At 49.8% G+C, this 57,671-nt stretch carries 49 protein-coding genes and 1 pseudogene (1 of these 50 running past the window's edge); 49 read left to right on the top strand and 1 reads right to left on the bottom strand.

Going from position 1 to position 57,671, the window contains the following annotated elements:
• From proS to AC0VZ8_RS21260, 25 genes are all read left to right on the top strand, one after another.
• Positions 1 to 1,396 carry the 3' portion of a proline--tRNA ligase gene (gene proS / locus AC0VZ8_RS21380; protein ID WP_071220115.1) on the top strand. Its footprint begins 62 nt before the window's first position, so only the last 1,396 of its 1,458 coding nucleotides appear in the window; the start codon falls outside the window, past its left edge; the stop codon is at positions 1,394 to 1,396.
• A 255-nt stretch (positions 1,397 to 1,651) separates the two neighbouring features.
• Positions 1,652 to 5,968 (top strand): PolC-type DNA polymerase III, encoded by a 4,317-nt coding sequence (locus AC0VZ8_RS21375; protein WP_475484330.1) that lies wholly within the window; start codon positions 1,652 to 1,654, stop codon positions 5,966 to 5,968.
• A 179-nt stretch (positions 5,969 to 6,147) separates the two neighbouring features.
• The gene (gene rimP / locus AC0VZ8_RS21370) at positions 6,148 to 6,609 is read left to right on the top strand and encodes a ribosome maturation factor RimP (protein ID WP_475484329.1); all 462 of its coding nucleotides are present in this window, start codon (positions 6,148 to 6,150) and stop codon (positions 6,607 to 6,609) included.
• A gap of 32 nt (positions 6,610 to 6,641) precedes the next feature.
• Positions 6,642 to 7,739, top strand: coding sequence for a transcription termination factor NusA (nusA, locus tag AC0VZ8_RS21365; protein ID WP_475484328.1), 1,098 nt, complete (start codon positions 6,642 to 6,644; stop codon positions 7,737 to 7,739).
• A gap of 25 nt (positions 7,740 to 7,764) precedes the next feature.
• A complete protein-coding gene (gene rnpM / locus AC0VZ8_RS21360) occupies positions 7,765 to 8,076 on the top strand; it encodes an RNase P modulator RnpM (RefSeq protein WP_475484327.1) in 312 nt (103 codons plus the stop codon).
• The gene (locus tag AC0VZ8_RS21355) at positions 8,069 to 8,392 is read left to right on the top strand and encodes a YlxQ family RNA-binding protein (RefSeq protein ID WP_181469797.1); all 324 of its coding nucleotides are present in this window, start codon (positions 8,069 to 8,071) and stop codon (positions 8,390 to 8,392) included. Before rnpM ends, AC0VZ8_RS21355 begins: the two co-directional genes overlap by 8 nt.
• A complete protein-coding gene (infB, locus tag AC0VZ8_RS21350; RefSeq protein ID WP_475484326.1) occupies positions 8,385 to 11,045 on the top strand; it encodes a translation initiation factor IF-2 in 2,661 nt (886 codons plus the stop codon). Before AC0VZ8_RS21355 ends, infB begins: the two co-directional genes overlap by 8 nt.
• Before the next feature lie 19 nt (positions 11,046 to 11,064).
• Entirely contained in the window at positions 11,065 to 11,418 is a 354-nt protein-coding gene (rbfA, locus tag AC0VZ8_RS21345) for a 30S ribosome-binding factor RbfA (protein ID WP_071220121.1), read from the top strand.
• 30 nt (positions 11,419 to 11,448) lie between these two features.
• Complete coding sequence (locus AC0VZ8_RS21340; RefSeq protein ID WP_260065167.1) at positions 11,449 to 12,426, top strand: DHH family phosphoesterase; 978 nt, start codon at positions 11,449 to 11,451, stop codon at positions 12,424 to 12,426.
• Positions 12,423 to 13,334: a tRNA pseudouridine(55) synthase TruB gene (truB, locus tag AC0VZ8_RS21335; protein ID WP_220684616.1), complete on the top strand. Its 912-nt coding sequence runs from the start codon at positions 12,423 to 12,425 to the stop codon at positions 13,332 to 13,334. Before AC0VZ8_RS21340 ends, truB begins: the two co-directional genes overlap by 4 nt.
• Positions 13,335 to 13,369: 35 nt before the next feature.
• On the top strand, positions 13,370 to 14,323 hold the full coding sequence (locus tag AC0VZ8_RS21330) for a bifunctional riboflavin kinase/FAD synthetase (protein WP_071220124.1): 954 nt from the start codon (positions 13,370 to 13,372) through the stop codon (positions 14,321 to 14,323).
• A 165-nt stretch (positions 14,324 to 14,488) separates the two neighbouring features.
• Positions 14,489 to 14,758, top strand: a complete 270-nt coding sequence (gene rpsO / locus AC0VZ8_RS21325; protein ID WP_006211281.1) for a 30S ribosomal protein S15 — start codon at positions 14,489 to 14,491, stop codon at positions 14,756 to 14,758.
• 410 nt (positions 14,759 to 15,168) lie between these two features.
• On the top strand, positions 15,169 to 17,274 hold the full coding sequence (gene pnp / locus AC0VZ8_RS21320; protein WP_071220125.1) for a polyribonucleotide nucleotidyltransferase: 2,106 nt from the start codon (positions 15,169 to 15,171) through the stop codon (positions 17,272 to 17,274).
• Positions 17,275 to 17,429: 155 nt separating this feature from the next.
• Positions 17,430 to 18,425, top strand: a complete 996-nt coding sequence (locus tag AC0VZ8_RS21315; RefSeq protein WP_475484325.1) for a polysaccharide deacetylase family protein — start codon at positions 17,430 to 17,432, stop codon at positions 18,423 to 18,425.
• Between the two features lie 91 nt (positions 18,426 to 18,516).
• On the top strand, positions 18,517 to 19,785 hold the full coding sequence (locus AC0VZ8_RS21310; protein ID WP_071220127.1) for a M16 family metallopeptidase: 1,269 nt from the start codon (positions 18,517 to 18,519) through the stop codon (positions 19,783 to 19,785).
• On the top strand, positions 19,760 to 20,206 hold the full coding sequence (dut, locus tag AC0VZ8_RS21305; RefSeq protein WP_475484324.1) for a dUTP diphosphatase: 447 nt from the start codon (positions 19,760 to 19,762) through the stop codon (positions 20,204 to 20,206). Before AC0VZ8_RS21310 ends, dut begins: the two co-directional genes overlap by 26 nt.
• Positions 20,207 to 20,446: 240 nt before the next feature.
• Complete coding sequence (dpsA, locus tag AC0VZ8_RS21300) at positions 20,447 to 21,343, top strand: dipicolinate synthase subunit DpsA (protein ID WP_071220128.1); 897 nt, start codon at positions 20,447 to 20,449, stop codon at positions 21,341 to 21,343.
• Positions 21,344 to 21,934, top strand: coding sequence for a dipicolinate synthase subunit B (locus AC0VZ8_RS21295; protein WP_071220129.1), 591 nt, complete (start codon positions 21,344 to 21,346; stop codon positions 21,932 to 21,934). It abuts the gene before it with no gap.
• A gap of 84 nt (positions 21,935 to 22,018) precedes the next feature.
• Positions 22,019 to 23,065 (top strand): aspartate-semialdehyde dehydrogenase, encoded by a 1,047-nt coding sequence (locus AC0VZ8_RS21290; RefSeq protein WP_260065172.1) that lies wholly within the window; start codon positions 22,019 to 22,021, stop codon positions 23,063 to 23,065.
• Between the two features lie 70 nt (positions 23,066 to 23,135).
• Entirely contained in the window at positions 23,136 to 24,350 is a 1,215-nt protein-coding gene (gene dapG, locus AC0VZ8_RS21285; protein WP_475484323.1) for an aspartate kinase, read from the top strand.
• Between the two features lie 106 nt (positions 24,351 to 24,456).
• Entirely contained in the window at positions 24,457 to 25,338 is an 882-nt protein-coding gene (dapA, locus tag AC0VZ8_RS21280; protein WP_216531895.1) for a 4-hydroxy-tetrahydrodipicolinate synthase, read from the top strand.
• 222 nt (positions 25,339 to 25,560) lie between these two features.
• Complete coding sequence (locus tag AC0VZ8_RS21275) at positions 25,561 to 27,240, top strand: ribonuclease J (protein ID WP_071220133.1); 1,680 nt, start codon at positions 25,561 to 25,563, stop codon at positions 27,238 to 27,240.
• A gap of 285 nt (positions 27,241 to 27,525) precedes the next feature.
• Complete coding sequence (locus AC0VZ8_RS21270) at positions 27,526 to 28,284, top strand: ClpP family protease (protein ID WP_397376667.1); 759 nt, start codon at positions 27,526 to 27,528, stop codon at positions 28,282 to 28,284.
• On the top strand, positions 28,281 to 28,523 hold the full coding sequence (locus AC0VZ8_RS21265) for a YlzJ-like family protein (protein ID WP_071220135.1): 243 nt from the start codon (positions 28,281 to 28,283) through the stop codon (positions 28,521 to 28,523). The genes AC0VZ8_RS21270 and AC0VZ8_RS21265 overlap by 4 nt, the downstream gene beginning before the upstream one ends.
• A gap of 61 nt (positions 28,524 to 28,584) precedes the next feature.
• Positions 28,585 to 31,239, top strand: a complete 2,655-nt coding sequence (locus AC0VZ8_RS21260; protein ID WP_475484322.1) for an FtsK/SpoIIIE family DNA translocase — start codon at positions 28,585 to 28,587, stop codon at positions 31,237 to 31,239.
• Between the two features lie 77 nt (positions 31,240 to 31,316).
• Here the strand turns inward: AC0VZ8_RS21260 and AC0VZ8_RS21255 are convergent, their stop codons facing one another.
• A complete protein-coding gene (locus AC0VZ8_RS21255) occupies positions 31,317 to 32,177 on the bottom strand; it encodes a helix-turn-helix transcriptional regulator (RefSeq protein ID WP_071220137.1) in 861 nt (286 codons plus the stop codon).
• Positions 32,178 to 32,372: 195 nt separating this feature from the next.
• On the opposite strand from AC0VZ8_RS21255, the gene uxaC reads away from it, so the two are divergent.
• The 24 genes and pseudogenes from uxaC to AC0VZ8_RS21135 all read left to right on the top strand — a co-directional run bounded on the left by uxaC (position 32,373) and on the right by AC0VZ8_RS21135 (position 57,654).
• On the top strand, positions 32,373 to 33,797 hold the full coding sequence (gene uxaC, locus AC0VZ8_RS21250; protein WP_475484321.1) for a glucuronate isomerase: 1,425 nt from the start codon (positions 32,373 to 32,375) through the stop codon (positions 33,795 to 33,797).
• A 3-nt stretch (positions 33,798 to 33,800) separates the two neighbouring features.
• Positions 33,801 to 35,312, top strand: coding sequence for a tagaturonate reductase (locus tag AC0VZ8_RS21245; protein WP_475484320.1), 1,512 nt, complete (start codon positions 33,801 to 33,803; stop codon positions 35,310 to 35,312).
• The gene (locus AC0VZ8_RS21240; protein ID WP_475484319.1) at positions 35,309 to 36,823 is read left to right on the top strand and encodes a UxaA family hydrolase; all 1,515 of its coding nucleotides are present in this window, start codon (positions 35,309 to 35,311) and stop codon (positions 36,821 to 36,823) included. The genes AC0VZ8_RS21245 and AC0VZ8_RS21240 overlap by 4 nt, the downstream gene beginning before the upstream one ends.
• 42 nt (positions 36,824 to 36,865) lie before the next feature.
• The gene (locus AC0VZ8_RS21235) at positions 36,866 to 37,972 is read left to right on the top strand and encodes a glycoside hydrolase family 88/105 protein (protein WP_475484318.1); all 1,107 of its coding nucleotides are present in this window, start codon (positions 36,866 to 36,868) and stop codon (positions 37,970 to 37,972) included.
• A gap of 208 nt (positions 37,973 to 38,180) precedes the next feature.
• Positions 38,181 to 38,993, top strand: coding sequence for a spore cortex-lytic enzyme (sleB, locus tag AC0VZ8_RS21230; RefSeq protein WP_071220141.1), 813 nt, complete (start codon positions 38,181 to 38,183; stop codon positions 38,991 to 38,993).
• A 125-nt stretch (positions 38,994 to 39,118) separates the two neighbouring features.
• Positions 39,119 to 40,399, top strand: coding sequence for an EF-P 5-aminopentanol modification-associated protein YfmF (yfmF, locus tag AC0VZ8_RS21225; protein WP_475484317.1), 1,281 nt, complete (start codon positions 39,119 to 39,121; stop codon positions 40,397 to 40,399).
• A gap of 3 nt (positions 40,400 to 40,402) precedes the next feature.
• The gene (gene yfmH, locus AC0VZ8_RS21220) at positions 40,403 to 41,683 is read left to right on the top strand and encodes an EF-P 5-aminopentanol modification-associated protein YfmH (protein ID WP_475484316.1); all 1,281 of its coding nucleotides are present in this window, start codon (positions 40,403 to 40,405) and stop codon (positions 41,681 to 41,683) included.
• Positions 41,683 to 42,453: an elongation factor P 5-aminopentanone reductase gene (gene ymfI, locus AC0VZ8_RS21215; protein ID WP_071220144.1), complete on the top strand. Its 771-nt coding sequence runs from the start codon at positions 41,683 to 41,685 to the stop codon at positions 42,451 to 42,453. The genes yfmH and ymfI overlap by 1 nt, the downstream gene beginning before the upstream one ends.
• Before the next feature lie 108 nt (positions 42,454 to 42,561).
• Positions 42,562 to 42,816 carry a DUF3243 domain-containing protein gene (locus AC0VZ8_RS21210; RefSeq protein ID WP_009589302.1) on the top strand — a complete coding sequence of 85 codons (255 nt, stop codon included), beginning with the start codon at positions 42,562 to 42,564 and terminating at the stop codon, positions 42,814 to 42,816.
• 204 nt (positions 42,817 to 43,020) lie between these two features.
• Entirely contained in the window at positions 43,021 to 43,788 is a 768-nt protein-coding gene (locus AC0VZ8_RS21205) for a DUF3388 domain-containing protein (protein WP_475484315.1), read from the top strand.
• Between the two features lie 48 nt (positions 43,789 to 43,836).
• Positions 43,837 to 44,874: a RodZ domain-containing protein gene (locus AC0VZ8_RS21200; protein WP_475484314.1), complete on the top strand. Its 1,038-nt coding sequence runs from the start codon at positions 43,837 to 43,839 to the stop codon at positions 44,872 to 44,874.
• 77 nt (positions 44,875 to 44,951) lie between these two features.
• A complete protein-coding gene (locus AC0VZ8_RS21195; RefSeq protein ID WP_146746999.1) occupies positions 44,952 to 45,125 on the top strand; it encodes a DUF4175 domain-containing protein in 174 nt (57 codons plus the stop codon).
• A gap of 149 nt (positions 45,126 to 45,274) precedes the next feature.
• Positions 45,275 to 45,766: a YajQ family cyclic di-GMP-binding protein gene (locus tag AC0VZ8_RS21190; RefSeq protein ID WP_475484313.1), complete on the top strand. Its 492-nt coding sequence runs from the start codon at positions 45,275 to 45,277 to the stop codon at positions 45,764 to 45,766.
• Positions 45,767 to 46,025: 259 nt separating this feature from the next.
• On the top strand, positions 46,026 to 46,613 hold the full coding sequence (pgsA, locus tag AC0VZ8_RS21185; protein ID WP_113058685.1) for a CDP-diacylglycerol--glycerol-3-phosphate 3-phosphatidyltransferase: 588 nt from the start codon (positions 46,026 to 46,028) through the stop codon (positions 46,611 to 46,613).
• Between the two features lie 103 nt (positions 46,614 to 46,716).
• A pseudogene (locus AC0VZ8_RS21180) lies at positions 46,717 to 47,980 on the top strand (competence/damage-inducible protein A).
• A 287-nt stretch (positions 47,981 to 48,267) separates the two neighbouring features.
• A complete protein-coding gene (recA, locus tag AC0VZ8_RS21175; RefSeq protein ID WP_194544872.1) occupies positions 48,268 to 49,329 on the top strand; it encodes a recombinase RecA in 1,062 nt (353 codons plus the stop codon).
• Between the two features lie 142 nt (positions 49,330 to 49,471).
• Complete coding sequence (locus AC0VZ8_RS21170; protein ID WP_071220151.1) at positions 49,472 to 50,209, top strand: regulatory protein RecX; 738 nt, start codon at positions 49,472 to 49,474, stop codon at positions 50,207 to 50,209.
• A gap of 359 nt (positions 50,210 to 50,568) precedes the next feature.
• The gene (rny, locus tag AC0VZ8_RS21165; RefSeq protein WP_071220152.1) at positions 50,569 to 52,110 is read left to right on the top strand and encodes a ribonuclease Y; all 1,542 of its coding nucleotides are present in this window, start codon (positions 50,569 to 50,571) and stop codon (positions 52,108 to 52,110) included.
• Between the two features lie 136 nt (positions 52,111 to 52,246).
• The gene (locus AC0VZ8_RS21160) at positions 52,247 to 53,041 is read left to right on the top strand and encodes a TIGR00282 family metallophosphoesterase (RefSeq protein WP_260065710.1); all 795 of its coding nucleotides are present in this window, start codon (positions 52,247 to 52,249) and stop codon (positions 53,039 to 53,041) included.
• A 129-nt stretch (positions 53,042 to 53,170) separates the two neighbouring features.
• Positions 53,171 to 53,431 carry a stage V sporulation protein S gene (locus AC0VZ8_RS21155; protein ID WP_006211249.1) on the top strand — a complete coding sequence of 87 codons (261 nt, stop codon included), beginning with the start codon at positions 53,171 to 53,173 and terminating at the stop codon, positions 53,429 to 53,431.
• A 91-nt stretch (positions 53,432 to 53,522) separates the two neighbouring features.
• Positions 53,523 to 54,479: a dipeptidase gene (locus AC0VZ8_RS21150; RefSeq protein WP_475484312.1), complete on the top strand. Its 957-nt coding sequence runs from the start codon at positions 53,523 to 53,525 to the stop codon at positions 54,477 to 54,479.
• 178 nt (positions 54,480 to 54,657) lie between these two features.
• Positions 54,658 to 55,230 (top strand): phosphate propanoyltransferase, encoded by a 573-nt coding sequence (gene pduL / locus AC0VZ8_RS21145; protein ID WP_071220154.1) that lies wholly within the window; start codon positions 54,658 to 54,660, stop codon positions 55,228 to 55,230.
• Between the two features lie 311 nt (positions 55,231 to 55,541).
• Positions 55,542 to 57,101: a tRNA (N6-isopentenyl adenosine(37)-C2)-methylthiotransferase MiaB gene (miaB, locus tag AC0VZ8_RS21140; RefSeq protein ID WP_475484311.1), complete on the top strand. Its 1,560-nt coding sequence runs from the start codon at positions 55,542 to 55,544 to the stop codon at positions 57,099 to 57,101.
• 103 nt (positions 57,102 to 57,204) lie between these two features.
• Positions 57,205 to 57,654 carry a YlbF/YmcA family competence regulator gene (locus AC0VZ8_RS21135; RefSeq protein WP_071220156.1) on the top strand — a complete coding sequence of 150 codons (450 nt, stop codon included), beginning with the start codon at positions 57,205 to 57,207 and terminating at the stop codon, positions 57,652 to 57,654.
• The last annotated feature ends 17 nt before the right edge of the window (positions 57,655 to 57,671 follow it).

The raw sequence follows: 57,671 nt of genomic DNA, 5'->3' as shown, positions 1-57,671 counted from the left end.
CTCGCGCTGGTATATCGATGTCATCAAAAAAGCGGACCTGATGGATTATTCTCCAGTCAGAGGCTGTATCGTCTTTAAACCGGACGGTTATGAAATTTGGGAGCATATCCAGGAAGAGTTGGATCGACGCTTTAAGGCAACGGGCCATCGGAATGCGTATTTCCCGCTGTTCATTCCCGAGAGCTTTTTCCAAAAGGAGAAGGAGCATGTCGAAGGATTTAATCCCGAGCTGCCATGGGTCACGGAAGCAGCTGGAGAGAAGCTGGAGGAACGTCTGGCGATCCGTCCGACTTCCGAAACGATGTTCGGGCACATGTATTCCAAATGGATTCAATCCTATCGTGATCTCCCTGTGCTGATTAACCAGTGGGCTAACGTGGTCCGCTGGGAAAAACGCACGCTGCCGTTCCTTCGCACGAGTGAGTTTCTATGGCAAGAAGGCCATACCGCTCACGAAACGGAAGTTGAGGCTAGAGGGGAAACCATGCAAATGCTGGATATCTATCAGCAATTCGTAGAGGACTACCTCGCGATTCCGGTAATCAAAGGGCAGAAGACACCTTCGGAGAAATTCGCTGGCGCCGTGGATACGTTCTCGATTGAAGCGATGATGAAAGACGGACGAGCTGTACAGGCCGGTACTTCGCATTATATGGGGACCAACTTCTCGCAAGCTTTTGACATCCAATATTTGAATCGTGAAAATACGCTGGAATATGCTCATACGACATCCTGGGGCGTGAGCACACGTCTCATTGGTTCGTTGATTATGGTCCATGGGGATGACCGCGGATTGGTGCTTCCTCCTAAAGTCGCGCCAACGCAAGTGATCATGATTCCAATTGGTCCGCCGAAGACGAGAGACGCGGTAGTGGGCCGTACGGACGAACTGTTCCGTGAACTGAAATCCGCAGGCATCCGCGTACGCGTTGACGACAATCCGGATGTGCGTCCAGGCTGGAAATTTAATGAGTATGAAATGCGCGGAGTACCGGTGCGTCTGGAGATCGGACCGCGTGACATGGAGAATGGTGTGTGCGTGCTTGTCTCCCGTATTACAGGCGAGAAGAAAATCGTAGAGCAAGCTAATCTGACCCAGGAAGTACAGAATATGCTGGAGCAGGTGCACCAGGAAATGTTCGAGCGCGCGAAGCAGTTCCGTGAGGATCATTTCTATTCGGTGGAGACACTGGATGAAATGAAGGACAGCATGGAGGAAAAACGCGGGTTTACCTTGGCTGGATGGTGCGGTTCGGAAGCTTGCGAAGATACCGTCAAGCAAGAAACCGGTGCTACGAGCAGAAACATTCCGTTCGAACCGGCCGAGAAGAAAACCAAGTGTCTCGTATGCGGTGAAGATGCGAAACATACCGTGCTGTTCGCGAGAGCGTACTAGTAAATCGATAATATGAATGTCGGGCAAGTTTGGGTGAGGGAGGAGTCCTTCGTCCAGAACCGGGATTCATCATCTGGAGTAAGCTTCCGGATGGCAGTATGGCGGACGCTCTTACTTTTTGGGGCAGGACGAATGGGTGCTGCCGGCGGAAGCTTTATTCTATTTTTCACATCCGCTTAACGCGGTCTGATTTCTATGGGTGTATGTCGATAGAAGTTTTTCTTATAGCTTTATGTAATGCAGGGGGAGGGAACCATGGGCACAACAGAAGATAAAAGGAAGCGATTTGAACTGCTGATCAAGCAGGGAGAAGTTCCGGCCAATCTGGTGGAACCCTATTTTTTGGATGGTGTGATCGAGCAGGTAGAGATAAGCAAGGCCAGCAAAGACTGGAGAATAACCGTCCTGAAGGAGACCTTGGTCCCAGCTGAGGTCTATCGCACATTTTGTCTGAGAATTCAGGAGAAGATGGGGCATATCGCGAAGATCAAATTTGTGTTCCGATATGGAAGCAGCGTCCCCGAAGCAGATATCGTGCAAGAATACTGGGGTTTGTTTCTAGAATGGGCACATCGGGAGATCCCTTCGGTCAATGGATGGATGACAAGGGCTAAATACGAGGTGGAAGATGGGCAAGTCCTTCTCTCCATGTCGGATGGCATGTCGCTGGAGCTTGCCCGCAAGAAACAGATCGATTCCGCCATTACCCGCTTTTTCGGGCAATATTTCGATCTGACGCTGCGCGTGAAAATGCAGGTCGGCGATAATGGTCAGGCGGCTTACGAGGAGTTCGAGCAGAGGAAGCGGGAAGAAGAACGCGAGGTCATCGAGCAGATCATGAGCAGCATGGAAGCTGAGCTGGATGCCGAGGATGAGGAAGAGGGCGCGGTTCGGCTGCAGGTTGGGTATGATATCAAGGAACCGCCGGTTCCGCTTCAGGAAATCCAAGACGAAGAGAAGAAAATTACGATTCAGGGGACCATCTTCGGATTGGATCGTAAGGAGCTTCGTAACGGAAGTACGTTATTCACATTCTATCTGACGGATTTCAGCGATTCCTTGCAAATGAAAATGTTTGGTAAGACCAAGGAGGACTTGAAGGTCCTGAGCCTGCTTGAGAACGGCAAATGGGTGAAGGCACGCGGGCGTGTGGAATATGACCGGTTTATGCAGGTGCCGGAGCTGGTGATGATTCCGTCCGATCTTAATGAAGTGCCGGCGCCGCCATCTCGTAAGGATAATGCAGCCGAGAAACGGGTAGAATTCCACCTGCATACAACGATGAGCACGATGGACGCAGTCACGCCGATCGACCGATACATCAAGACCGCGGCTGCCTGGGGCCATAAAGCGATTGCCGTTAGTGATCATGGCGGGGTGCAATGTTACCCTGAAGCAGCCAAGAACGCAAAGAAACACGGGATCAAAATGTTGTACGGCGTCGAGGCCAACGTTGTGAATGATGCCGTCAATATCGTGGAACAGGCACAGCCAATTGAACTGAGCAGTGCGACTTACGTGGTATTCGATATTGAAACCACAGGTTTGTCCATCACCGCAAACAAGATTATCGAGCTGGCCGCAGTTAAGATGAACGAGGGCAAGGAAATTGGCCGATACGCCACTTTTGTCAACCCGCATGAGCGCATTCCATACCATATCCAGCAATTGACCAATATCAATGATGACATGGTTAAGGATGCTCCTGAACTGGAGCCGGTATTGAAAGAGTTTGTTGAATTTGTCGGGGACGCCGTGCTTGTGGCTCACAACGCTCGATTTGACATGGGGTTCATTCAGGCAGCACTCAAGAATGCCGGGATGGATACGCTGGGCAATCCCTACCTGGATACGCTGGAGCTGGCACGTCTGGTGCATCCGGGACTTAAGAATCATCGTCTTAACACGTTGGCTGACAAGTATAAGGTACTGCTCGAAAGCCATCACCGGGCGATTGACGATACGATTGCACTGGCAGGAATCCTGAACGGGCTCCTTAGCGATGTGGACAAAACCAAAGGCGTCAAGATGCTGGACCGCCTCAATGATTACGTCGGTACGGATCTGTCCAATACCCGTCCTTTCCACTGCGGTATTTATGCTTTGAATATGACGGGCAAGAAAAACCTGTACAAGCTGATCTCCATGTCGCATACCGAATATTTCAAGCGAGTGCCGTGTATTCCTAAATCCAAGCTTCGAGAGATGCGAGACGGGTTACTGGTGCTTTCCGGCTGCGAAAAAGGGGAGTTCTTCGAAACGGTGCTGAACAAAACGGAGGAGGAAGCCGAAGAGATTGCCGACTTCTACGATGTTTTGGAGATTCAGCCGTTGACGATGTATATGCATTTGGTGGACAAAGGCTTGGTAGGCAGTCCCGAAGAGATCAAAACTGCAATTTCCAAAGTCGTGCGCATCGGCGAAAAACTGAACAAGCCGGTCATCGCCACAGGAAACGTGCACTATCTTGAACCGCGGGATAAGCTGTTTCGGGACATTACCATCCATGGGATTACCGGTTTCAGCCCGCTCAAGGATATGCGCAAGCCTGACGCGCATTTTCGGACTACGGAAGAGATGCTCGAAGAGTTCGAGTTTTTGGGACAGAGCAAATGTTATGAAGTTGTTGTGACGAACACTAGCGAGCTGGCCGACCGCTTTGAAGAGTTGGAATTGTTCCCGGACAAGCTGTTTACGCCGATTCTGGATGGCGCGGATGAAGAAATCCGCAACACCTGCTACGACACGGCCAAGTCCATTTATGGCGAGAATTTGCCGGAAGTCGTAGTGGCCCGGTTGGAGAAAGAGCTTGAGCCGATCATTAAATACGGTTTCTCAGCGAACTATTTGATTTCCGAGAAATTGGTTAAGAAATCAAACCGGGACGGCTATTTGGTTGGTTCACGGGGTTCCGTAGGTTCATCCGTCGTTGCCACATTCCTCGGCATATCCGAGGTTAACCCGCTTCCCGCCCATTACATTTGCTTGAACGGCGACTGCAAGCACAGCGAATGGTTCCTGGACGGCAGCGTGCCGAGTGGATTTGACTTGCCGGACAAAGCTTGTCCGGAATGCGGAAACATGATGAAAGGCGAGGGACAGGATATACCATTCGAAACCTTCCTGGGTTTTAAAGGGGATAAGGTTCCCGATATTGACTTGAACTTCTCCGGTGAATATCAGCCGCATGCCCATAATTTCACCAAAGAGATGTTTGGCGAGGAGAACGTATTCCGTGCCGGTACCATCGGCACCGTGGCAGAGAAGACGGCATTTGGCTTTGTCAAAAAATATGAGGAACACAACAACAAGCGCTGGCGGGGCGCGGAATTGAACCGGCTGGCATCAGGCTGTACCGGCGTTAAGCGGAGCACAGGCCAGCATCCCGGCGGTATTGTCGTTGTGCCGGATTACATCGAAGTGGAAGAGATTACGCCGGTGCAATTCCCCGCGGACGATGTCAATGCAGAGTGGAAAACGACGCATTTTGATTATCACGCCTTTGAAGCGAATCTGCTCAAGCTGGATATTCTCGGACACGATGATCCGACGATGATGAGGATGCTCCAGGATTTGACCGGCGTGGATCCAACGACCATACCGATGAACGATCCGAAAGTAATGAGCATGTTTAACTCAACGGAAGCGCTGGGCGTCAGGCCGGAGCAAATACGCTCGCCGGTGGCCACCTTCGGCGTGCCGGAGATGGGTACCAAATTCGTACGTCAGATGCTGGTGGAATCGCAGCCGTCGAGTTTTGCCGACTTGTTGCAAATCTCGGGTCTGTCACACGGAACCGGCGTTTGGCTCGGCAACGCGCAAGAGCTCATCAAGAATGGTACATGCAACATCAAAACCGTTATTGGTTGCCGCGATGATATCATGTTGTTCCTGATTTATAAGGCTGGCATGGACGCGAGCCTCGCGTTTAAAATTACGGAAAGCGTACGTAAAGGCCGGGGATTGTCACAGGAATGGATTGACGAGATGAAGAAATGCAAAGTGCCGCAGTGGTACATTGATTCCTGTCTCAAAATCCAGTACATGTTCCCGAAAGCCCATGCCGCCGCGTATGTTATCTCAGCGGTGCGGACGGCTTACTTCAAGCTTTATTATCCGATCGAATATTATGCAACGTACTTCTCGGTGCGTGCTGAAGATTTCGATATCGAACTATGCTGTCAGGGTTATGAGGCGATTTATCGCCGGATTGAAGAGATTGAGCAGCTCGGCTTCGGAGCAAGCCCGAAAGAAAAGGGTATGCTGCCGATTCTTGAGATGGCGCTGGAAATGACAGCGAGGGGCTTCACGTTCAAGAACATCGATCTGTATGAATCGGATGCGCTCCGATTTAAGGTGGATGGAAACTCGCTCATTCCGCCGTTCTCTGCGCTTGCGGGAATCGGCGATAATGCCGCCCGCAACATTGCTGCCGCGCGTGAATTTGGAGAATTCCTCTCCATCGAGGATTTCCAGCAAAAATCGAAGGCGAGCAAAACCGCCGTGGAGCTGTTAACCCAAATGGGATGCTTCCGCGGTCTGCCGGAGAGCAACCAGTTGTCATTGTTCTGATTCTTGTCATTCATTCATGGCCGTGACGCCTTGACAGTCAAGGAGTCATACTTGTCACTATTACCAGACTATGTTATAATTTTTTTGGTAATCATGGAGATAAAACCGTTGTGTAAAGAGTGGGGCAACCCACTCTTTACTCTTTGGTATATAGGAAATCAACTTGGAGGTTATGTTCTTTGAGCACATCAAAGATTAAAACGACTGTGGAAGAAATGGTGCAGCCGTATTTGGACGAACACGGCTTTGAACTGGTAGATGTGGAATACGTAAAGGAAGGAAGCAACTGGTTCTTGCGCGTGTTTGTTGATAAAGACGGCGGCATTGACATTGACGATTGCGGTTTAATCAGTGAATACCTGAGCCAGAAGCTGGACGAGAACGATCCGATCCCGACAGCTTATTTTCTTGAAGTCTCTTCTCCTGGCGCGGAACGTCCCCTGAAGAAAAAAGAGGATGTTGCGAAGTCAGTCGGCAAGAACGTGTTTGTAACGTTATACGAGCCGATTAACGGGTTGAAAGAGTTTGAAGGCAAGCTGGAATCCTTTGATAACGAGGAGCTAGTCATTCAAACCGTCAAGAAACAGTACGTGATTCCATATGCAAAAGTAGCCAGTGCCAGATTGGCCATCATTTTTTAAACGGAAGTTTTGAAAGGGGGAACCGATTTTCAATGAGTATGGATTTTATTGAAGCGATGAATGAGTTGGAAAGAGAAAAGGGCATCAGTAAGGATGTGCTGTTTGAAGCCATTGAAGCGGCACTGATCTCGAGTTACAAGCGCAATTTCAACACGGCGCAAAATGTACGGGTAGACATGAATCGCAATACGGGTGATATCAAGGTGTTCGCGCGGAAGCTGATTGTGGAAGAGGTGCTGGATCCGCGGACTGAAATTTCGCTGCATGCAGCCCGGGAAATCAATCCGCATTTTCAGATTGAAGATATAGCGGAAATCGAGGTTACGCCACGTGATTTTGGACGGATTGCAGCTCAAACGGCAAAGCAAGTTGTTACCCAGCGCATTAGAGAAGCCGAACGCGGCCTGATCTACAGCGCTTTTATTGACAAGGAAGATGATATCGTAACGGGTACGCTGCAGCGTCAAGATTTACGTAACATCTATATCGACCTTGGCAAGATCGAAGCGGCTCTGCCGCTTACCGAGCTTATGCCTAACGAGAAGTTCAAGCATGGCGACCGGATCAAAGCGTACATTACCAAGGTTGAGAATACCACCAAAGGGCCGCAGATTATGCTGTCCCGTACGCATCCGGGCCTCTTGAAGCGCCTGTTCGAGCTTGAAGTGCCGGAAATCTTTGACGGCGTTGTTGAAATTCGCTCGGTTGCGCGCGAAGCTGGATTCCGCTCCAAAATTGCGGTGTTTTCCCGTAACGATGAAGTCGATCCGGTTGGCTCTTGCGTAGGACCTAAAGGCATGCGCGTACAGACGATTGTCAATGAGCTTCGCGGCGAAAAGATTGACATCGTGCGTTATTCCGATCAGGTTGAAGAATACGTGGCCAATGCGCTGAGCCCATCCAAAGTACTTGAAGTTCAAGTATTTGAAGATGAGAAGATGGCGCGTGTAATTGTTCCGGATTATCAACTCTCGCTTGCGATTGGGATCAAAGGCCAGAATGCTCGTCTCGCGGCGAAGCTGACAGGCTGGAAGATTGATATTAAGAGCGAAAGTCAGGCGGAGCAGGAATTTGGCAGACCGAAGTCCCAATCAGGTGAAATGCACCAGGATTCCGTCTCTGTCGATTAATTCCAAATGACAGGGGGTTGTCGTCTTGAAACAGAGAAAGATACCGCTGCGTAAATGTGTAGCGTGTCAGGAAATGATGCCGAAGAAAGAGCTTATCCGGATTGTTAGGACTCCCGAGGATGCCGTCCTGATCGATCTCACCGGCAAAAAGTCGGGACGGGGAGCGTATTTATGCGGCAAAGTTTCCTGCTTCAAGCTGGCACACAAAAATAAAGCACTGGATCGCGCGTTGAAACAACATGTGAAGCCTCAGATCTATGAACAGTTGGCACAGGATTTCATCAAGGTGGAAGATGAATTCCTGGCTGCAAAAGAGAGTGCTGCCGATGATGAATAGGGCGCTTTCTCAGCTCGGCCTGGCCATGAGGGCAGGTAAGGTGGTTACCGGGGATGAGATCGTGCTCAAAGCCATCCGGTCTTCTGAAGCAAAATTGGTTATTCTGGCGGGTGACGCCTCAGTGAATACAACAAAGAAGATCCGCGATAAATGCGGTTCTTACAATATCCCTCTGGTAATCGGATTTGACCGGGAAAGTCTGGGCACAAGTGTAGGTAAACCCGAGCGGGTTGTGCTGGCAGTTACGGATCAAGGATTCGCAGAAATGATCTCCAAGAAACTGGAGACAATGTCGGAGGTGGAGTATATTGAGTAAACAGGAAAACAAAGACAATAAACTTCGAGTATACGAATATGCTAAATCGTTGAACATGAGCAGTAAAGAAATCATCACGATCCTTAAACGTTTGAACGTTCCGGTCAATAACCATATGAGCGTAATGGAAAACGATACGGTGTCCAAGGTCGAGCAGTTCTTTAAAGATATCAAATCGAATGCAGCAGCCAAGCGGGATAGTGGCGACGCTTCCCGAACCGAGAATCGTAAACCGGCGGTTTCCGGAGCCAATGCGGCTGCAACTGTATCCAATGCAAAAACAGAAGGCACTTCCGCTAGCGTAAGTGCAGAAGGCAACCGTAATGGGCAGGACGGTATGCGTAATTCAGGACAGAGAGCAACAGGACAACAAGGTCAAAGCCAGCCCAAAAAACAACAGGAAAAGCAGGTAGGTATGAATAGTAGAACGAATCAAAACACTCAGAATCCTTCAGGTTCCCAGCGTCCCCAAGGAGGACAGGATACCCGAAGAAATCAGTCTGGCTCCGCACAAGGAAGTCAGCAGAACAATCGTAGCCAAGCATCCAGACCAGGCGGCAGCACGCAGACCGGATCACGTCCTCAGGGCGGCGGTCAAGGCGGCGCACGTCCGCAAGGCAGTAATCAAGGTGGATCGCGTCCGCAGGGCAGCAACAACCAAGGCGGCGCACGTCCACAGAGCAAGCCGGGTGGAACCGGAGGCGGATTCACAAGCTCCAATAACAACAACAGTAACAGCCAGAACCGCGGTTCCAGAAACAACAATAACAATCGTTCAGACTCCAAGCGTTTTGATGACAACAACCGTCAAGGTGGATTCCGTGGCAACAATCGCGGTGGAAAGAACAACCGTGGCCGGAATCAACATAATCAGCAGCCGCCTCGTGAGAAAATCGACAACACGCCGAAGAAAATTATCGTCCGTGGCAACATGACCGTCGGTGAAACGGCGAAGCTGCTTCACAAGGACGCTTCCGAAGTCATCAAGAAGCTGATTTTCCTCGGCGTGATGGCCACCATCAACCAGGAGCTGGATATCGATACGATTCTATTGCTCGCTGGCGAATTCGGTGTAGAAGTCGAAGTGAAAATTCCGGTTGAGGAAGATCGTTTTGAGACCGTTGAAGAAAACGATGCTCCGGAAGAACTGAAAGAGCGTCCACCGGTCGTTACCATCATGGGTCACGTCGACCACGGTAAAACGACGCTGCTTGATGCGATCCGTTCCACGAATGTATCGAGTGGAGAAGCTGGCGGTATTACGCAGCATATCGGTGCTTATCAAGTCGAGATCAATAACAAGAAGATTACGTTCTTGGATACACCAGGCCACGAAGCGTTTACGGCTATGCGTGCCCGTGGTGCGCAAGTAACGGATATGACAATCATCGTGGTTGCGGCTGACGACGGCGTGATGCCGCAGACGGTCGAAGCGATTAACCATGCGAAAGCTGCAGGTTTGCCGATCATCGTTGCCGTAAACAAAATCGATAAACCTGATGCTAACCCGGATAAAGTCAAACAAGAATTGACGGAATACGAGTTAGTCCCTGAAGAGTGGGGCGGAGACACCATCTTCGTTAACGTTTCGGCGAAACAGCGGATGGGTCTGGAGGACTTGCTTGAAATGATTCTTCTGGTAGCAGAAGTGAATGAATATAAAGCAAACCCTGACAAACGCGCACGCGGTACTGTTATTGAGGCGGAGCTGGATAAAGGCAGAGGCCCGGTAGCACGCATTCTCGTTCAGCATGGTACATTGAAAGTGGGCGACGCCTTCGTAGCGGGCAACTGCTTTGGTCGTATTCGTGCGATGGTGAACGATAAAGGACGTCGATTAAAAGAAGCGGGTCCTTCAACGCCGGTTGAAATTACCGGTTTGACTGAAGTTCCAGGCGCCGGCGATCCGTTTATGGTGTTTGAAGATGAGCGTAAAGCGCGTAATATCGCTGATAAGCGTGCGATTACCCATCGTCAATCCGAGTTGAACACAAATACCCGCGTGACGCTGGATGATCTGTTCCAACACATTAAAGACGGTGAGATCAAAGATCTTAACGTGATTATCAAAGGTGACGTACAAGGTTCTGTTGAGGCACTGAAAGGTTCCTTGAACAAAATCGAGGTGGAAGGCGTTCGCGTCAAAATTATCCACAGCGGTGCCGGAGCAATTACGGAATCCGATATTATTTTGGCCGCTGCTTCCAATGCGATTGTTATCGGCTTTAACGTTCGTCCGGACGTTCAAGCGAAGCAAACCGCCGAGCAGGAAAAGGTTGATATTCGTCTGCACCGTGTAATATATAATGTAATCGAGGAAATTGAGCAAGCTATGAAGGGGATGCTCGATCCGGAGTACAAAGAAACCGTGATCGGTCATGCGGAAGTCCGCAACACCTTTAAAGTGAGCAAAGTGGGTACGATTGCAGGATGTATGGTGACATCCGGTAAAATTGCGCGTAACGCAGAAGTTCGCTTGATCCGTGACGGCATTGTCGTTCATGAAGGCAAGATCGATTCCCTCAAGCGCTTTAAAGATGACGCTAAAGAAGTGGCACAGGGTTATGAGTGCGGTATTACCTTGGCAAGCTATAGCGACGTCAAAGAAGGAGACGTAATCGAAGCCTTCATCATGGAGACGGTAGAGCGCTAACGAATGAGGTGATCAGACCATGGCAAAAATCAGAACTGGGCGCGTAGGCGAGCAGATTAAAAAAGAGCTCAGCCAACTGATCCAAACGGAGATGAAAGACCCAAGAATCGGTTTTATTACAGTGACCGGTGTTGATGTTACAAATGACCTGTCTCAAGCGAAGGTATACCTGAGCGTGCTCGGCGACGACGAGCAGAAGGCAGCTTCCTTAAAAGGGTTGGAGAAGGCAAGCGGCTTTCTCCGTTCCGAGCTGGGCAAGCGGATTCGACTCCGGCATGTGCCGGAGCTGATCTTCAAATTCGATGATTCCATTGCGTACGGCAGCCATATTGAGAAGCTGCTGACCGAAATCGTGGATCGCGAAGAGAAATAGAGTAGTTCGTTTTTATAAAGGAGAGGGCGAATGCAGACCTATGAACAAGAGCTCCAGCAGGTGAAGTCATACCTGCTGGAGCACGATGATTATTTGGTTGTGTCGCATGTTCAGCCCGATGGAGATGCAGTCAGTTCCACCCTTGCGGTGGGCTGGCTTCTCTCATGTCTGGGCAAGAAATTCACGATGATTAATGAGGGGACCATTCCAAAACGCATGAAAATGTTGTGGCACGCAGAAGACATTCTCAATCTGTCTGAACAGCATCCTGGAAGAACGTTCTCACACGTCATTTGTGTGGATTGTGCGGATTTTGCTAGAGTAGGCTATACGAAACAAGTATTTGCCGATCATGCAAGCATCGTTAATATTGACCATCATCCAACGAATGATCGTTATGGAGCCGTCAACCTGGTCGCGCCGGACGCGGCAGCAACCGCTGAAATCCTTTATGATTTGCTGAATTTGTTTGAAGTGAACTGGGATGCCGATATTGCAACAGCGATATATACGGGATTGTTAACGGATACCGGCGGTTTTCGTTATTCGAATACATCGCCCAAGGTCATGAGTATTGCTTCGGATCTGTTGTCCTATGGCGTCAACGGTCCCGAGATTGCGGAAACGTTACTGGAGGAAATGACGCTTCCACAGATGAAGGTGCTGGTTCAGGCGTTAAACACGTTAAGTCTGTCGGAGGACGGCAAAATAGCCTGGGTGTACGTAACGCCTGAGTTTATGGAATTATGCGGCGCCGTTAGCGAGGATCTCGAGGGAATTGTCAATTACCCCCGCAACATTCAGGGAGTTGAAGTCGGCATTCTGTTCAAATCGCTGAAGTCCGGAATGGTTAAGGCGAGTTTGCGTTCAGCCGGAAAAGTGGATGTGGCGGCATTAGCCCAAATATTTGGAGGGGGCGGCCATGTGCGGGCAGCCGGTTGCAGCATTGAAGGCTCGCTTCATGACGTCATTCCTAGAGTAATAGAGCAGGTGAGATTAAAGCTATGACACAATTAGAAGGCATCTTGGCCGTTCACAAGCCGGCAGGCTGGACATCCCACGATGTGGTCGCGAAAGTTCGGGGAATGGTTCGTTTGAAGCGAATCGGACATACGGGCACGCTGGACCCCGAAGTAACGGGTGTGCTTCCGTTATGCTTGGGGAGAGCCACACGAGTTGTGGAATACCTGCAGGAACTGCCTAAAGAGTATCATGCGGTCCTCCGCCTCGGATATTCGACGGATACCGAAGATATTACCGGGAATGTAGTGGAGACGGCAGATGATGTCCATGTGACAAGGGAGGAAGCGCTTGAAGCGCTGCAATCTTTTACAGGCCAGATCTCGCAGATCCCGCCCATGTTTTCCGCTGTCAAAATCAATGGTAAACGATTATACGAGCTTGCCAGAGAAGGGAAGACGGTGGAACGCAAGAGCCGGACGGTAACGATTCATGAAATCGAAATGACGGATTTTGATGCTGAAGGGGATTATACGGAAATTTCGTTCCGCGTATTATGCTCCAAAGGTACATACATCCGCACACTTTGCGTGGATATCGGGAAGAAGCTCGGCGTGCCATCTGTCATGGTTAAGCTGGTACGCACAGTATCAGCGGGAATCACGGAGGAGCAGTGCTTAACCCTGGAGCAAATTGAGCAGTTCATGAAGGATGATACGCTGCACACCCGGCTTATTCCCGTGGATCAAGCGATTGATTATCTGCCGAAGCATACGGTTTCTGAAGAAAAAACCGATGCTGCCCTGCAAGGACAGCGCTTGTCCTCAAGAGCGGTGGAGCCGCCGGTTGACAGCTCGGAGCCTATTCGTTTGTATGATATAAAGGAAAACTTTCTGGGAATCTATAAGCGGCAAGAGGAGACAGGGGCTATCGTTCCTGTGAAAGTATTTTCCTAAGTACAACTGGATTTAGTGAGTGGAGGTGAGTAAGCATGAGGGTTGTTTCTTTATCCTATCCTGTATCTTCTGATATTGTACGAGAAGCTGCCGAGCCGAAGGTAGCTGCAATCGGCCAGTTTGACGGTCTTCACCTGGGACATGCCAGTGTTCTTTCGACGGCTGTTAATATTGCGCGGGAGAATGGAGTGCCGGCTGCACTCATTACCTTTTATCCTCATCCGAAAGACGTCATTGGTAAAGGGAGCTATGAGGGATATCTGACGCCTCAGCCTGACAAGCAGCAGCTGCTTGAGGCAATGGGCATCGATATTTTGTATGTTGTCGAGTTCAATAAGGAGTTCTCCCAGGTGAGTCCGGAAACGTTTGTTGAAGAAATGCTGTTTCCCTTGAATCTGCAAACGGCGGTTGTCGGATTTGATTTCCGGTTCGGCCATAAGGGCGCCGGTGACGCGGTCAAGCTTCAGGAACTCGGCGAAGGCAGGATGTCTGTAGTTACGGTTCCGCCGTTCCTGGTCGATGGCGAGAAGGTAGGAAGTTCATCCATACGGATTGCCTTGAAAACAGGACAGCTGTCGGATGCAAATCGCTGGCTCGGACGGAATTATCATATCCGCGGCACGGTTATTCATGGGGAGAAGCGGGGAAGAAAGATCGGTTTTCCTACTGCGAACCTGGAATTGACGGATCCGTTCGTGGCACCTGCATTAGGCGTCTATGCTGTCCGTGCTCGCACGGATAAGCATCACGACTGGATTCCGGGCGTCATGAACATCGGCGTGAAGCCGACGTTCCACGAAGGGATTACAGAACCGATCTTTGAGGTCCATCTGTTCGATTTTGAAGGGGATCTGTATGACCAGATCATGACGGTGGATATCGTTCAATATATCCGCAAGGAGCATAAATTCGAATCGGTTCAGGAGCTTGTGGAATGGATTCAGCGAGATGCCGTCGAGGCCCGCAAAATATTGAAAGTCAGTGAATAAACGGTTTGGGACAAATTGTTCGCAAACGGATTTTCTTTTTCAGGTAAAGTATGCTATACTCTTAGAGGTCGCCTGAAGATTGGGCGATTTTAACCTTGGCTTGGATGTTCGATCTCACCGTCGGTACCTGGGCCAATGGCGATTATAATGAGGGAGGTGAACAGGATGGCATTAACTCAAGAACGTAAACAACAACTGATTGACGAGCACAAAACTCATGAGTCCGATACAGGATCCCCAGAGGTGCAAATCGCTATCCTAACGGAAAACATTACGAACTTGACTGACCACTTGCGTACTCACAAGAAGGATCATCATTCCCGTCGTGGATTGTTGAAAATGGTCGGCCAACGCCGTAAGTTGCTTGCATACTTGAAAAACAAGGATGTTAAACGTTACAGTGCTTTGATCGAGAAGCTTGGATTGCGTCGCTAATCATCCATAAGATGTGCCGAAAACAGCCTGGTTGTCCACTGTCCTTCTTGGAACGACAGCGGCACAGCCGGGCTCTTTTCTAAGTATTGTACAATTTACCGTTTTCGAGCTTCCCCACAAAGTACTGCGTACGCTTCATAGCCTAAACTCCACTTTGTGGGGTTATCTTAATATAGATTCTTTATAGATTGTAGGCGTGGTCTGTTCGCTGAATTTCGCTTAATGGTATAACCAGGGGCAATCTATACGGAGAATGTTCTATACGGTTCGGGTTGTTCCTGTACATAGGTTTGCGATTTCGACCGTTTGGATGGCTCTGGTTAGGAAATGTGGACAGTGTTTTGCAAAAGACATGCTGATGGTAGAAGGAGATTTCAAAAAAAAAATTTATCCCCATGAGGAGGGATTACATGGAAACACGTGTTGAAATGCAGCTTGGCGGAAGACCCCTCGTGTTCGAAACAGGGCGCCTTGCGAAGCAGGCAAATGCGGCTGTGATGGTTCGTTACGGCGAAACGGCAGTCCTGTGTACAGTGACAGCTTCCAGTGAACCGAAGGATTTGGATTTCTTTCCATTGACGGTCAACTATGAGGAGCGTTTGTACGCAGTCGGTAAAATTCCGGGTGGATTCATCAAACGCGAAGGCAGACCAAGCGAGAAAGCAATTCTTGCCAGCCGTCTGACAGACCGTCCGATTCGTCCGTTGTTCCCTGAAGGCTTCCGTAATGATGTGCAGGTTCTGAATCTCGTGATGAGCGTAGATCAGGATTGCGAGCCGGAAATCGCGGCAATGATCGGTACTTCCGCTGCCTTGAGCATCTCGGATGTGCCTTTTAACGGCCCGATCGGCGGCGTAGCGGTTGGTCGCGTTGACGGCAAATTCGTGGTGAACCCGAATATTGCCGAGCAGGAAGCGAGTGATATCTATCTGGTCGTCGCTGGCACCAAAGATGCGATCATGATGGTTGAAGCCGAAGCGAACGAGGTTCCTGAGGAAGTCATGCTGGAAGCGATCATGTTCGGGCATGAGGAAATCAAGAAAATCGTAGCCAAGATCGATGAACTCGTAGCCGCTTGCGGTAAAGAGAAAATGGCGGTTAAACTTCATGCGGTCAATGAAACGGTGAATCGTGAAGTGCGCGATTTCGCCGAAGCTCGTCTTGTTGAAGCCGTTCGCATTGAGGAGAAACATGCTCGCCAGGATGCGATTGACGCTATCAATGATGAAGCGTACACCGTATTTGAAGAGAAGTATATCGAGACGCCTGAGTTGTTGAAGGATGTTAAAGAGGTGCTTCACGATATCGTGAAGGAAGAAGTTCGACGTTTGATCACGCATGACAAGGTTCGTCCGGACGGTCGTGGTCTGTCCGAGATCCGTCCTATCGATTGCGATACCAGCCTGCTGCCTAGAACGCATGGTTCCGGTCTATTTACACGTGGACAAACCCAGGCTCTTAGCGTATGTACATTAGGTGCTCTAGGTGATGTACAGATTCTCGATGGAATCGATCTGGAAGAGACCAAGCGTTTCATGCACCATTACAACTTCCCGCCGTTCAGCGTAGGGGAAGCTCGTCCGCTCCGCGCTCCAGGCCGTCGTGAAATTGGTCACGGCGCACTTGGTGAACGTGCATTGTCGAAGGTCATTCCGAATGAAGTGGAATTCCCGTACACGATTCGCCTCGTGTCTGAAGTTATCGAATCGAATGGTTCGACCTCTCAAGCGAGTATTTGTGCAAGCACGCTTGCTATGATGGATGCAGGGGTACCGATCAAAGCACCTGTAGCCGGCGTGGCGATGGGCTTGATTAAAGACGGAGATCATGTTTCCATCTTGACCGATATTCAAGGGATGGAAGACCATCTCGGCGACATGGACTTCAAGGTTGCGGGGACACCTGACGGGGTTACCGCCATTCAGATGGATATCAAAATTGACGGTATTGACCGCGCGATTTTGCAGGAAGCACTGCAGCAGGCCAAAGAAGGACGGATGCATATCCTTGGAAAAATGGCAGAAGCCATTCAAAAGCCAAGAGAAACGTTATCCCAATATGCGCCTAAGATTATTACGATGCAGATCAATCCGGACAAAATTCGCGATGTAATCGGTGCCGGCGGCAAGATCATCAACAAAATCATCGAAGAAACCGGCGTGAAAATCGATATCGAGCAAGACGGCCGCGTGTTTATTGCATCCTCCAACGATGAGATGAACAAAAAGGCTCTTTCGATTATCGAAGGCATTGTGCGTGAGGTAGCTGTTGGCGAAATCTATACAGGTACTGTTAAACGGATTGAGAAATTCGGTGCATTCGTTGAAATCCTGCCTAACAAAGACGGGCTTGTTCATATCTCCCAGCTCTCGACCGAGCGCGTAGCGAAGGTAGAGGACGTGGTTGCAATCGGTGACGTCATTACCGTGAAGGTTACCGAAATCGACCAGCAGGGACGGATTAACCTGTCTCGCAAAGCGGTTTTGACTGCGGAAACCAACAAGAGCGGATCGTAATCCGCGCTTGGTTTAACAGCATATAGATAGAAGGAAAAGAGGCAGAACCTATTATTCTGGCTCTTTTTTTTAATCATTCGGGCATCACTTTGCGGCACATATTTCCTCCTGAACCTACATAAAATGGGACAAAGCTTCTCAAGGGGAGGGTGGATATGCCCATGAATGGAAAAAAGATGGTCGTGCTGCTGACCGGTGCCGCAATGGTGTCGGCTGTTGCTGTGTTCAGCGGGGCCTGGGGATATGTTTCGGGACTGCAGAATAATAAACCGGAGGCGCAGCTCGCAAGCGGTTCAGAGAGGGCGGTAGACCTGGAATTATTGAGTCAAATCGAAGCCGCTGCGGCGAAGTCACGAATTGAGCCGGTGGATGCCAGGGTGGACTCCGTGTGGAAAGCGATACCCGGTTATAATGGACTCGAAATCGATATAGAGGCTACATACCAAGCTGCATCGTCAAAAAAACGAAAAGCCGGAGAAGCCATCCCGTACGTGTACCGGCAAATACCGGCCAAAGTAACGCTGAATGATCTTGGAGATCAACCAATCTATCGGGGCAACCCCAACAAGCCAATGGTATCTCTGATGATTAACGTGGCCTGGGGGAATGAATTTCTGGTGCCGATGCTGGACACGCTGGATGCGGAGAAGGTGAAGACGACCTTTTTCCTGGATGGGAGCTGGTTGAAGAAGAACCCTGAGCTTGCCGGCGAAATTCTGAAACGAGGTCATGAGGTGGAGAATCATGCCTATACGCATCCGAACATGAGCCGTCTCAGCAGGGATCGGGCGGAGCTGGAAATTGCGAAGACGCAGGACCTGCTCAAAGAAAGTTTGGGTGTAGAGAACAAATGGTTTGCTCCGCCTTCCGGCGATTTTAATCAGCAGACCGTATCCATCGCTAAAGCAAGGGGATTGAAGACGGTCCTATGGACGCTCGATACGGTTGATTGGAAGCATCCTGCACCGGATGCAGTCGTTCAGAAGATCTCCTCGAAGGTGGAGCCGGGTTTCCTGATTTTGATGCATCCCACCGATTCCTCGTCCCAGGCGTTAAAGGGAATGATTGACGGAATACGTGCCAAAGGGCTGGAAATAGGAACCGTTAGCCAGACGCTTTCTCCTGAGCGAATCATGCCGAAAGGAAGTTGAGCCGCATGGTAAAGTTTGATAGAATGAATGGATGGCATGAGGCTGGTAATCAGCTTATGTAAGCCTGGATGGAACAGTTAGGGGGGCCCTCGTGAAAAAAATACAATTGTCTAACGGCCTAAGAGTGGTTATGGAGCAAATCCCGACAAGTCGTTCGGTTTCATTCGGTATTTGGGTGAAGACCGGATCCCGCAATGAATCGGAGGACATCAACGGGATTACGCATTTTATAGAGCACATGATGTTCAAAGGGACGGAGCGTTTTGACGCCCGTGCCATTGCGGAGGAATTTGATGCCATCGGCGGCAACGTCAATGCTTTTACGTCTAAGGAATATACGTGTTATTACGCCAAGGTGCTGGATGAGCATTTTCCGATTGCGGTTGACGTGCTGTCCGACATGTTTTTCAACTCGAAGCTGGATGCGGGCGAGTTAGCCAAGGAGAAGAACGTCATTCTGGAAGAGATCGCGATGTATGAGGATACGCCGGATGATCTGGTGCATGACCTGATGTCGTTATCGGCGTACGGCGATCACCCGCTGGCTTATCCGATTCTGGGTACGAAGGAACGGCTTGAATCAATGGATTCACAAGCGCTTAGAGCTTACATGGATAAACACTATACCATTGAGAATACGGTAATCGCCCTGGCAGGCAACATCAATGATGATGTGATTGAATTATTGGAGCGTCATTTTGGCGGCTTTGCCAATCACGGCAGCTCCGAGCCGCTGGCCGTGCCCGCCTTTTTGGACGGCGTTCAGTTCCGCAAGAAGAAAACAGAGCAGAATCATATCTGCATGTCGTTTCCCGGCTGCTCTATCGGAGACGAGCTTCAGTATGCAATGGTCCTGTTAAATAACGCCATTGGCGGCGGCATGAGTTCACGCTTGTTTCAGGAAATCCGGGAGAAGCGCGGACTGGCATACTCGGTATATTCATATCATAGTTCTCACGCAGATAACGGGATGTTCACCATTTATGCAGGTACAGCGCCCAAGCAGACGAAGGAAGTCCTTCAGCTGACGACGGAAATGCTGCATGATCTGGCACAGAACGGGATGACGGAGGAAGAGCTGCGCAAAGGGAAGGAACAACTAAAGGGCAGTCTCATTCTAAGCTTGGAGAGCACGAGCAGCCGCATGAATCGCTTGGGTAAGAACGAATTGATGCTGGGCCGCCATTTCAGTCTGGATGAAATCATTAAGCGGATTGAACAGGTGGATATGAAGGATGTCGACGCGGTTCTTGACCGTATGTTTGGGACTCCATATGCACTAGCGATGGTTGGAACTTCAGATAAAGCACTGAATGTACTTAGGAGGAATGAATTTGTTGCACTACGTTCAAATCAATAGATTGCCAGGTAATGAAGATGTCAAACTTCCCGTGAAAATGTCCGAGCTGGCGGCAGGCTTTGACCTGCACGCAGCAGTTGCGGAGCCGGTGGTTCTGAATCCAGGCGAGCGCCAATTAATCCCGACTGGTTTTGCGATTGCCATGCCGGCCGAACTTGAAGCTCAAATCCGCCCGCGCAGCGGACTGGCTTACAAGCATGGCATTACCTGCCTGAATTCTCCAGGTACGATTGATGCCGATTATCGCGGAGAAGTGAAGGTGCTGCTGGTGAATTTGGGACAAGAGCCATTTACGATTGAGCGCAATGAACGCATTGCCCAGATGGTGTTCAAGACCGTTCCGGCAGTAGAATTCATGGAAGTTGACGAGTTGTCCGACACCGTACGGGGTGCAGGCGGATTCGGTCATACCGGCAAGTAAACCCATTCATGATCCGTTATCGGTATCCATCATCGTTTTACTAAAGCACACCGCTCCGGCCTAGCCGGGCGGTGTTTTTTGCGTCAGCGTTCACGCAAAATGGATTCGGATCCGGCTTCGCCCATAATAGCGGTATTTATTGCGTTAAGGCGGTAGTTTAATTGAAATACGCTCACCACCCTATAGGCGGCGGCATAAGATGGTTTATACGTTGGTTAGAAGAAAGGAGCGAGGCCTTCCATGCTGACTGGAGTCCGGACCGTCTTTGTTGGAGGAGACGCAAGGCAAATTGAGGTCATACGAAAATGCGCTGAGATGGATGCCTCCGTCATGATCGCCGGGTTTGAGAAATTGCAGGATTCTTTTCAGGGAGTGACTCGCGAGCCGCTCACGCCAGAGCTGTTATCGAATGCCGATGCTCTGATCCTGCCTGTCGTGGGATGTGATGACGAGGGACGTGTCAGCGCGCTGTTCTCAGAAGGGCCATTGCGATTGCAGGAGGAACATATCGCAGCGATGCCCGGACATGGAGTGATCTATACAGGCATGGCGAAACCCTATTTGCGCTCGCTATGTGACAAATATAAGATCAAGCTGGTAGAGATTTTGGAGAGGGACGATGTAGCCATCTATAATTCCATTCCGACAGCGGAAGGTGCGCTGATGATGGCGATCCAAAACACGGATTTTACGATTCATGGATCAACCAGCATGGTGCTTGGCATGGGACGGACAGGGTTCACCATGGCTCGCAGCCTGCAAGGGCTTGGTGCCAAAATCCGGATGGGCGTACGCAAATCGGAGCACTATGCCAGAGCGGAGGAAATGGGCTGGAAGCCCTTCCTGGTAAGGGATCTGGGTTCTTATGTGTCGGATATTGACTTGCTTTTTAACACGATTCCAACTATGATAGTCACAGCACAAATCATCTCGAAAATGCCTCGGGAGGCAGTCATCATCGACCTTGCCTCCGCACCTGGCGGATGCGATTTTCGCTATGCTGAAAAACGGGGTATCAAAGCCATGCTCGCACCCGGACTACCCGGAATCGTGGCTCCAAAAACAGCCGGCATCATTATGGCCAACACGCTGGTGGAGCTGATTTCTGAAGAAATCAAGATTCGGGGGGATGCGTAGATGAATTGGAATGGAATAACAGTGGGTTATGCCCTGACAGGATCGCATTGCACGCTTGAAGAAGTGATGCCGCAGATCCAGCGGTTTAAAGATGGTGGAGCAAATGTGGTGCCGATTGTATCCAGCACCATCATGACAACCGATACCCGATTCGGCACATCGGAGAATTGGCAGAAACAGTTGAAAGATATAACCGGGAATGATATTATTTCTACAATTGTGGAGGCGGAACCGCTAGGTCCATCCAAGCTTCTTGACGTTCTGGTTATCGCCCCATGCACGGGAAACACGACCAGCAAGCTGGCCAATGCGATGACTGACAGCCCTGTACTAATGGCAGCCAAGGCGCAGATGAGAAATTGCAGACCGCTGGTTCTGGCGATTTCTACGAATGATGGCCTTGGGCTGAATGCGGCGAATATCGCTAAGCTGCTTGTTACGAAAAACATTTATTTTGTTCCTTACGGACAGGATAATCCGCAGCAGAAGCCTAATTCGCTTGTCGCCAAAATGGATTTGATTCCGGAAGCGTGTTATGCGGCTCTGGAAGGGAAACAGCTGCAGCCGATGATCGTAGAATATTCGCATTAACCGCGATTTAGCCTTTTGAACAACAAGGGCATCATAGAAAAGTGTGGCAGCCGCGGTTTCATTCATGAAGGGGAGTTTAGACAGATGACCGAGCATCTTTATAATGTGGCCGTTGTTGGAGCAACTGGCGCAGTCGGGCAACAGATTCTCAAGCTGTTGGAGTCGCGTCATTTTCCGATTGCTGAGTTAAAGCTGTTGTCCTCTGCAAGATCTGCCGGTAAAGCATTGAACTTCAAAGGCCAAGCGATCCTTGTGGAAGAAGCAACCCCCGACAGTTTTGCAGGAATCGATATCGCGCTGTTCAGTGCGGGCGGCGATGTGAGCAAGGCACTTGCGCCACATGCGGTACGCCATGGAGCGGTATGCATCGATAACACCAACGCATTCCGCATGGATCCGGATAAAGTGCTGGTCGTGCCTGAGGTTAACCCTGAGAAGATTGACGAACATAACGGTATTATTGCGAATCCGAATTGCTCAACGATTCAGATGGTAGCAGCGCTGAAGCCGCTTCATGACGCATACGGCATATCCCGCATTATCGTTTCAACCTATCAAGCCGTTTCTGGCGCCGGACATCAAGCCATTGATGAAATGCTGCGCCAGAGCAAAGAGATTCTTGACGGCCAAAAGGTGCAGCCTGATATTTTACCTGTTGGATCGCTGCCTGTAAAACATCAAATCGCCTTTAACGCGATTCCGCAGATCGATAAATTTACAGAGAATGGTTATACCTTGGAAGAAATGAAGATGGTCCGCGAGACCAAAAAAATTATGGGCGACGAATCCATCGAAGTGACGGCTACCTGTGTTCGTATTCCAGTCGTTAGCGGGCATTCGGAATCCGTGTACGTTGAATTCAAGAATGACTATGATCTGGAAGAAGTTCATCGACTTCTGTCGAATGCACCCGGTGTTACGCTGGTTGACGATCCAGCTGCACAATCGTATCCGCTTGCTACGGAAGCCGTGGGAAAACCGGATGTATTCGTAGGAAGGCTTCGCCGCGATCTGGGACATAAGCGTGGACTTAACATGTGGATCGTTTCAGATAATCTTCTGAAGGGTGCAGCATGGAATGCCGTGCAAATCGCAGAGATCATCGTCAACAAACGGAACGGCCAGGCTTAGTAGCCGGCCGTTTCAGTCGGTCGGCCCGAAATTTACGTCTCCTGGGCATATACAAACGGAGGAATATTTTATGCGCATCTTAGTTCAAAAATTCGGCGGCACCTCATTATCCACACCGCAAGCAAGAACCCATGTTATTGGGCACATCCAGCGCGAACTGGCTAATCACTACCAATTGGTCGTAGTCGTATCGGCTATGGGACGCCGTGGGGAGCCTTACGCAACAGATACTCTTCTGGAATGGATCAATCATAATGGAAACGCGCTTCCAGACAGAGAGCGGGATTTGCTGCTCTGCTGTGGTGAGATTATCTCAGCTACAACGCTGTGCAGTCTGCTTCAGCATAAAGGGATAACCGCGACGGTGCTGACGGGTGCCCAAGCCGGATTTCTTACAGACGATCACTTCGGAAATGCACGCATTAAGGACGTAAAACCTGAACGGGTTTTGAAAGAGCTGGAGTCTCATCAGGTCGTTATCGTGACCGGTTTCCAAGGACAGACCGATTCGGGTGACTTTACGACGCTGGGGAGGGGCGGAAGCGATACGTCGGCAACCGCGCTTGGAGCCGCTCTTCGCGCCGAAATGGTTGATATCTACACGGACGTTAACGGTATTCTTACGGCGGATCCCCGCATCGTGGAAGATGCGAAGCCGCTCAGCTATGTAAGTTACACGGAGATTTGCAATATGGCTCATCAAGGTGCCAAGGTGATTCACCCTAGAGCAGTTGAGATTGCCATGCAATCCCAAATTCCGGTCAGAGTGCGGTCAACCTTCTCGGATAATGAGGGAACACTGGTTACCCAGCCGGAAGGTTTCAGAGATATACAATCCGGAATCGTGGACCGCTTTGTGACGGGAGTTGCTTATGTAAGCAATATTACGCAAATCTCAGTGGAGTGCGATCGCATGGAAGGTCTTCAACTGAAGGTTTTCAAATCGATGGCGGAACATTCCATCAGCGTGGACTTTATTAATGTTACCCCTACAGGAGTCCTTTATACGGTATTTGACAGCGATTCGGAGAAGGCGATTGAAGTGCTGCAAAGCCTTGATTTGAAACCAAAAAGCTTGTCCGGCTGTGCGAAGGTATCCGTCATTGGCGGCGGCATCAACGGAGTTCCGGGCATCATGGCCAAAATCGTGGAATCCTTGAGCGAGCACGATATTCCGATTCTGCAATCGGCAGATTCGAACACAACGATCTGGGTGCTTGTGAAGAAGGAAGATATGGCTCAAGCGCTGCGCGCTTTGCATCACAAATTCGAACTTCACCGATAAGGACCCGAGATGATCTGTTCGTTAAACGTTTGATAGGAAATACTATATATAAGATTACTTACGAAGAAAGCTTGCCCGCTTGGGACAGCTTTAAGGAGGAATCATTGTGGATTTCGGAAGATTGATTACGGCTATGGTAACCCCATTTGATCAGAACGGCGAGATCAATTGGGACGAGACTGCGAGATTGATTGAGCACCTGATTGTGGAACAGAAGTCGGACTCCCTTGTTATTGCAGGGACAACGGGCGAATCGCCAACGCTTCGCGAAGACGAAAAGCTAGAATTGTTTAAGTTCGCAGTGAAGCAGGCGGATGGACGGAGCAAGATCATCGCAGGTACCGGCAGCAACGATACGGCACATTCTGCAGAATTGACGAAAAAAGCGGAAAGCTGCGGCGTCGACGGTATTTTGCTTGTCGCTCCGTATTATAATAAGCCGAACCAGGAAGGGCTCTACCAGCACTTTAAGGCGATCGCTGAGGCAACTTCCTTGCCTGTCATGCTGTATAACGTACCGGGGCGGACGGGCATCAGCCTAAGCACGGCCACTACCTTGCGTCTGGCTGAAATACCGAACATCGTTGCGACCAAGGAATGTGCTTCGATTGACCAGGTCACGGGCATTGCCGCAGGGGCTCCGGACGGGTTCATCGTATATTCCGGCGACGATTCCGCAGCACTGCCTGCTCTGGCCGTTGGTGCTTACGGGATCGTAAGCGTGGCCAGCCATATCGCCGGTGCCCGTATGAAGGATATGATCCAAGCTTATGTGGAAGGAAACGTTAAGGAAGCTGCCAAGCTGCATCAATCCTTGTTTCCGCTGTTCAAGGGCCTGTTTGAGTGTCCTGACCCGCTACCGAATCCGGCGGCGGTTAAATTCGCTCTGAATGAGCGGGGCTATCAGGTCGGCGGCGTTCGCCTGCCGCTCGTTTCTCCTAGCGAGAATGAGGCTGCATTTATCCGTAAGATGCTGTCATCCTTGTAACCTGCGCACCCACATACTCAGCCACTGCCTTCGATGAAGGCAGTGGCTTTCTTCGTTTTAAACCCTTCTGTTTCTGGGTATCCTATGGCTCACGAAGGTGGTTGACTTGTGTTTTCACTTTTTCATCATGTATAATGAATTCAAGTGACTGGGTGCGGTATTTTTTTGAAATTTAATATAACAATGGTACGACGTCCAAAACTATAGGAGGGTTAGATACATTTGTCTAAGAAAATAAGCAACGATAAACTATCGATTTTTGCCTTGGGCGGCGTCGGTGAGATCGGGAAGAACATGTATGTCATTCAATATGCCAATGACATCGTTGTCGTGGATGCGGGATTGAAGTTCCCAGAAGAAGATATGCTTGGGATTGATATTGTTATTCCTGATATTAGCTATTTAACGGAGAATCGAGACAAAGTGAGAGGGATTTTGCTGACTCACGGTCACGAGGACCATATCGGCGGCCTCCCTTACGTATTGAAACACTTGAATGTTCCTGTATACGGAACGAAATTGACGCTCGGACTCGTGGAAAACAAGCTCAGAGAAGCGAACTTGCTTGGTGAGACGAAACGGATTCTGATCCATGCGGATTCGGAAGTACAACTCGGAAACACATTGAAAGCGACCTTCTTCAAGACTAATCACAGTATTCCGGATTCCGTCGGAATCTGTATCGAAACACCGGAAGGCAATGTAGTGCATACAGGAGACTTTAAGTTCGACCATACTCCGGTAAATGACCAATATGCGGATCTGCAGCGTATGGCTGAGATCGGGAGCAAGGGAGTATTGGCTCTTCTGTCAGACAGCACGAACGCAGAAAGACCAGGCTTCACACCTTCCGAGAAGAACGTGGGCATCGTGCTGGAAGATATTTTCCGCAAGGCCGAGCAGCGGGTGGTTGTTGCAACGTTTGCATCCAATGTGCACCGCATCCAACAGGTTGTCAACGCAGCTGAATCCACGGGCCGTAAAATTACGGTTATCGGAAGAAGCATGGTCAACGTGGTGTCCATTGCCGCTGAGCTTGGATACTTGTACATTCCGGACGGCATGCTGATCGAACCTGAAGAGGTTAACAAAATGGCGGCCGATCGCGTTGTCGTATTGTGTACAGGCAGTCAAGGAGAGCCGATGTCAGCGCTCACACGCATGGCGCGTTCCACTCACCGCAAGGTGGATATTCTGCCGGGGGATACGGTTATCATTGCAGCGACACCGGTTCCAGGTAATGAAAAATATGTCGGCCGTACGATTGATGAGTTGTTCCGTCTTGGAGCAGACGTGATTTATAGTGGATCCAATTCGGGCGTCCACGTATCGGGTCACGGCAGCCAGGAAGAACTTAAGCTGATGCTGAATCTGATGAAACCGCAATTTTTCATCCCTGTCCATGGCGAATACCGGATGCAGCGCCGACACGCTCTGTTAGCAGAGTCCGTTGGTGTTGATCCCGATAACATCTTTATTACCGATATCGGTGAAATTGTGGAAATTCAAGGCGGCTCGGCCCGCAAAGCCGGCAAAGTTACCGCTGGCAATGTTCTGATTGACGGACTTGGCGTTGGTGACGTAGGAAACATCGTACTGCGCGATCGCAAGCTTCTGTCCCAGGACGGAATTCTGGTCGTTGTCGTTACCTTGAGCAAGCAAAACGGTTCCATCGTATCCGGTCCTGATATTATTTCGCGTGGATTCGTATACGTACGGGAATCCGAAGGGCTTCTGGATGAAGCCAATCGTATCGTTTCCAGCACGCTTCAGAAGCTGATGAGTGAAAACGTGAATGAATGGGCGTCACTGAAGACCAGCGTAAAAGACGCTTTGGGACGCTTCTTGTATGAACAAACACGTCGCAGACCGATGATCTTGCCGATCATTATGGAAGTCTGATACAAGATAACAACATTAATCAGGCACACAGTCGCCCCTTTTTCGCAGGTAATAATTGGACGGTTCCCGCGAAAGAGGGGCTATTTATAGGTTAATCCTAAAACTTCTCCGAGTCATTTCGGCAGAAGTTTTTTTGTGGTTTATGCAATGTCGACCTCATGCTGAAGCATCAGATAAGCATAAAATAGTCCCGTCATTTGCCATACTAAGGTTTAGCTATGTGTTGGTTGCAGCAGCTAGACATTAAGATAAAGGCAGGGATGCGCAGTGGACAACGATCAATGGATGACCGGCAGCAGAAAAGGAGAATGGACTGGTGAGACGGAGGCTCCTCAGGTCATCCCCACCGAGGAAGCCAAGAAAGCGGCCGTGACGGAAACCATACAGCAGCTGGGACAGACGGGGCTTCCGACCGGTGGGGAATCGAACGTATTTTGCATGACGATAATTGGACAAATCGAGGGCCATATCGTGCTGCCTCCGCAAAATAAAACGACCAAATACGAGCATATGATTCCACAGCTCGTGGCAGCTGAACAAAACCCGCGGATCGAAGGACTCTTGATCATTCTCAATACCGTTGGCGGTGACGTGGAAGCCGGACTTGCCATTGCCGAGATGATTGCATCGCTCAGCAAACCGACCGTAACGGTAGTCATTGGAGGCGGGCATAGTATCGGCGTCCCGATCGCTGTAGCAGCAGACCACTCGATCATCGCGGAGAGCGCGACGATGACCATTCACCCGATACGCATGAGCGGGTTAGTCATTGGCGTGCCGCAAACCTTTGAATACATGGAGAAAATGCAGGAGCGTGTCGTTCGTTTTGTGACGAGCCATTCGAGGATAACAGAGGAACAGTTTAAGGATCTGATGTTTAAAACCGGTGAATTGAACAGGGATATCGGTACCGCGGTTTCGGGTACAGACGCCGTCAAATATGGCCTCATGAACGAAGTGGGGGGAATCGGGCAGGCATTAAGCCGGTTGAACAGTATGATTGCAGAACGTAAAACGATAAGCCCTGGGGGGATAACGCAATGATATGGTACAGCGTCATCCCTTTGGATCCGGCCGGGCTGCTGCAAGGAGAGCAGGCAGTCGTTACGTCCAGGGAAATTCGGGTTGAAGGAATACTGATGGAAGTTGAACCGATGTCAGAGGACCAGGCGAAAATTGTCCGTTTACTCGACTGCGGGCTTCAAGATTACTTGAATCCACGCTATTCTCCGGGGGCAATGATTCGCTATATTCCGACGGTAGAAAATGAGGCTAAAGGCTGAAAACAGAACATAGGTACGCCACCGAATATTATGCTATAATATGGATTCGGGGGTGACACTTTTGGCAAAACGGAAAAGAAAGAAGAAGGCAGCCTTTGCAGCCGTTTTGAAGTATGAAATTTATGGGATTGTATTGATGACACTTTCGGTCATTGCATTATCCGGAGAAGCACCGGTGGGGCGTTCCCTGTCCAAGATGTCGGGATATCTGCTGGGCAAGTATTATTTTATCATCCCCCTAATCGGCATTTATTACGGGTTAATGGTGATGATTCACCGGAAATGGCCCAAACGCTGGAACAGCAGACGCACCGGTGTCCTTCTCTTGGTGTTATCGCTAACTTTAATGAGCAGTATTGCAGGTTTGGAGTCGAAGCTGGCCCCGATTGGACAATTGAATGCGTCAAATGCGCTGAGCCAGATACATAGTGATTTGCAAGGCGAGCTTCTTCATGCCGGGGCAGATGATGGACATCATCCCGTCATGGGCAGAGACATCAGTGGCGGTTACATTGGAGCGTTGCAGTTTGCCTTTCTGTTAATGCTGTTTGGCAGCATAGGGGCCAAGTTGATTGTAATTGTCATGCTGTTTATCAGCTTCATGCTGATCACCAACCTGTCCTATGTTGATTTAATGCGGATGTTCCGCGTGAGGGTTGTAAAGGCCGGAGAACGGATTCAGAAAAAAGTGAACAGCCACCAGACCAAATCAAGAGCGGCAGCAAAATCAAGCGCGAAGGAACAACGTATGCAGCTGCCGGAGGATCTGGATGAGGACGATGATCTGGATGATATGGAGGGCATGAGGTTACCGCGCCGCAAGGCGCCGCAATTCTTCCAGCTGTTCGGTTCCAAAGGGGGCAAACGGGACGAAGCAGTAGAAGAGGCCCGGGATGCTGCGGATGAAGCGTCTCCGGTATTTACGGTTGGTAACGGACATGGTGCTAAGGAGAAAGAGGAGGTCGTCCTCTTCAACAGTCAGGTCCAACCGGAGGAAGAAGCGGACGTGATTTCTCCTGCAGTGGAATCCGTGCCTTCATCGCCGATTATTCGCGATTTCTTCGAGCAAGTGAAACAAGAAGGCCGCCTGGATGACGAGTACGATGATCACGAAGCGGTGATACCTTCGGCACAAGAGGAATCTCCGGGGAATACCGCCGCGATTCCTGAGCCCCTCGTTGGCAGCCTTGAAGCTTCAAATGGCGAGTTGAGTGGAGTTACACCTGCTGCTGCGGATAACGGAGGGCAGGAGGGAACAGCACCGGCAGCACCGCCGGCTCCCCCACCCAAGCCGTACAAGCTGCCTCCATTCCGGCTGCTATCAAAACCCAATAACGGCGGTAAGGGTGGAGACCAGAACGATTATATGCAGACAGCGCGCAAGCTGGAAGCCACACTGGAAAGCTTCGGGGTTCGAGCCAAGGTGCTGGAGGTTGTTCGGGGGCCATCGGTAACCCGCTATGAAATTCAGCCGGACATCGGGGTTAAAGTCAGTCGGATCGTCAATCTGACCGATGATATTGCACTTGCGCTTGCGGCCAAGGATATTCGGATGGAAGCGCCGATTCCCGGCAAATCAGCCATCGGGATCGAAGTGCCGAACAACGAAGTTTCACTAGTTACGATGAGAGAGGTTATGGAGACGCCGACGTTCCAGGACGCGGAATCGAAGCTTTCGATTGCATTTGGTCGTGATATTTCGGGCCAGACCATTGTCGGTAACTTGGCACGGATGCCCCATCTTCTTGTTGCAGGTGCAACGGGTTCGGGTAAATCCGTATGTATCAACGGCATTATTACCAGCATTCTGTATAAAGCGAAGCCGGATGAGGTTAAATTCCTGATGGTCGATCCGAAGATGGTTGAGCTCAATGTCTACAACGGGATTCCGCATTTGATGGCACCGGTGGTAACCGATCCGAAGCGGGCATCCTTGGCACTTAAGAAAATCGTGGTAGAGATGGAGAAGCGGTATGAGCTGTTCTCCAAATCCGGGACGCGAAATATTGAGGGCTACAACAATCTGATGAAGGATAATTTGCCGGCAGTGTTGCCGTATATCGTCGTTATCGTGGACGAGCTGGCCGATTTGATGATGGTTGCAGCCAACGATGTGGAAGACGCGATCACGCGACTGGCCCAAATGGCCCGTGCTGCGGGGATCCACCTGATCATCGCGACGCAGCGTCCATCAGTCGACGTTATTACCGGGGTCATTAAAGCGAACATTCCGTCGCGCATTGCCTTTGGTGTGTCATCGCAGGTTGATTCCCGGACGATTCTGGACATGGCGGGGGCGGAGAAGCTGCTTGGCCGCGGAGATATGCTGTTTATGCCGATGGGCTCCTCCAAGCCGATCCGCGTCCAGGGTGCTTTCATGAGTGATCATGAAGTCGAGAATATTGTGGATTTTGTCCGTGACCAAGGACAGGCGGAATATGACGAGTCGCTGGTGCCTGAGATAGAGGAATCCGCCGGCGCGGACGAAGAAGAATTGGATGAGTTGTATGAACAGGCGGTGACTATCGTATTGGAAGCTAAGCAAGCGTCCGTATCGCTGCTGCAGCGGAGAATGCGCGTAGGTTATACCCGTGCAGCGCGTCTCATCGATTCGATGGAGGCACGTGGGGTTATCGGACCTTATGAGGGAAGCAAACCGCGGGAAGTGCTGATGTCCATGGAGCAATATCAACAACAGCAGAATCGAATCAGTTAAGGGAGCCGATCCCACAACTTCAAACAAAGGAAGCGAACAACCAGACTGCTGGGTTGATCGCTTCCTTTTTTGTTGGTTCACGTGGTGCTATTCATTTTGCGGTATTTGCTTGCCGTCAGTTTCATAATTTTCTTAAAGGTTCGGTCAAAATGCGTCAGGCTTTCAAAGCCGATGGATTCGGCGATGTCCACGATTTTCAGGTCCGTATCCGTTAGAAGGCGCTGCGCTTCGCGAATACGGGTGAGGTTCAAATAATTAATGATCGTAAAGCCCGTAATTTCTTTGAATATCCGGGACAGGTAGAACGGGCTGATGTAGAAGGTTTCGGCTAATTGCTGCAGCGTGATTTTGTCTGCATAATGGACGTGAATATACTTAACGACGTCCGTGATTTTCTGATGGAGCGGATTCATGGACGTGTGAGCAGGCAGCGAGGCGGAATGGGTTAACCGGGAGGTTTTAATGAGTAACTCCGTAAGCAGCACCTGCAGCATATACTCGTACGAAGCGGCGCTTTCTCGGATTTCATCGGCCATCTTATTCAAAATTTGCATGATGATTGCTTGCTCTGGAACGGTTAAACGCAGCAGTGGTCTATCCTGATTAAACATGTTCAGCAATCCGGATGCCAGCAAGGGATGGCCTTTTCCCAGAAAAGAATCGCTAAAATTAATGACGATACGTTCATGCTCCGGATCGCCTTGTCCCGAGGTTTTATGAACGTCGAATTTATTGATGAGAATGAGGTCTCCCGCCTGGATGGTGTACAGTTTTTCTTTTATAAAATAATGACGCTCGCCTGTAACCAAATAGTAGATTTCATAGGTTCCGTGATAATGGTTATTTCGTTCAAAGGGCTTGGTGCGATGAATGCGATGGTAGTAAAATTCCCCTTCTTCTTCCCCGTAGGTTACGGTGTGGGTATCGCTGGATATCATAATCTGCCCCCGCTTCGTTTCATTTCATTCATGATCAGGTCATTCTAATCCTTCAGTTATATTGTACCAACTTCTATTAAGCAAAACAAAGCAAGATATGTTGAATGAGCCTTCAATTTCGCAATAAAAGTGAAGAAATCCAACTGATGATGCTGTAGCATAGTAGGTAAATCTACAGAAATGGACGGTGTTATCATGAGACCTTTTATGGATGAACATTTTTTGCTCAATAACGAGACTGCACGCACCTTATACCATGATTATGCAAAAGACATGCCAATCATCGACTACCACTGTCATCTGAGTCCGCAGATGATCGTTGACAATCACAGATTTGAGAACTTGACCGAAGCGTGGATTAACGGCGATCACTACAAATGGCGGGCAATGCGAGCCGCTGGAGTAGAAGAGGCATACATCACGGGCGGCCCGGGTGTGAGTGATTATGATCGCTTCTTGGCTTGGACGCGCACCGTTCCGATGACGATTGGCAATCCGTTATTTCATTGGTCTCATCTGGAGCTGCAAAGACTATTCGGCATTCAGGATATCATTAATGAACAGAATGCTCCGCAGATATGGGAAGCAGCAAACAAACGACTGCAGGAAAATGATTTGACCACACGGGGATTGATCGTTTCAAGCCGCGTGAAAGTGGTCTGCACGACCGATGATCCGACGGATAGCTTGGAATATCATATCAAGCTGGCGGAGGAAGGCGATGCCGGTTTTCAGATGCTTCCGTCATTCCGTCCGGACAAGGGACTGGAGATTAACCGGGAGACGTTCCTGCCGTGGGTGAAATTGTTGGCGGGCCGAAGCCGGATGGAGATTACGGAGTATTCGGCATTCCTGAAGGCACTTGAGCAGCGGGCAGAGTTTTTCCATTCGGTTGGCGGCCTTGTATCTGATCATGCACTGGATTACGTGCCTTATCAAGAGGTTACCGAGACTCAAGCGGCTGACATCTTCCTGAAAGCGCTTAATGGGGAGCGGGTTTCCCGTCAGGAAGAGGATCAATTCAAAACGTATACGCTGCTTTTTCTGGGCCAAATCTACGCAAGACTCGGCTGGGTCATGCAATTTCATATTAACGCCCAGCGCAACAATAACACCCGGATGTTCCGACAATTGGGTCCGGATACGGGTTATGATTCCATTCACGACAGTCCAATCGCGGTACCGCTTGTAAAGCTGATGGATCGGCTCGATCAAGAGCGGTCACTTCCACGAACGATTCTTTATTCGCTTAACCCAAGCGATAACGATATTCTCGCAGCACTTATCGGCAGTTTTCAAGGCGACGGTATTCCGGGCAAAATCCAGTTCGGTTCTGCCTGGTGGTTCAACGATACCAAAGACGGTATGGTCGACCAGATGAGCAAACTCGGCAATATGGGATTATTAAGCCGATTTGTCGGCATGCTGACCGACTCCAGAAGTTTCTTGTCATATACCCGTCATGAGTATTTCCGGCGGATTCTTTGCAATCTCCTCGGAGATTGGGTTACAAGGGGAGAGGCACCGGATGATCTTCCATGGCTCGGGGGAATCGTCCAGGATATTTGTTACAACAACGCCGAGAGCTATTTTCGATTTGGCCGGACGGAAGGGAGATAAGACATGGATGCGAAGACAGATCGTGGCCGGGCATTGAGGTTGGTAGGACGCGATTCTTTACAAATACAACAGCGACATGACCAGGATATGTTGAACCTTCCCGTTAAAGTGCTGCAAATAGGCGAGGGCAATTTTCTAAGAGGGTTCTTCGATTGGATGATATATGAATGCAACCGGCAGGGTCTGTTCCAGGGAAGCGTGGCCGTCAGTCAGCCAAGACCTGGGGGAGCACGCAAGCTGGAGCAGCTTCGGGAACAGGACGGGATATACGGCTTGCTGACCCGAGGCCTGCAGAATGGCCGGAAGATCGAGGAGGAGTTATGGATCCCGGTGTTCTCGGAGATGATTGACCCCTATGCGGAATGGGGGCATTTCTTGAGTGTGGCCGAGCTGGATTCCCTGGAGATCATCGTCTCCAATACAACGGAAGCGGGTCTCGTATATCAGTTTAGTGACTGGAATCCGTCGGAAGCGCCGATGTCATTCCCCGCTAAGCTTACCATGCTTTTATATCGGCGTTATGAGCGTTATGAAGGCTCGCCGGACAAGGGCCTGTTGATCCTCCCATGCGAGCTGCTGGAACGAAACGGGGATATCTTGCGATCGATTGTACTGCGGCATGCGGAAGATTGGGGACTTTCGCCGGCTTTTCGGAGCTGGGTTGAGGAATGCAACCTGTTTCTGAACTCGCTTGTGGATCGGATCGTAACCGGATATCCGGAAGAGGCCGAGCGCTATTTTGACCAATGGGGTTATGAAGACCGATTGTTGAACACGGCGGAGCCCTATTATTTCTGGGCTATTGAGGGCGACCCTTCATTGGAGTCCAGGCTGCCCCTCCAGTCGGCAGGTCTTCAGGTAAGCTGGGTGCCTGATCTGACGCCGTACCAGGTAAGAAAAGTAAGAATCTTGAATGGAACGCATACGCTGATGGCTTCCATCGGCTTGCTTCACGGTTTCACTGAAGTGAAAGAAATCGCAGAGAGCATGGAATGGGGAGAAGATATTCGCAGCGGAATGCTGCAAGAAATCGTCCCCTTGGTGCCTCTCCCGCCGGAAGAGGTTACGGCTTATGCCGAAACGGTGTGGGAGCGATTCCGCAATCCTTTTCTTCGGCATAAGCTCCAGGATATTGCCATGAACAGCATCTCCAAGTTCAAGGTGAGGCTTTTGCCAAGCTTAAAGGAATATGCCAGCTCGCACAATACGCCCCCAAGCCTCATGACTCGGGGATTGGCCTCTTTGATCCGTCTGTATCATGCCAAACAAGTAGAAGAGCAGTGGTACGGAACGCGTCTTGATGGTGAACGGATGCTGTTAAGAGATGATCCGGACAGTCTGATGACATTCTATCAAGCGTGGCAAAAGGTAGAAGACGGGGAATGGAGCATACGTCAGCTTGTGGCATCCATTCTTGGCGATCAGGCTTTGTGGGGCGAGGATTTGAACCGGATACCCAATCTTCATGAAGCGGTAAGCCGTTATATCGAAGAAATGGAGCTGATCGAGACATGAGCGACATCGTCATACTTCATCACAAGGACGACGTCGGTATCGCGCTTCGTCCTTTGTCGGCAGGAGAACATGCCATCGGTTTTCTGAACGGGAAGGAGCATGCGATCGAGATAACCGAGAATGTGCCAAAAGGTTACAAGGTAGCTCTTCGATTAATAGAGCCGGGCAGCCATGTTTTGAAATTCGGCTATTCGATCGGATTGGCGAAGGAAGTCATTTTGCCGGGGAGATGGATCCATACCCACAATTTGAAAACCGGACTATCCGGTGAAGTGGAGTATCAGTATAAGCCTGGTGCAGAAGCAGCGGCTCAGGAATCACCGACGGTTATGGAATCCCCAACGTTCCAGGGGTATATCAGACCCAGCGGTCAGGTTGGGATCCGCAACGAAATTTGGATCATCAACACCGTCGGCTGCATTAACAAAACCTGCGAGCTGTTAGCGCGCATGGCTGGCCAGCAGTTCCAGGGGAGAGGCATTGATGGGGTTTATCACTTCCCGCATCCCTACGGCTGCTCGCAGCTTGGAGATGATCTAAGCCATACCCAGCGCCTGCTCTCGTCCCTGGCCCAGCATGGCAATGCGGCAGGCGTGCTTATTATCGGGCTCGGCTGCGAGAACAACCAGATCGATCAAATGCAGGCGATGATTGGCGAGCAGGAAGGGAAACGGATCCAATATATGCGTGCTCAGGACATGGAGGATGAATTGGAGGAGGGGTTGTCCCTCATCTCGGAGCTTGTGGAATATGCCGAGACTTTCAAACGGTCTGCGGTTCCTCTGTCCAAGCTGAAGATCGGACTGAAATGCGGCGGGTCTGACGGTCTGTCGGGCATTACAGCCAATCCGCTGGCGGGCCGTATTGCGGATACCATCACCGCTCACGGCGGTACTGCTCTTCTGACAGAGGTGCCGGAGATGTTCGGAGCCGAAACGATCCTGATGGATCGGGCCGCCAACGAGCAGGTGTTCCAGGATATTACGTTGCTCATTAACAATTTCAAGCAATATTTCGTATCGCACGGACAGGAAATCTATGAAAATCCTTCTCCCGGTAATAAAGACGGCGGCATCACAACCCTGGAGGAGAAATCGCTGGGGTGTACTCAAAAAGGGGGAAACGCCACCGTATCCGATGTACTCCGTTACGGCGTAAGATCAACGAAGCCGGGGTTAAACCTGATCGAGGCGCCAGGCAACGACCTTGTATCGGTTACGGCCCTGGCTGCAGCGGGGGCCCACCTCGTGCTGTTCACGACGGGGAGAGGGACGCCGTTTGGCGGTCCGGTTCCCACCGTCAAAATCGCGACAAATTCCGAACTGGCCGCTCGTAAAAAGCATTGGATTGATTTTAATGCAGGAGCTTTGCTGGAAGGTAAAAGCATGGATGAGCTTCATGAGGAACTCATGCATCGTATTGTCCAATTAGCCTCGGGCGTTGAACAGACGAGAAATGAACGCAATGGCTTCCGGGAAATATCCATTTTTAAGGATGGCGTCATTTTATAGCGTGTGCTGTTGGAACAAGATTAAAAAAGAGGAGGAGCCTATATGTCCAATCCCATTCAGCAGCAAGAACAGTTGACCATGTCACCCCTAGAACTCGGCACCAAGGCTTGCCAATCGATCATGAAAATGTATTCGCCGGAGCAGCTGCCGCCCGCAGGACGGTGGCATTACCACCAGGGTGTATTTCTGGTTGGAATGTCTCAATTATGGAAATTTAGCGGTGAATCAAAGTTTTTGGATTACGTTAAGGGCTATGTCGATCATTTGGTGGATTCCAACGGGAATCTGCTGCTGGAGCGGGGGGAGCTGGATTCCGTTCAAGCGGGCCTGCTCCTGATGGAGCTGGATGCTGTATGTCCCGAACATCGGTACAGGGCTGCCGCGGATAAACTGCTCCGTCTGTTATCTACTTTGAATCGGACCACCGATGGAGGATACTGGCATAAGGATCGCTACCCTTACCAGATGTGGCTGGACGGCTTGTATATGGGCGGCGTGTTCACGATGAAATATGCCCAGCAGTATAATAAACCCCATTTATTTGATGAAGTGCTGTTCCAGGAGAGGTTGATGCGCTCACATACCAAGGATCAGGCAACCGGGTTATTTTATCATGCCTGGGACGAGAGCAGGACGATGCCTTGGGCTGATCCGGTTAGCGGGCAATCTCCGGAATTTTGGGGACGCGCCTTAGGCTGGTATGCGTTGTCGATCGTGGAGTTCCTTGATTTACTGCCTGAGGACCATCCGGCGAGGGAAGAACTGGCTGTTGTGCTCCGTGAATTAAGCGAAGCGCTGGTGCGTTATCAGGATCCGCTTACCGGACTGTGGCATCAAGTTATAGATAAAGGGGCCCGGGAGGACAATTGGCTGGAAACCTCTTGCTCCAGTCTCTTCATATATACCTTGGCTAAAGGGATTCGACTCGGTTATCTGGATTCATCCTTGATCTCCCATGCAAGACATGGATATAACGGCCTGGCTCAATCCGTATATATGGATGGTCAGGGGCATCTGGTCATGCCTAAGATCTGTATCGGTACAGGTGTCGGCGATTATAAGCATTATGTGGAAAGGCAGCAATGCGAGAATGACCTCCATGGTGTTGGGGCGTTAGTCATGGCGTGCGTTGAGCTTGGCAGGATATAAGGATTAATCCTTGGTCGAGCGTTAAATCTATTCTGAACATTAAAGAGCTGTTCCTCTGAGAAAATCTGAGGAACAGCTCTCTTTGTGCTGCGATGATGTGCTGTCTTCGTTCAGTCCTCTCGCCGAACAGGTGCATAGGAAACTGGCAGGCTTGTCATAATAACGGTAGCGAGGCTTGTTAAACCACAAGAGAAAGGTAGAGCGCAGCATGAAAAACTCAAGAATCTGGATTCTAATAAGCATTGCGATTCTGTTGTCTGCCGTTGTCTTCGCTCAGGGAGGCCTGGGAACAGATCATTCGAATCTTCAGGAAGCTTTGCCAACCTTTAGCCAGCAGACCATCAAATTTGGTTCTACCGGCGAAGATGTGTATGAGCTGCAAGGCCGTCTGAAACACCTGGGCTTTTATCACGGGAAAATTGACAGCGTATTTGGCTCCAAAACCCAAGGAGCCGTTAAATGGTTCCAATCGGAGTTTGGCATGAAGGTAGACGGTATCGTAGGACCGAAGGTCAAGCTTAAACTGTATAATGCAACCAAGGATTTCCGTCCGACTGCTCCGAAGGCTCATGAAGGTGGAGGCGGTGCAGCTGCCGGTGGTGGCGGAGGTTCAGCAAACAATGAAAGCGGCAATAACAACTTAGCCTCATCTGATTCAATGGGCCTTTCAGAGAACGATTTGAGAATCATGGCGAATGCCGTATATGGCGAAGCGCGAGGAGAGCCGTTCGAAGGCCAGGTTGCCGTAGCGGCGGTTATTCTCAACCGGGTAAAATCACCAAGCTTCCCGAATACGCCGCATGGGGTTATATTTGAGCCGAGAGCCTTTACCGCGGTAGCCGACGGTCAAATATGGCTTGAACCGAACGAGCAGGCGAAGAAAGCAGTACAGCAGGCGCTGAGCGGCTGGGATCCGACAGGAGGCTGCCTGTACTATTTCAATCCGAAAACGGCCACCTCGCCATGGATTTGGACCCGCCCTCAAGTCAAAACCATCGGTCAACATATATTCTGTATGTAAGCCGTAAACAACAGCAACCGGGGCCTGTCTTCGGTTGCTTCTTCACTTTGCAATGGGTTAGAATGAAAGTTATCGATGAAGTAAATTTTGGCAACGACAATCCATGATGTAAGGGGATATGGACCTTGACGAAAACGGAATTTGAACACGGTACAGTCGGAGGAATTCGGATTCACGTATTACCGACCAACCGATTCAAGACATTTGCGATATCGCTTTACGCCGGAAGTCCGTTAGCAGAAGAAACCGTGACCACGACCGCGCTTACACCTTTTGTGCTGCGCAGAGGGACCGTTTCCTATCCGGAAACGCGAGCTTTCCGAGAACAGCTGGAGCAGCTGTACGGCGCCGGATTTGGATTTGACGTGTATAAGCGCGGCGATTATCAGATCGTGCACTTTCGCATGGATACGATCAATGACTCTTTTGTTAAGAGTCCGGAGAGCCTTCTGCGCTCTTCATTTGCTTTTTTGGGCGAAGCTTTCACCCAGCCCGTGTTAGAGAATGGAGCATTCCGCAAATCTTATGTACAGACCGAGAGAGACACGGTTCGCAAGAAGCTGGAGTCCATCGTCAATGATAAGATTCGTTACGCTGCGGAGCGCTGCATCGAGGTTATGTGCAAGAACGAACCGTATCGGCTGCATCCGTTAGGAGAACGGAAGGACCTTGACGGTATCACGCCGGAAGGCTTGTATGAGTCCTATCAGAACTGGCTTAATGAATCCGTTCTGGATCTGTATGTGGTTGGCGATACGAGTTTGGATGAGGTGAAGAAGCTCGTAGAGGAGCATTTTAAACTGAACAGAGCAGCAAGCAAGGATTATGTTCCTTCCTCCACGCGAACGGCAGCGAGCGGGACGCAGACGGTCGTGGAAAAGCTGGACATTAATCAAGGCAAGCTCAACATGGGTCTGAGAAGCACCATTACTTACGGAGATGACGAGTATGCCGCCGCGCTGTTGTATAACGGGATTTTGGGCGGTTACCCGCATTCAAAGCTGTTCGTTAACGTGAGGGAGAAGGAAAGTCTGGCGTATTACGCGTCGTCCCGTTATGACGGCCATAAAGGAATCGCAACCATCCAGTCCGGCATCGAGGTTCAAAATTTCGAGAAGGCTGTCCAAATTATTCAACAGCAGCTCGATGACATGGCCAAGGGTGCCATTACGGATATCGAAATGACCCAAACAAAAGCCATGATCCGCAACGTTATTAAGGAAATGCAGGATTCGGCCTTTGAGATGATTGCGTATGATTTCAACCGCACGCTGTCGGGCCGGGAACGTACGCCGGATGAGCTGCTGCAGCAGGTGGAAGGCATTACAGTGGATGATGTGAAGCAAGCGGCTTCGGCATTTTCGCTGGATACGATCTATTTCCTGAAAGGTCAAAAGGAGGAATAGCCGGTGGAGAGCATTCATTATGACAACCTGCAGGAAACGCTGTATTACGAAGTGATGGATAACGGTCTGCACGTGTATGTGCTGCCTAAACCCGGCTTCCAGAAAACCTATGCGACCTTTGCAACCAAATATGGTTCGGTGGATAACCATTTTAAGGTTGAAGGCGAGTCTGAAACTCGCGTTCCTGATGGCATTGCGCATTTTCTTGAACACAAAATGTTTGAGGAGCCGGAAGGCGATATTTTTGCCAAGTTTGCCTCGAACGGCGCCTCGGCGAATGCCTTTACTAGTTTTGACCAAACGGTGTATCTCTTTTCTGCGACGGAGAACATCCATGAAAATTTGGAGACGCTGATTAATTTCGTGCAGAACCCATACTTTACCGATCAGAACGTAGAGAAGGAAAAAGGGATTATCGGGCAGGAAATCAACATGTATCAGGACAATCCGGACTGGCGCGTATACTTCGGTCTTATCGAAGCGATGTACAAGGTGCATCCGGTGCACATCGATATTGCCGGTACGGTGGAATCCATCGGAACGATTACGAAGGAAGATCTGTATACGTGTTACAATGCCTTTTATCATCCGAGCAACATGCTGCTGTTCGTGGTGGGCGGCGTAGATCCTGTTGAAACGATGAACCTGATCCGTTCGAATCAAGCCGGAAAATCGTATGAGAAGCAAGGCTCCATCGAGCGTTTATTCGATCCGGAGCCGCAGGGAGTTGAAGAGAAGCGGCGAGAGAGCCGGCTGGCCGTATCCCTGCCGAAATGCCTGTTCGGCTTCAAGGAGAAGCATGTCGGACTAACGGCCGAGGAGCAGCTGCGCCGAGATTTGACAACGAAGCTGATGATGGACCTTCTGTTCGGATCCAGTACGGAATTGTATCAGCAGCTGTATGACGAGGATTTGATATCCGACAGCTTCGGCCATGAATATAACAGTTCACCCCAATATGCGTTCTCTGCGGTGGGCGGAGACACGAAGGATCCGGACCAACTTCTGGAGCGCATCCGCACAGAGGTGGATAAGTTAAAAGCAACCGGATTTCAGGCATCCGACTTTGAGCGTGCCCGCAAGAAGAAAATGGGCGGATATTTGCGCATGCTCAATTCCCCTGAAAATATTGCTCATGAATTCACTCGCTATCAGTTCCGCGGGGCGGATTTCTTTAAGGTTCTACCGGTTTATGAATCCATTACCATAGATGATGTAAACCGCCGTCTGCGGGAGCATATCGACTGGGATCAATTGGCCGTATCGATCGTTGTGAGTCCGTAATGAAGCAAGACATGGGAAGAGAATTGAAACCGATCGGGGAAATGACGGTACTGATCACGGGTGCCAGCAGAGGTATTGGAGCGGCTGTTGCCGAGCGTTTTGCTTCGGTACGCATGAATGTCGTTATCCATTACATGAATTCGCATGAAGCGGCCAATGAAGTTGCCCGCCGCTGTATGGCCTATGGTGCTAAGGTGTTAACTGTATCCGCGGATCTTCGCGACAAAGAGCAAATATTGCGCATGAAAGAGAAGCTTCAGAGTCATGATATGGAGCCGGATATCCTGGTTAACAACGCCGGGGTATCCCATTACGGGCTTCTGTCTGACGTGACGGAAGAGGAGTGGGACACTTTGATGTCCATCAACCTGAGAGGGATGTTTCTGTGTTCCCAGGCGTTTATGGGGCGTATGATCTCCCAGCGATTTGGCAGGATTATCAATGTCTCCTCGATCTGGGGGTTGTCGGGTGCCTCCTGCGAGGTATTGTATTCAACAAGCAAGGGTGGCGTTAACGCTTTTACGAAGGCCCTTGCGAAGGAGCTTGCCCCATCAGGCGTGACGGTGAATGCCGTTGCCCCCGGCGCGGTGGATACGTCCATGCTGGGGCATTTGGAATCGGATGAGATCCGCATGCTGGAGGATGAAATTCCGGTCGGCAGATTGGCGCAGCCGGATGAGATTTCATCCCTGGTGTATTTTCTGGCGCTGCCCGAGTCGGGCTACATTACCGGGCAAGTGATCAGCCCGAATGGCGGTTGGGTGACCTGATCGTCATTCGTGGTGCAATTCACCACTCATAAGGTATTGGTTACGGGGACATATTACTATTGTTACTTTAAATCTGAATTGCCACCACGCAAAAGGAGGATTTAATTCATGTCATCCGTAATCAAAAACTTTGATTCCTGGAAGAAATTCCTGGGCGAGCGCGTCGTTCAAGCCGAGAAAGCGGGCATGAGTGAAGACACCATTTCTCAGCTGGCTTATGAGATCGGTGATTTCCTCGATGAGAAGGTCGACCCGCAAAACTCATCTAACCGGGCACTGAAAGAATTGTGGGATGTAGGTAACGAGGAAGAACGCCACGTTATCGCGCGTCTGATGGTGAAACTGGCCAAGAACAACGCATAACCCTCTTGCAAAAAGCCCCCCGCGAACGGGGGCTTTTTGTCAAGAAAAAAGAATGTAATTTTCATGTCATCGTTAATACTTGCCTTTCATTTTTATTTTATATATCATTAACGTGACCCATTTTTCATTTGACCTGTTTTTGCGTGCAATTTTCGCTGGAATTTGTCGAATATTGATGGAAAAGAAGTGCAAAGAGGTGTCTTTGTGGAATCGAATCAATGGTACATGGAATACAAGATACATAAGAACCGGCCTGGTCTGCTCGGCGATATTGCTTCCGTATTAGGTATGCTCGAAGTAAACATCCTGACCATTAACGGGGTTGAAGGCCAAACTCGCGGAATGCTGCTGGAAACGGATGATGAAGAAAAAATTATCCTGATGGGCAAAATGTTAAACAAAATGAAAAATATTACGGTAACAGCCTTGAGACCGCCAAAACTGGTCGATATTTTGGCTGTCCGACATGGACGATATATTGACCGGGACTCGGATGATCGTAAAACGTTCCGTTTTACGCGTGATGAGCTCGGTTTACTTGTTGATTTTTTGGGTGAATTGTTCAAAAGGGAAGGTAATCAGGTTATCGGTCTTCGCGGAATGCCCCGCGTCGGCAAAACCGAGTCCATTATCGCCGGCAGCGTCTGCGCGATGAAGCGCTGGACCTTTGTTTCCTCTACGCTGCTCCGTCAAACCATTCGCAGTCAACTCTCCGAGGACGAGATGAATTCGAACAATGTTTTCATCGTTGACGGCATTGTGAGCACGATCCGATCCAACGAACGTCACTACCAGCTCCTGCAGGATATCATGGGGATGGAGAGCACGAAGGTGATCGAGCATCCGGATATTTTTGTTCGCGAATCCGAATATTCCTATGAGGATTTCGACATTATAATCGAATTGCGAAACAATCCGGAAGAGGAAATCGTTTATGATACGTTCACGGGCTCTTATAGTGACGATTTATAATATTGTTTTTGGCTTTGACCACGAATTTCTAAAGTAGGAGGTGATGGCATGTCCGAACTGGGACAGCAATTAAGGGAGGCGCGTCTACAAAAAGGGATGAGCCTTGATGATGTGCAGGAAATGACAAAAATACGCAAGCGATACTTGGAAGCCATCGAGGCAGGGGATTACAAAGTACTTCCCGGCAGTTTTTACGTGCGGGCATTCATCAAAACCTATGCGGAAGCGGTGGGGATTGACCCGGACGAACTGCTTGAAGGCCATAAACAGGATGTGCCTAAATCCGAACCGGAAGCGACGATGGAACCGGTTATTCAAAAACGTGCCGCCAGACCTTCAGCCGAACGGAACATGAAATGGCTGCCTACACTGCTGATGTGGACATTCCCGATTTTGATCGTTGTTGTCATTTACTTAGTGGCCATCAATTCGAATGAGCCTAAGGAAGAACCTCCGGTAAGCAATAATGATCAGACGCAGACGGATCAAGCGCAAAAGCCGGAAGACCCGGGGAATACGGATCCCGCCACGCCAGGTGACGGAGCGCAGGGCGGAGACAACACCACGGACGATACCGGTAATGGTAACGAAGGTACAGACGGTGAAGGAACAGACGCAACAGACGCAACGGACGGAACAGATGGCACGGACATCGAAGAACCGGGAAATACAACGCCTGGAGAAACGACGGTGACGCAGGACCGGACGGAAGGCAAGAACACCGTATTTAAGGTAACAGGCTCGTCTGTGAAGGTTGAGATTGTGGCAACGAGCGACGGTAAGAGCTGGGTAGAAGTGTATCGTGGCTACAATACCTCCGGGGAGAAGCTGGCTTTCCAAATGCTTGAGAATGGTGATTCTCTCAGCTTTGACCTGGATAGCCAGGGACTTTACGTGAAATCAGGGAATTCCGCTGCAACCACCATTACGGTTGGCGGCCAGCCCGTAACGGATGGAAAATCAACGTCGCGTATCTTGCTGGAGCCGGCTGATGGTTCCGCAAGCACGATGGACAACACGGGTACGGATGCCACAGGTACCACCACAGATACTACAGGTACATCGGATACCACAGATATCGAATAATTGCCTGTTCTCCAGGCCATCATAACAGCATGCAGCTGCATGCTGTTATTGCACTTCCTGGAAGAGGTGATGCTCTCGTGACGGTCAACTGGATTATATTCGGATTAGGCGTTATCGTCAGCCTCTTGGGCTACTATTTGATTCCAAGTGACTGGGGATATGGCATATTAGGCTTTGGACTGGCACATATTTTGCTCGGTATACTGAGCATGTTCCGCCGTCCGGTGCATGATGAGAAAGCTAGCAGTTGACGGAGCAGGCTTCGTTTTCGCCGGATGTTGGCGATAAGCGGAGTCTTTTTCGTTCACATTTATCCCGCTGATCTCGTATAGGATTAGACTTGGCTCACGGTTTTACCTATAATAGAAGCATTATCGCCAAATGAAAGGAAGGATTCACCATGGCTTCAGAAAGCTCATTTGATATCGTATCCAAAATGGATATGCAGGAACTTAACAATGCGGTTAATCAGGCGGAGCGGGAGATCGAGAACCGTTTTGACTTCAAGGGCAGCAAGAGCAGCTTGAAGCTGGACAAGGACGCACTGGTCATTGCATCCGATGACGAGTACAAACTCAACGCCGTTATTGATATTTTGCAAACCAAGATGGTGAAACGGGGCTTGTCGCTGAAAAATGTGGAGTACGGCAAGATCGAGCCGGCTTCCATGGGTACCGTTCGCCAGCGCCTGACCTTAAAACAAGGAATCGATCAGGAAAATTCGAAAAAGATCAACATATTGATCCGTGATTCCAAGCTGAAGGTCAAGAGTCAGATTCAAGGTGACCAAATTCGGGTAACCGGAAAAAGCAAGGATGATCTTCAGCAGATCATGCAGCTGCTTCGCAAAGCGGATCTTTCCCTGGACCTGCAATTCACGAATTTTAAATAAACGCCGCCACAGGCTCATATAGGATTGGATGGACAGGTTTGTTTCTTTTGACAGGGCGTGAGCGGAAATATTATACTAAAAAACGATATATAAGGATTAACGTATACATAGATTACTGGGGGATGAATATGACAGACAGCGCTTCACGCTTCGAACCCTTTAGGCTCTTGGGAAGAGCGACCCTATTGAAGTACAGATGGATAACAGTCGCGGGGTCTGCGAAAATTTCAAGACAACCCGTTGCAAGGGAGGTTGCCCCATGAATTTACCCAATCGTATCACGTTGGCCCGCATTTGCTTGATCCCTGTCATGATGATTTTTCTGCTGGTGGATTTTGATTTTTATCCGGCTCCTATTGTGTGGAATGATTTTGTCCTTCCCTACAACCAATTGATTGCAGCATTGATATTCATACTTGCAGCAAGCACGGATGGGATTGACGGATATTTGGCCCGGAAAAACAATATGGTGACGAACCTGGGTAAACTTCTGGATCCGCTCGCGGACAAACTGCTGGTGGCAGCCATCCTCATATCGCTTGTGGAGATGGGCAAATGCGAATCCTGGATTGCTGTAGTCATCATCAGCAGAGAATTCGCGGTTACTGGCTTGAGACAAATTGCACTCCTGGAAGGTTCCGTCGTTGCAGCAGGTCAATCGGGGAAAATCAAGACGGTGATTCAGATTGTGGCGATTGTCGCGCTTCTGATCAATAATTTCCCGTTTGTATTCTTGGGAATTCCGTTTGATGTCATTGCAATCTGGGCTGCAGCGATGATTACGATCTATTCGGGAATCGAATATTTTGTCCAGAACAGGCACCTTCTCAAAGGTACCGGGGCATAACGGCAATAGGAGCTATCCTATTGCTTTTTTCTTCCGCAGGGTAAGAACATAGTGAAAGCGGGTATTTGTGAAGAGATAGCAGACACAGGAGGATGGACGAATCATGAAAGCAGAAATCATTGCAGTTGGAACCGAACTTCTTCTTGGACAGATTGTGAATACCAATGCACAGTATTTGTCCAGACAGCTTGCTTCAATGGGAATCGATGTATACTATCAAACCGTTGTCGGGGATAACATGGAGAGACTCAAGGAGGCCTTGCGGCTGTCCAGCAGCAGAGCCGATATCGTTCTTCTGTCCGGTGGTCTGGGCCCCACACAGGATGACCTGACAAAGGATGCGCTCGCATCTTTTCTAAATCGTTCATTGCATATTGATCGGATGGCCATGGATCGGATTGAACGCTTCTTCCATGAACGGGGATCCGTAATGACCGAGAACAATCGGCGCCAGGCCCTGGCCATCGAGGGAGGGACTCCGCTTCCGAACGAAACAGGCCTCGCCGTCGGGAATGCGGTATCCCATGAAGGGACTCATTACATTGTGTTGCCGGGCCCGCCGAAAAGAGCTGATGCCGATGTTCGAGCAGGAGGCCAAGCCTTGGCTTCTGCAGCATGTGCTTACCGGAGAGCTTCCCATCTATTCGAAGATGCTCAAATTCGCAGGCATCGGGGAGTCCGCGCTTGATAAGCGCCTGGAGGACCTGATTACGGCCCAGACCGATCCGACGATTGCGTTGTATGCCAAGGAGGGGGAGGTCACCGTCCGAATCTCCACGAAGGCAGCCAGCGAGGCTGAGGCCATGGTCCGGCTGAATGAACTGGAAGCCCGGATCCAGGAGAGAGGTCCGGAATTTATGTATGCTAACGAGGATGTGCCCATTGAGAAAGTCATCGTGGATATGATGGCGGATCATAACTGGACGCTGAGCGCTGCGGAGAGCTGCACGGGAGGCCTTGTAGCGGAGACGCTGACCTCTATCCCCGGGAGCGCGTCCATGTTCCTTGGCGGGATCATCTGTTATACCAACCAGATCAAGGAGAAGCTTGTGCATATCCCGCATGCGCTGCTTGAGGGGGATGATGCGCCGGGAGCCGTCAGTGCGGAGGTTGCCGAAGCGCTTGCGGATCATGTCCGGATGGTAACCGACAGCGACTTTGGTTTATCGGTAACGGGCGTGGCAGGTCCAGGGTATGCTGAACGCAAGCCTATAGGCCTTGTTTACATCGGATTGTCTCAACGGGGAAAAGAAACGGAAGTGCACGAGCTGCACCTTCAGGGTAACCGTGAAACGATCCGGCTCCGAGCTGCGAAGGCGCTGCTCTACCGGCTTTGGCAGCGTCTTGTTGCCTCTAAACAGGTTTAGGGTTGCGGAATAGGGATATCCGCTATTCGAAAAAAGTAAATAATTTACACCTTGCTTGGCAGCTCTTCTTGAATTAACGAACAGTTCCGAGTATAATGGGAAATACGGAAGAACCGTGGCATATCGTATGATGTTGCCACGGTTCTTGTTGTTTATACATAAGGCATGGAGCATATACGGGAAGGGGTGCCGAATAAAAAAAACGAATGTATGTTCGAAAAAAAGCTTGGCAAACGTGTCAAAACAAGGTATGATATGACTATCAACAGTGAAGGGTTGTGGAACAATTGTCAGATCGTCGTGCTGCGCTGGAAATGGCGCTTCGTCAGATAGAGAAACAGTTCGGAAAAGGTTCCATCATGAAACTGGGTGAATCCACCCACATGCAAGTAGAGATTGTGCCGAGCGGATCGTTGGCATTGGATATAGCTTTAGGAACCGGCGGCTTGCCTAGAGGCCGGATTATTGAAGTATATGGACCGGAATCCTCCGGTAAAACAACAGTAGCCCTCCATGCGATTGCGGAAGTTCAGAAGGCTGGTGGACAGGCTGCATTTATCGATGCCGAGCATGCTCTGGATCCATCGTATGCAAGCAAACTGGGCGTTAACATTGATGAATTGCTGCTCTCCCAACCGGACACGGGTGAGCAGGCGCTGGAAATTGCGGAAGCTCTGGTACGCAGTGGTGCAGTTGATATCATCGTTATTGACTCGGTTGCTGCACTGGTACCAAAAGCTGAAATTGAAGGCGACATGGGTGACTCCCACGTAGGTCTGCAAGCTCGTCTGATGTCCCAGGCTCTTCGGAAATTGTCGGGTGCTATTAATAAATCGAAAACAATTGCCATCTTTATCAACCAGCTTCGTGAGAAGGTTGGTGTTATGTTCGGTAACCCTGAGACGACTCCAGGTGGACGTGCTTTGAAGTTCTACTCGACGGTTCGTTTGGACGTGCGTCGAATTGAGAGCATCAAGATGGGGAACGATGTGGTGGGTAACCGCACACGGATTAAGGTTGTTAAGAACAAGGTAGCGCCACCTTTCAAACAGGCTGAGCTTGATATTATGTACGGTGAAGGCATCTCTAGAGAGGGAAGCCTGATCGATATCGGAACGGAACTCGATATCGTGGATAAGAGCGGCGCATGGTATTCTTATTCAGGTGACCGTCTTGGCCAAGGACGGGAGAATGCAAAGCAATTCTTGAAAGAGAATCCGGAGATCGCTAGTGTTATCGAGAACAAAATTCGTGAAGCGAGCAATCTGACCACGGCTGTTCCTGAGCCTTCCGAGAAGGATAAGGAACAAGAGGAATTAGAAGAGCAAGAGTTGTTTAAAGTAGAGTAGTACATTGCTGGTTATCGATTACAGTGTTGAGGACCGTCCGGTGTTTGTAACGCCAGACGGTCTTCTTTGCATTTATTCAGACTTCCAGATGCAGTCTTGGTTATTTTACTCAGAAATGGTGCGGTAGTGAGAGGAGCGACATATGGAAGAAGAGAATAAGGAAATGTCGGAGCAGGCAGAAGCATCAGGTATAGGACATTTTCCGGACCATGAGGATTTGATTGTAACGTCAGTTGAAATGCTGAAAAAGCCCAAGCACCGATACCAAATCGCGTTTGGTCCGTACCTCATGACCGTTCATGAAGATGTGATGCTGAAATACCGGATGTTCAAGGGGAATGTTTTTCGCAAGGAAGAGCTTGAAGAAATTATCGTGGCGGATGAACGACAGAGGGCTTATGTAGAGGCGCTGAATCATCTGTCCAGGAAACCCAGAACAGCCAAGGAGATCACCCAGCGTCTGCAGCAAAAAGGTTTTGAGCCGAGCTGCATAGAGACGACGCTGGAGCGATTGGAGAAGGACAAGCTGATTGATGACGCGTTATACGCCAAGATGTGGACAGAGCAGCGAATGACAAGCCATAAGAAGGGACGGCTGTGGGTCAAACAGGAGCTGAGACAGAAGGGAATCGGCACGGAGCTGATCTCCGAGGCTCTGGGCGAGATCAGTGCAGATGCCGAATTGGAGAGCGCGCTTGCCGTGGGACGGAAAAAATGGCAGCAAACCCATGGAGAGATGCTGGATCGCAAACGTAAAACGGGAGCATATTTAATGCGTAGAGGCTTCGGCGGGGATCAGGTGCGTCAGGTGCTCAAGCGTTTGGTTGACGAGGATCAGGAAAAGGGCGAGTGGGACGACGAGCTGGAAGATTTCGAATAAAGGGCAGTTTAGGTACTTTTTCGCGAAAGAAATGGTTTCATTGGATGAAACTGACGTTTACCCATTGCTTTCCCTTGACAATATCTTTTTATAAATACTAAAATAAATATGAATCTTTTTATCATAAATTAGAATCCTTTTTCCTTCCAAAAAAGTGACTACTTTGTGAAAGATTCTTTAATCGCCAATTCATAGTGAAATGTATTCCGCTGGCTAAGGCGGGATTTGCGTACGTGATACGGCGTGCGCAGTATGGACGGCAGCTTCCACTGCCGGAAAATTTTATGTATGAATGAGTAACCTGACAATTGCACATTTCCCAAGGAATGCCTTGGAGGAACCAACGAGGAGGTGATCAGATGGATTCCATTTGGTGGATCATAATCGTTCTCGTTGTAGCCGCTATATTCTTTGGGTTCGGTTATTTTATTCGCAAATCCCTTGCAGAAGCTAAAATTTCCAGTGCCGAGCATGCCGCTTTGCAGATCGTAGAAAGTGCGAAGAAGGAAGCAGAAGCATTGAAGAAAGAAACGGTTCTCGAAGCTAAAGACGAAGTTCATAAAATTAGAGCCGAAGCTGAAAAAGACACTCGTGAGCGCCGGAATGAAATTCAACGGCAGGAGCGCAGATTGTTGCAAAAGGAAGAGTCGCTGGATAAAAAAATAGAATCTTTGGAACGTAAAGAAGAACAAGTGGCGAACAAAGAGAAACGAATAGAAGAGACACAGCAGCAAATCGATGCCATTTACAAGAAACAAACGACAGAACTGGAGCGCATCTCCAATCTGACGATGGAGGATGCCCGCAGCATTATTCTCAGTAATGTTGAGCAGGAAGTTCGTCATGAAACCGCTCAGATGATTAAAGAAATCGAGCAGCAGGCGAAGGAAGAGGCAGATAAGAAATCACGCGAGATCATTACGCTGGCTATTCAGCGCTGTGCGGCTGATCACGTCGCGGAGACCACGGTATCTGTTGTCACTTTGCCGAATGAAGAAATGAAGGGCCGGATTATCGGACGTGAAGGCCGGAATATTCGTGCGCTTGAGACCCTTACAGGGATTGACCTTATTATCGATGATACTCCGGAAGCTGTTATTCTCTCCGGTTTTGATCCGATTCGCCGTGAAATTGCCCGTACAGCTTTGGAAAAGCTCGTGGCGGACGGACGGATTCATCCGGCTCGTATCGAAGAAATGGTGGAGAAATCCCGCAAGGAAGTGGACGAACGCATTCGCGAATACGGAGAACAAGCCACTTTCGAGGTTGGCGTTCACGGTTTGCACCCAGATTTGATCAAAATTCTGGGCCGACTGAAATTCCGTACAAGCTATGGACAAAATGTGTTGAAACACTCCATGGAAGTGGCCTATTTGACTGGCCTGATGGCCGGCGAACTGGGTGAAGACATCGTGCTTGCGAAACGGGCAGGACTGTTGCATGACATCGGGAAAGCGCTGGATCATGAAGTGGAAGGATCGCACGTTGAAATCGGCGTGGAGCTGGCGAAGAAGTATAAGGAACATCCGGTGGTTATCAACAGCATTGCCTCTCATCACGGTGATTGTGAAGCAACTTCGGTTATTGCCATGCTGGTTGGCGCAGCTGACGCATTGTCTGCTGCAAGACCGGGAGCACGCAGAGAGACGCTTGAGACGTATATCCGCCGTCTTGAGAAGCTCGAAGAAATTTCCGAATCCTTTGAAGGCGTTGAGAAATCCTACGCCATTCAAGCGGGACGTGAAGTTCGCGTCATGGTACAGCCTGAGAAAATCGACGATGCCGAAGCATTCCGCTTGGCGCGTGACATTACCAAAACCATTGAGAATGAACTGGATTATCCGGGTCATATCAAAGTCACCGTCATCCGGGAAACCCGAGCGGTGGATTACGCGAAATAGAGTTTGGACCTTAAAAAGTGGCCGCAATCCGGCCACTTTTTATCTTTCAAGTACCGAAAATACAGTTTTGGACATTTATGAATCGGGAACGGTCCTGCCGGGAATCAGGACAAGCATCCCTGAAGGAGTGATTGACATCAACGTATTATTCATTGGAGACATTGTCGGCAGTACAGGGCGTAAAGCTTTGAAGGCTTCTCTTCCGGAGCTGAAGTCCAAATATAATCCGCACATCATTATTGCCAATGGGGAGAATGCTGCTTCAGGGCGGGGCATTACCTCGGCCATCGCCAATGAATTTTTCAATTGGGGCATTCATGGCATCACTTTGGGTAACCACACCTGGGATAACAAGGACATTTTTGAGTTTATTGATGATGAGCCGCGCATGATTCGTCCGGCAAATTTTCCGCCCGGCACCCCGGGGCGTGGATACACAATCATCAAAGCGAACGGCAAACAGCTGGCGATCGTGAATCTACAAGGACGAACCTTCCTGCCAGCCATCGATTGCCCGTTTCGCGCAGCCGATTTCATTGTGGATGAGCTTCGCCAGAAGACGAAGTGCATTCTGGTGGACTTCCATGCTGAAGCGACGTCGGAGAAGATTGCCATGGGATGGCATCTGGAAGGCCGCGCCTCGATGGTGGTCGGAACGCACACCCACGTGCAAAGCAATGACGATACCATACTGCCGGGAGGAACAGCTTATATTACGGATACCGGCATGGTGGGCTCCAAGGAAGGCATCCTCGGCATGCAGCGTGATGCGGTGATGTATAAGTTCAAGACCCAGCTTCCTGCCCGTTTCCAGGTCGACGAAGGTAAATGGCAGTTCCATGCGGTATGCGTGGATATGGATGAGGACACGGGAAGAGCCCGGAAGATACAGAAAATCCGCATGTACGAAGACGAATGGCGGATGGATTAAAAAAGGCGGAATCCGTTTAATTAAATTAGGAACGGATGGTAAAAAGCAGGAATTTTTTCCCCTCTCACGAATAACATCTAGTAAGCGGAAGCAAACCATCACTCAACATTCCCAGGGGAGGTACTTACCATGGAAGTATTAAAAGTTTCAGCAAAATCCAATCCTAATTCAGTTGCAGGGGCGCTCGCTGGAGTTCTTAGGGAGCGGGGCGGAGCGGAACTGCAAGCGATTGGGGCGGGAGCACTGAACCAGGCCATTAAAGCGGTAGCGATTGCCCGGGGATTTGTAGCACCGAGCGGGGTGGATTTGATTTGCATCCCTGCTTTTACGGATATTGTGATTGATGGCGAAGACCGGACGGCAATTAAATTGATCGTAGAACCTAGATAAATTTCGAATGTTGAGGTATTAGCCTGTTTACTCTACTTGGTGTAAACAGGCTTTTTGCTGTGACAAGTTCAGAAGGGAGATGAGCGGCGCGATGCGTACGGTTGATTTTCACTGTGATGTTTTGAGCAAAATGTGGGAAGCTCCCCAAGCCTCCTTTGTGGACGACCCGCATTTGGATGTAACGCTGCAGCGCATGGAGGAGGGCGACCTGGCCCTTCAGGTGTTCGCTGTTTTTTTATCGGAGAAATGGGGTAGACCATCCTTTGAACGGGTGCTGGCACAACTCGATACATATCGCAGCCGCATCGTTAAACCGGGACATCTTAAGCCCCTGCTTTGGCGGGAGCAGCTCCAAGAGATCAGACAAGGGCAGCATGGACGGTTCGGCGTTCTGTCTTTGGAAGGCGTTGACGGGCTGGAGGGGAATTTGTATTACGTCCAGCTCTTGTTTGAGATGGGCGTGCGTTTGATGGGGGTTACCTGGAATTATGCGAACTGGGCTGCGGATGGAGCATTAGAGCAGCGAAATGGGGGATTCACGGAACGGGGAAGGCAGCTGGTAGAGGTATGCCATTCGACGGGCATCATTCTGGATGTGTCTCATCTGTCCCAAGCTGGCTTCTGGGAGCTCGTGGAGCTGACCAAAGGGCCTATCATCGCCTCGCATTCCAATGCGTACTCCGTCTGCCAGCATCCCCGGAATTTGAATGATGAGCAGATAAGGGCACTAATTGCGCTAAACGGAATGATTGGAATCACGTTTGTGCCCTGGTTTATCCGCAGCGGAGTAGATCGTGTGAAGCCGGAGGACATATTGCCGCATATCGAGAAGATTTGTGAGCTGGGCGGTGAAAAGCACATCATGTTTGGTTCGGACTTCGACGGGATTGATCAATGGGTTGCCGGGCTTGAGCATCCGGGCCGGTATCCTGAATTTCAGGAGCTGCTGCTTAAACATTACCCGGAATCGATGGTAAAGGGCTGGATGTCGGAGTATGCCCTCCATTTTCTTGAGCAGAATTTACCTTCATTGTCAGCCCAAGCATAGTAACCTTTCGCATAACGACCATGATTCGAGGATAACTTTGACAATCCTGTTGCAGATTGCTCGTGAATCGGAAGAAGGCGGCCTGAATCACCCGGGTTGCCTTTTTATTTTTGGGTAATAGAGAGTATAATAGGTGATGGCATGTACAGCATATAGAGAAAAACAAGGAGTGAGACAGATGAGTAAAACTGTACCTGTGGGTGTATCCGCCCGCCATATTCATTTAACCCAAGAGCATATTGAGGCATTGTTCGGCCCTGGATATCAGCTGACAGAGTTCAAACCATTGTCCCAGCCAGGACAATTCGCAGCCAACGAAACGGTAGCGGTTATTGGAACGAAGGGACAATTCGATAAAGTAAGAATTTTGGGACCTGCACGTCCTGCAACCCAACTGGAGATTTCCCGCACGGATTCCTTCGCCATCGGTGTGAAAGCACCTGTACGCGAATCCGGAAACATCGCTGGAACCCCGGGAATCACGATCAAAGGTCCGGCTGGTGAAGTAACGGTGGATGAAGGTGTCATCGTAGCCGCTCGTCATATTCACTTCCACACATCCGATGCGGATCAATGGGGTATTAAAGACAAGGACCTGCTGAAGGTACGCTTAGGCGGCGAACGCGGTCTTGTTCTGGAGAACGTCATTGCCCGCGTATCCGACAATTTTGCGCTCGACATGCATATCGATACCGATGAAGCTAACGCTGCCGGCGCCAAAAACGGAGATACTGCTGAAATTATTGATTAATCTATAGCTTCAGTAAACTTCATGAACATACTGTATGTGTCACGCATGTGCTGCTGTTAAGCGTTTTTAGCGACAGCTGGAAGAGCCTGAGTCGATTCATTTCGATTTCAGGCTCTTTTTTGAAATTTTCTACGGGTTCCATGTTTCGGAAGGCCTATTTTGAAGGAGAGAGCGTCTGTTAAGGTTTGGACTCATTAATGCCCAAGGTGGTAGCTTAGGCAATAAGATCATGATATAATTTAAAACAGTGCCTATTTAAGATATTTTGTCATGTAAACCAGAGATTTTGTGGATCTAAGGAGTGACCTAGCATGTCCAAAGAAAGTAAGGACTACTCCAAGTATTTTGATTTTTCAGGAGCCAAAGTTCTCTCCGAAGATGAACACGGGAAGAGAATTCGCATCAATGGCCGGGAAATCAACATCCTTTCGGAGCCTAATCATAGACAGGAAAAACAGCGCGGCAAGCAGAGTGTCGAAGTCTTGTACGATACCGAGCTGCCGGAAGCGTTTCGAACCCTTGGGGCTGGCAAGCATTATATCGTGTATACGTACGGATGTCAGATGAATGAGCATGATTCCGAAACGATTAAAGGATTGCTGGAGCAGATGGGCTACCGGGCAACCGAGGATCGGAAGCAGGCGGACATCATCTTGCTCAATACGTGTGCCATTCGTGAAAACGCGGAGGATAAAGTGTTTGGCGAACTTGGCCATCTGAAGCATTTGAAGACGGAAAAGCCGGATATGCTCCTTGGCGTTTGCGGCTGCATGTCGCAGGAAGAATCGGTTGTTAATCGAATTCTCCAAAAGCATGGCTTTGTGGATTTGATTTTTGGTACGCATAACGTGCATCGTCTGCCTCATCTTATTCAGGAAGCGCTCTTCAGCAAGGAAATGGTGGTTGAAGTGTGGTCCAAAGAGGGCGACATTGTTGAGAATCTACCGAAAAAGAGAGAAGGTCTCCGCGGCTGGGTCAACATTATGTACGGCTGTGATAAATTCTGTACATACTGTATCGTCCCATATACCCGCGGCAAGGAACGCAGCCGGCGTCCGGAGGATGTCATTGCTGAGGTTCGTGAATTAGCCCGGCAAGGGTATAAGGAAATTACGCTGCTCGGTCAGAACGTGAACGCATATGGCAAAGACTTTGAAGATATCGAATACCGTTTCGGCGATCTGATGGATGATATTCACAAGATCGATATCCCGCGTGTTCGCTTCACTACATCCCATCCAAGGGATTTCGATGATCACCTGATTGAGGTGCTGGCGAAGGGTGGTAACCTGGTCGAGCATATTCACCTGCCGGTACAGTCGGGAAGTACGCAAGTGCTCAAAAAAATGAGCCGCAAATATACGCGTGAGACGTATTTGGAGCTCGCCCATAAAATTAAGAAGGCGATTCCCAATGTAGCATTCACCACCGACATCATTGTCGGATTCCCCGGTGAGACCGATGAGCAGTTTGAGGAGACGCTGTCCCTGGTTCGGGAGGTCGGCTACGACTCCGCTTACACGTTCATTTATTCTCCTCGTGAAGGAACGCCAGCGGCGGTGATGGAGGATAATGTACCGATGGAGGTCAAGAGCGAGCGTCTTCAGCGATTGAATGCCGCCATCAATGAGTACAGCCGCAAGAGCAACGACAGGCTGCTTGGCTCTACGGTGGAGGTGCTGGTAGAAGGAGTCAGCAAGAACAATGATTCCATGCTGTCGGGACGCACGCGTACGAACAAGCTGGTGCATTTCGAAGGCTCGATTGACCTCATAGGCAGCTTCGTAAATGTCCTGATTACGGATACGAAGACCTGGTATATCAAAGGGGATAGAATCCCGGACACGATTCCTGCCTCGGATGCGGTATAATAGAGGAGCAGGCAGCATTCAAATGCAGCATAGGGCCGCGAACAAAAAAACGGCCGGTGCTGCATATTCCCATATAGATGATGAAGAATTGGAGCGATGAACCTTGGCACATGATCATGTTCGTACGAACACATACGGTATGTCAACTTACAACACGCGTGAATTGATTATACGTGACGATATTTTGGCAAAAGCCGGCGAGCTGGCGGAATTAATATCCACCAGTGAAGAAGTTCAGATGTTTAAGCAGGCCGAAGAGAAGATCCAGAACCACGAACGGGTTCAAAACCTGATAAAAACCATTAAGAAAAAGCAAAAGGAAATCGTGGCTTTTGAAACGTTCCAGAACAAGGATATGGTCGCCAAAATCGAACGGGAGATCGAAGAACTGCAAGAGGAGATTGACGGTATTCCGCTCGTGATGGAGTTCCAGCAAAGTCAAAGCGACATTAATTATCTTCTTCAGCTGGTCGTATCCGTGATTCATGATACGGTTTCGGAAAAAGTGAATGTGGAAACAGGAAAAGATACGCCGCCAAGCAGCTGCGGATAGATGAAACGAGGTGCGGA

This window comes from Paenibacillus sp. QJM3NY_38 (genome assembly GCF_056173265.1).
This window is presented reverse-complemented; position numbering and strand designations above follow the sequence as displayed.

Coding starts and splice junctions, on each gene's coding strand:
- AC0VZ8_RS21245 (WP_475484320.1), top strand. CDS start 33,801: ATGGATGCGAAGACAGATCGTGGCCGGGCATTGAGGTTGGTAGGACGC.
- dpsA (WP_071220128.1), top strand. CDS start 20,447: ATGCTGACTGGAGTCCGGACCGTCTTTGTTGGAGGAGACGCAAGGCAA.
- truB (WP_220684616.1), top strand. CDS start 12,423: ATGACACAATTAGAAGGCATCTTGGCCGTTCACAAGCCGGCAGGCTGG.
- AC0VZ8_RS21315 (WP_475484325.1), top strand. CDS start 17,430: ATGCCCATGAATGGAAAAAAGATGGTCGTGCTGCTGACCGGTGCCGCA.
- uxaC (WP_475484321.1), top strand. CDS start 32,373: ATGAGACCTTTTATGGATGAACATTTTTTGCTCAATAACGAGACTGCA.
- AC0VZ8_RS21330 (WP_071220124.1), top strand. CDS start 13,370: ATGAGGGTTGTTTCTTTATCCTATCCTGTATCTTCTGATATTGTACGA.
- AC0VZ8_RS21170 (WP_071220151.1), top strand. CDS start 49,472: ATGGAAGAAGAGAATAAGGAAATGTCGGAGCAGGCAGAAGCATCAGGT.
- AC0VZ8_RS21150 (WP_475484312.1), top strand. CDS start 53,523: ATGCGTACGGTTGATTTTCACTGTGATGTTTTGAGCAAAATGTGGGAA.
- pduL (WP_071220154.1), top strand. CDS start 54,658: ATGAGTAAAACTGTACCTGTGGGTGTATCCGCCCGCCATATTCATTTA.
- pgsA (WP_113058685.1), top strand. CDS start 46,026: ATGAATTTACCCAATCGTATCACGTTGGCCCGCATTTGCTTGATCCCT.
- AC0VZ8_RS21200 (WP_475484314.1), top strand. CDS start 43,837: ATGTCCGAACTGGGACAGCAATTAAGGGAGGCGCGTCTACAAAAAGGG.
- AC0VZ8_RS21290 (WP_260065172.1), top strand. CDS start 22,019: ATGACCGAGCATCTTTATAATGTGGCCGTTGTTGGAGCAACTGGCGCA.
- AC0VZ8_RS21210 (WP_009589302.1), top strand. CDS start 42,562: ATGTCATCCGTAATCAAAAACTTTGATTCCTGGAAGAAATTCCTGGGC.
- dapG (WP_475484323.1), top strand. CDS start 23,136: ATGCGCATCTTAGTTCAAAAATTCGGCGGCACCTCATTATCCACACCG.
- AC0VZ8_RS21235 (WP_475484318.1), top strand. CDS start 36,866: ATGTCCAATCCCATTCAGCAGCAAGAACAGTTGACCATGTCACCCCTA.
- AC0VZ8_RS21295 (WP_071220129.1), top strand. CDS start 21,344: ATGAATTGGAATGGAATAACAGTGGGTTATGCCCTGACAGGATCGCAT.
- AC0VZ8_RS21255 (WP_071220137.1), bottom strand. CDS start 32,177: ATGATATCCAGCGATACCCACACCGTAACCTACGGGGAAGAAGAAGGG.
- pnp (WP_071220125.1), top strand. CDS start 15,169: ATGGAAACACGTGTTGAAATGCAGCTTGGCGGAAGACCCCTCGTGTTC.
- rpsO (WP_006211281.1), top strand. CDS start 14,489: ATGGCATTAACTCAAGAACGTAAACAACAACTGATTGACGAGCACAAA.
- AC0VZ8_RS21240 (WP_475484319.1), top strand. CDS start 35,309: ATGAGCGACATCGTCATACTTCATCACAAGGACGACGTCGGTATCGCG.
- rny (WP_071220152.1), top strand. CDS start 50,569: ATGGATTCCATTTGGTGGATCATAATCGTTCTCGTTGTAGCCGCTATA.
- ymfI (WP_071220144.1), top strand. CDS start 41,683: ATGAAGCAAGACATGGGAAGAGAATTGAAACCGATCGGGGAAATGACG.
- AC0VZ8_RS21190 (WP_475484313.1), top strand. CDS start 45,275: ATGGCTTCAGAAAGCTCATTTGATATCGTATCCAAAATGGATATGCAG.
- AC0VZ8_RS21265 (WP_071220135.1), top strand. CDS start 28,281: ATGATATGGTACAGCGTCATCCCTTTGGATCCGGCCGGGCTGCTGCAA.
- AC0VZ8_RS21375 (WP_475484330.1), top strand. CDS start 1,652: ATGGGCACAACAGAAGATAAAAGGAAGCGATTTGAACTGCTGATCAAG.
- AC0VZ8_RS21355 (WP_181469797.1), top strand. CDS start 8,069: ATGAATAGGGCGCTTTCTCAGCTCGGCCTGGCCATGAGGGCAGGTAAG.
- nusA (WP_475484328.1), top strand. CDS start 6,642: ATGAGTATGGATTTTATTGAAGCGATGAATGAGTTGGAAAGAGAAAAG.
- AC0VZ8_RS21270 (WP_397376667.1), top strand. CDS start 27,526: ATGACCGGCAGCAGAAAAGGAGAATGGACTGGTGAGACGGAGGCTCCT.
- miaB (WP_475484311.1), top strand. CDS start 55,542: ATGTCCAAAGAAAGTAAGGACTACTCCAAGTATTTTGATTTTTCAGGA.
- AC0VZ8_RS21155 (WP_006211249.1), top strand. CDS start 53,171: ATGGAAGTATTAAAAGTTTCAGCAAAATCCAATCCTAATTCAGTTGCA.
- rbfA (WP_071220121.1), top strand. CDS start 11,065: ATGGCAAAAATCAGAACTGGGCGCGTAGGCGAGCAGATTAAAAAAGAG.
- AC0VZ8_RS21340 (WP_260065167.1), top strand. CDS start 11,449: ATGCAGACCTATGAACAAGAGCTCCAGCAGGTGAAGTCATACCTGCTG.
- sleB (WP_071220141.1), top strand. CDS start 38,181: ATGAAAAACTCAAGAATCTGGATTCTAATAAGCATTGCGATTCTGTTG.